Origin of the sequence: Foetidibacter luteolus (assembly GCF_009650435.1) — a bacterium.
GTDB classification, from domain to species: Bacteria; Bacteroidota; Bacteroidia; order Chitinophagales; family Chitinophagaceae; genus Foetidibacter; species Foetidibacter luteolus.
Genome location: NZ_VVIP01000058.1, coordinates 115344 through 173014 on the forward strand (window position 1 = coordinate 115344; position 57671 = coordinate 173014).

40 protein-coding genes and 1 tRNA gene (1 of these 41 only partly in view) are annotated in these 57671 nt (G+C 45.6%); 12 read left to right on the top strand and 29 right to left on the bottom strand.

Annotated elements, in window-relative coordinates; translation table 11 throughout:
• Positions 1-289: 289 nt before the first annotated feature.
• From F0364_RS18405 to F0364_RS18425, 5 genes are all read right to left on the bottom strand, one after another.
• A complete protein-coding gene (locus F0364_RS18405) occupies positions 290-754 on the bottom strand; it encodes an NUDIX hydrolase (protein WP_153799276.1) in 465 nt (154 codons plus the stop codon).
• A gap of 33 nt (positions 755-787) precedes the next feature.
• Entirely contained in the window at positions 788-1726 is a 939-nt protein-coding gene (locus F0364_RS18410; protein ID WP_153799277.1) for a magnesium transporter CorA family protein, read from the bottom strand.
• A gap of 114 nt (positions 1727-1840) precedes the next feature.
• Positions 1841-2620 (bottom strand): diaminopimelate epimerase, encoded by a 780-nt coding sequence (gene dapF, locus F0364_RS18415; RefSeq protein WP_153799278.1) that lies wholly within the window; start codon positions 2618-2620, stop codon positions 1841-1843.
• 89 nt (positions 2621-2709) lie between these two features.
• Positions 2710-3081, bottom strand: coding sequence for a four helix bundle protein (locus F0364_RS18420; RefSeq protein ID WP_153799279.1), 372 nt, complete (start codon positions 3079-3081; stop codon positions 2710-2712).
• A gap of 126 nt (positions 3082-3207) precedes the next feature.
• Positions 3208-4086, bottom strand: a complete 879-nt coding sequence (locus F0364_RS18425) for a nucleoside phosphorylase (RefSeq protein WP_153799280.1) — start codon at positions 4084-4086, stop codon at positions 3208-3210.
• Positions 4087-4181: 95 nt separating this feature from the next.
• On the opposite strand from F0364_RS18425, the gene F0364_RS18430 reads away from it, so the two are divergent.
• From F0364_RS18430 to F0364_RS18440, 3 genes are all read left to right on the top strand, one after another.
• Positions 4182-4252: transfer RNA gene (locus F0364_RS18430), tRNA-Cys, on the top strand.
• Between the two features lie 271 nt (positions 4253-4523).
• The gene (locus F0364_RS18435) at positions 4524-4685 is read left to right on the top strand and encodes a hypothetical protein (protein ID WP_153799281.1); all 162 of its coding nucleotides are present in this window, start codon (positions 4524-4526) and stop codon (positions 4683-4685) included.
• A gap of 104 nt (positions 4686-4789) precedes the next feature.
• Complete coding sequence (locus F0364_RS18440) at positions 4790-7201, top strand: beta-galactosidase (RefSeq protein ID WP_153799282.1); 2412 nt, start codon at positions 4790-4792, stop codon at positions 7199-7201.
• A 650-nt stretch (positions 7202-7851) separates the two neighbouring features.
• Here the strand turns inward: F0364_RS18440 and F0364_RS18445 are convergent.
• Together F0364_RS18445 and F0364_RS18450 are read right to left on the bottom strand one after the other, a co-directional pair.
• Entirely contained in the window at positions 7852-8670 is an 819-nt protein-coding gene (locus F0364_RS18445; RefSeq protein WP_153799283.1) for a carboxylesterase family protein, read from the bottom strand.
• A 5-nt stretch (positions 8671-8675) separates the two neighbouring features.
• Complete coding sequence (locus tag F0364_RS18450) at positions 8676-12041, bottom strand: DUF5107 domain-containing protein (RefSeq protein ID WP_153799284.1); 3366 nt, start codon at positions 12039-12041, stop codon at positions 8676-8678.
• A gap of 450 nt (positions 12042-12491) precedes the next feature.
• On the opposite strand from F0364_RS18450, the gene F0364_RS18455 reads away from it, so the two are divergent.
• The 3 genes from F0364_RS18455 to F0364_RS18465 are packed head-to-tail and all read left to right on the top strand — an operon-like array spanning position 12492 to position 17391.
• Entirely contained in the window at positions 12492-13868 is a 1377-nt protein-coding gene (locus tag F0364_RS18455; RefSeq protein WP_262885396.1) for a sugar porter family MFS transporter, read from the top strand.
• Between the two features lie 2 nt (positions 13869-13870).
• On the top strand, positions 13871-15763 hold the full coding sequence (locus F0364_RS18460; RefSeq protein ID WP_207632753.1) for an alpha/beta hydrolase: 1893 nt from the start codon (positions 13871-13873) through the stop codon (positions 15761-15763).
• Complete coding sequence (locus F0364_RS18465) at positions 15760-17391, top strand: DUF5597 domain-containing protein (protein WP_153799287.1); 1632 nt, start codon at positions 15760-15762, stop codon at positions 17389-17391. The genes F0364_RS18460 and F0364_RS18465 overlap by 4 nt, the downstream gene beginning before the upstream one ends.
• Positions 17392-17399: 8 nt before the next feature.
• Here F0364_RS18465 and F0364_RS18470 read toward each other — a convergent pair whose 3' ends face one another.
• The 4 genes from F0364_RS18470 to F0364_RS18485 form a co-directional block, all read right to left on the bottom strand.
• On the bottom strand, positions 17400-18830 hold the full coding sequence (locus F0364_RS18470) for an arabinose isomerase (protein WP_153799288.1): 1431 nt from the start codon (positions 18828-18830) through the stop codon (positions 17400-17402).
• 541 nt (positions 18831-19371) lie between these two features.
• The gene (locus tag F0364_RS18475) at positions 19372-21045 is read right to left on the bottom strand and encodes a RagB/SusD family nutrient uptake outer membrane protein (RefSeq protein WP_153799289.1); all 1674 of its coding nucleotides are present in this window, start codon (positions 21043-21045) and stop codon (positions 19372-19374) included.
• 11 nt (positions 21046-21056) lie between these two features.
• Positions 21057-24185, bottom strand: a complete 3129-nt coding sequence (locus tag F0364_RS18480) for a SusC/RagA family TonB-linked outer membrane protein (protein ID WP_153799290.1) — start codon at positions 24183-24185, stop codon at positions 21057-21059.
• A gap of 201 nt (positions 24186-24386) precedes the next feature.
• Positions 24387-25325, bottom strand: a complete 939-nt coding sequence (locus F0364_RS18485; protein WP_153799291.1) for an AraC family transcriptional regulator — start codon at positions 25323-25325, stop codon at positions 24387-24389.
• Positions 25326-25471: 146 nt separating this feature from the next.
• On the opposite strand from F0364_RS18485, the gene F0364_RS18490 reads away from it, so the two are divergent.
• Entirely contained in the window at positions 25472-26410 is a 939-nt protein-coding gene (locus F0364_RS18490; RefSeq protein WP_235921145.1) for an AraC family transcriptional regulator, read from the top strand.
• 119 nt (positions 26411-26529) lie between these two features.
• Here F0364_RS18490 and F0364_RS18495 read toward each other — a convergent pair whose 3' ends face one another.
• Entirely contained in the window at positions 26530-28212 is a 1683-nt protein-coding gene (locus F0364_RS18495) for a glycoside hydrolase family 43 protein (RefSeq protein WP_207632754.1), read from the bottom strand.
• Positions 28213-28809: 597 nt separating this feature from the next.
• Positions 28810-28974, bottom strand: a complete 165-nt coding sequence (locus F0364_RS18500; protein ID WP_153799292.1) for a hypothetical protein — start codon at positions 28972-28974, stop codon at positions 28810-28812.
• Positions 28975-29064: 90 nt separating this feature from the next.
• Here F0364_RS18500 and F0364_RS18505 point away from each other — a divergent pair, with 90 nt between their 5' ends.
• The 3 genes from F0364_RS18505 to F0364_RS18515 all read left to right on the top strand — a co-directional run bounded on the left by F0364_RS18505 (position 29065) and on the right by F0364_RS18515 (position 32658).
• Entirely contained in the window at positions 29065-29292 is a 228-nt protein-coding gene (locus F0364_RS18505) for a hypothetical protein (protein ID WP_153799293.1), read from the top strand.
• Positions 29293-29388: 96 nt separating this feature from the next.
• Positions 29389-31200, top strand: coding sequence for a glycoside hydrolase family 2 protein (locus F0364_RS18510; protein ID WP_153799294.1), 1812 nt, complete (start codon positions 29389-29391; stop codon positions 31198-31200).
• Between the two features lie 231 nt (positions 31201-31431).
• A complete protein-coding gene (locus F0364_RS18515; RefSeq protein ID WP_153799295.1) occupies positions 31432-32658 on the top strand; it encodes a hypothetical protein in 1227 nt (408 codons plus the stop codon).
• A gap of 519 nt (positions 32659-33177) precedes the next feature.
• Here F0364_RS18515 and F0364_RS18520 read toward each other — a convergent pair.
• From F0364_RS18520 to F0364_RS18530, 3 genes are all read right to left on the bottom strand, one after another.
• Complete coding sequence (locus tag F0364_RS18520) at positions 33178-34299, bottom strand: glycoside hydrolase family protein (protein ID WP_153799296.1); 1122 nt, start codon at positions 34297-34299, stop codon at positions 33178-33180.
• 235 nt (positions 34300-34534) lie between these two features.
• Complete coding sequence (locus F0364_RS18525) at positions 34535-34978, bottom strand: DMT family transporter (RefSeq protein WP_153799297.1); 444 nt, start codon at positions 34976-34978, stop codon at positions 34535-34537.
• Between the two features lie 153 nt (positions 34979-35131).
• Positions 35132-35761, bottom strand: coding sequence for an RNA polymerase sigma factor (locus F0364_RS18530; protein ID WP_153799298.1), 630 nt, complete (start codon positions 35759-35761; stop codon positions 35132-35134).
• 197 nt (positions 35762-35958) lie between these two features.
• On the opposite strand from F0364_RS18530, the gene F0364_RS18535 reads away from it, so the two are divergent.
• Positions 35959-36834 carry an AraC family transcriptional regulator gene (locus F0364_RS18535; RefSeq protein ID WP_153799299.1) on the top strand — a complete coding sequence of 292 codons (876 nt, stop codon included), beginning with the start codon at positions 35959-35961 and terminating at the stop codon, positions 36832-36834.
• 212 nt (positions 36835-37046) lie between these two features.
• On the opposite strand, the gene F0364_RS18540 is transcribed toward F0364_RS18535, so the two are convergent.
• The 13 genes from F0364_RS18540 to F0364_RS18600 all read right to left on the bottom strand — a co-directional run bounded on the left by F0364_RS18540 (position 37047) and on the right by F0364_RS18600 (position 57106).
• Positions 37047-37562, bottom strand: a complete 516-nt coding sequence (locus F0364_RS18540; protein WP_153799300.1) for a PPC domain-containing DNA-binding protein — start codon at positions 37560-37562, stop codon at positions 37047-37049.
• Positions 37563-37677: 115 nt separating this feature from the next.
• On the bottom strand, positions 37678-39579 hold the full coding sequence (locus F0364_RS18545; RefSeq protein WP_207632755.1) for an FG-GAP-like repeat-containing protein: 1902 nt from the start codon (positions 39577-39579) through the stop codon (positions 37678-37680).
• Between the two features lie 363 nt (positions 39580-39942).
• The gene (locus F0364_RS18550; RefSeq protein WP_207632756.1) at positions 39943-42267 is read right to left on the bottom strand and encodes an outer membrane protein assembly factor BamB family protein; all 2325 of its coding nucleotides are present in this window, start codon (positions 42265-42267) and stop codon (positions 39943-39945) included.
• Positions 42268-43063: 796 nt separating this feature from the next.
• Positions 43064-44566 (bottom strand): RagB/SusD family nutrient uptake outer membrane protein, encoded by a 1503-nt coding sequence (locus F0364_RS18555; RefSeq protein WP_153799303.1) that lies wholly within the window; start codon positions 44564-44566, stop codon positions 43064-43066.
• 35 nt (positions 44567-44601) lie between these two features.
• A complete protein-coding gene (locus tag F0364_RS18560; RefSeq protein ID WP_153799304.1) occupies positions 44602-47631 on the bottom strand; it encodes a SusC/RagA family TonB-linked outer membrane protein in 3030 nt (1009 codons plus the stop codon).
• Between the two features lie 298 nt (positions 47632-47929).
• The gene (locus F0364_RS18565; protein WP_153799305.1) at positions 47930-48310 is read right to left on the bottom strand and encodes a cupin domain-containing protein; all 381 of its coding nucleotides are present in this window, start codon (positions 48308-48310) and stop codon (positions 47930-47932) included.
• Positions 48307-50409 (bottom strand): thiamine pyrophosphate-binding protein, encoded by a 2103-nt coding sequence (locus F0364_RS18570; protein WP_153799306.1) that lies wholly within the window; start codon positions 50407-50409, stop codon positions 48307-48309. The genes F0364_RS18565 and F0364_RS18570 overlap by 4 nt, the downstream gene beginning before the upstream one ends.
• 243 nt (positions 50410-50652) lie before the next feature.
• Positions 50653-51408, bottom strand: coding sequence for an SDR family NAD(P)-dependent oxidoreductase (locus tag F0364_RS18575; RefSeq protein WP_153799307.1), 756 nt, complete (start codon positions 51406-51408; stop codon positions 50653-50655).
• Positions 51409-51551: 143 nt separating this feature from the next.
• Complete coding sequence (locus tag F0364_RS18580; protein ID WP_153799308.1) at positions 51552-52628, bottom strand: zinc-dependent alcohol dehydrogenase; 1077 nt, start codon at positions 52626-52628, stop codon at positions 51552-51554.
• Positions 52629-52631: 3 nt separating this feature from the next.
• Positions 52632-53423: a cyclase family protein gene (locus tag F0364_RS18585; protein ID WP_153799309.1), complete on the bottom strand. Its 792-nt coding sequence runs from the start codon at positions 53421-53423 to the stop codon at positions 52632-52634.
• A 264-nt stretch (positions 53424-53687) separates the two neighbouring features.
• Positions 53688-55160 carry a CoA-acylating methylmalonate-semialdehyde dehydrogenase gene (locus tag F0364_RS18590; protein ID WP_153799310.1) on the bottom strand — a complete coding sequence of 491 codons (1473 nt, stop codon included), beginning with the start codon at positions 55158-55160 and terminating at the stop codon, positions 53688-53690.
• A 395-nt stretch (positions 55161-55555) separates the two neighbouring features.
• Positions 55556-56494 (bottom strand): sugar phosphate isomerase/epimerase family protein, encoded by a 939-nt coding sequence (locus F0364_RS18595; RefSeq protein ID WP_153799311.1) that lies wholly within the window; start codon positions 56492-56494, stop codon positions 55556-55558.
• Between the two features lie 249 nt (positions 56495-56743).
• On the bottom strand, positions 56744-57106 hold the full coding sequence (locus tag F0364_RS18600) for an SWIB/MDM2 domain-containing protein (protein WP_153799312.1): 363 nt from the start codon (positions 57104-57106) through the stop codon (positions 56744-56746).
• A 326-nt stretch (positions 57107-57432) separates the two neighbouring features.
• Here F0364_RS18600 and F0364_RS18605 point away from each other — a divergent pair, with 326 nt between their 5' ends.
• A protein-coding gene (locus tag F0364_RS18605; RefSeq protein WP_153799313.1) for a hypothetical protein crosses the window boundary here: on the top strand, positions 57433-57671 show its 5' portion. Its footprint extends 40 nt past the window's final position; 239 of the gene's 279 nt are visible here — the first part of the coding sequence; the start codon lies at positions 57433-57435; its stop codon lies beyond the right edge, outside the window.

The following is a 57671-nucleotide window of genomic DNA, read 5'->3' on the forward strand; positions in this document are numbered from 1 at the left end:
GTTTTACCTGTGTTTAAAATTGATGTGATAAAAAATACTTACGATGATAACACAGGCAACCTTCCCAGCTAAAAGTTTCTGGCGCCGCAGGCGGCAGAAACATGCATCCTGTAAAGCAGCCACCCGTCTCTGCCACGCAGTACCAGAGACTTGAAATGCCACAAGCGGCAGGAACAAATATATCCGGGGCTGAAAAGTTGCACAGCGAACAGAACGATTAACGTAGTGCGACGCAACAGGCGATGCCATGGAAATATGTCGCCGGACACCAAATAATGCTGAAGCCTGATTACAGATTCATTTTTTTGAGCATGCCAATGACGACCTTATCAATGGGTAACGACATGGTTTCTTCTGAAAGGCTCCCCCACTCTACCCAACGGAAGACTTCGCTTTCGCCGTTGGGGTCGGCAATTTGGTGAGGGGCAAAATCAAACAGTTCTGTTTTGGTTTCTAAAGGTATGGGCTCGCTGGTGTGGGCGAAGTAGTAAATAGAAATAATCTGGTCAACCTTATTGAAGGCTGATATCTGAAAAAAATCTGTGGTATAAATATGCTCTCCTATGGAAACATCAAGGTTGGTTTCTTCTTTAAATTCACGTTTAAGACAGTCACGGGTGCCTTCGCCAAACTCAAGCCCGCCACCGGGCAGCTTGGTAAAATATTCTCCACGAATAAACTCGTCGCTAACCAGTAAACGCTTGTTGCTGTCAAGTAAAATTCCGTAAACCCTTACAGTAAATTTTGGAGGCATGGGCATGTGTTTCTGTGGATGCAAAAGTAATGGTTAAAACCACTTTCGCTTCATAAAGTACCAGCTTATAACAATGGAAATACCCAGCGACAGGATGATGGGTATATAAAACGCATGGGTGGAATTGGCGTAAGGTATGGGCACGTTCATACCATAAATACTGCTAACCAGCGCCGGCAAAGACAGGATAATGGTAATGGACGTTAACCGTTTTAAAACATGGTTGAGATTATTGCTGATGATGCTGGCAAAAGCATCCAGCGTGCTGCTTAGGATATTGGTGTAAATATTGGCCATTTCAAGGCCCTGGCTGGTATCAATGATAAGGTCGTTTAAAAACTCACGCTCATCTTCGTTTAAACCGAGGAAGTTGGTACGCTCCAGCTTCATCATCATCATTTCATTAGTGCGCAGGGCGGTAACAAAATACACCAGGCTTTTTTGTATGCGCATCAGCTTCAGCAGGTCATCGTTGCTGTTACTGTCGTAAAGGCTTTGTTCGTATTGGTTTCTTTTGTGGTTAATTTCCTTCAGGTATTCCATGAAGTTCTGCACTATCTTCTCAAAAATTTTCAGCACCATCATGTTGCGCTTATCGGGATGGCGTTTTTGAAAAGTACTGAGGAATTTTTTGATAGCGCCATTGTCAAAGGAATTAACGGTGACAATCTGGTTGTGCGTTAAAATAATGCAAATGGGGATGGTAATGTAATAGGCATCACTATCGTTAAAAGAATTATTTTCTGTTGGTGTTTTGATAACAATGAAGCGAACATTGTCATCCAGTTCGTAACGGGGCCGCTCATCTATATCCAGTGAATCTCTCAGGAACTCAATAGGTATTTCCAACTGGCGGCTAAGCTCTACAAATTCTTCTTCTTTAAAAGGCGGAACCAGGTTTACCCACACGCCATTTTCCGGCTTATCAATTTCTACCGTCTGGCTATTGATATTCTTGAAGTACTGAATCATTTTTTTGGGGTAATGGGCGCAAAGTAAACTAAAATAACACGAAACCGCGGGTTAAAGAAAAGTGATGCACAAATACCAGCACATAAGCACATGCAACTATACAGCAGGACAGTTCTACAATTTAACATCCCCATGAAACACAAATTCTGCAGGCCCGCATAGCCATATATCGCTGAATTTTTCTTCTCCGTCTTTATTGAACTCCACCGCCAATGCGCCACCGGGCGTTTGTACATCCACATGGTTAAACCCATTTTCATTATCCGCAAACACCAGGGCCGATGCTGTAACACCTGTACCACAGCTTAATGTTTCATCTTCAACCCCACGTTCGTAAGTACGCACAAATATTTTGTTCTCATCCTGTACCTCTACAAAATTTACGTTGATTCCCTCAGTTGCAAACCTGTTGTTATAACGTATGGCCTTTCCTTCTTTTACCACTTCAAACTTGCGGATTTCCTGAACCGGCTTAACGTAATGTGGCGAGCCCGTGTTAAGCACGAAGGAATCAAAGCTTTCTTCTATACCATCTACATCTTTCATTTTAAGGTAAACCCAGCCATTCTCCTGTATGGTGGCTTCATGGTCTCCATCCACCGCTACAAAAAAATATTTGCTTTTATGAATGCCCACATGCCAGGCGAATTTAACCAGGCACCTTCCGCCGTTGCCGCACATGGTGCTTTCGCGGCCATCTGCATTGTAATATTCCATGGCAAAATCGTATCCGGGTTTGCTGTTGAGCAGCATTAAACCATCCGCGCCGATGCCAAAACGCCTGTCGCACAAATGCTTAACCTGGGCGGTAGTTAGTTTAATGCTTCCATCCCGGTTGTCTATGATAATAAAATCGTTTCCTGTACCCTGGTATTTGCTGAAATGTAGATTCATAATTTGGTAAGGGGGGAGTGGTAAATAGCAAGTGGGATAAAGCATCAGCGCATTTGATAATGAACTTTCAGGCCCGTTTACCAACACCTTTATTGACTTTTAGAGTTATTTAAATTGTCTATCATTTTTGATAACATCCTGAATACTGATTCAAGATACCTTTCCAACTTCACAATTTGATTGGTTGTAAGATATTCCAGAACTAAAGCTATTTCGATTTGCGTATCAATTTCTACGCTGGAACTTCTTGAAATCTCGTAAAATCTCATCTTCTCCTGTTTTGATATCCTTGATGCTCCTTCCGCAATGTTACTGCAAACAGAAACAACAGCTCTTCTTAATTGCGATACTAATACAAAACGTTCATCCGGTGGAAATTTTTTAGTTACTTCATACACTTCTTTTACAAGATTCATAGAAATTTTATACACATCCAGTTTTTTGTGCGACAAGTTTAACATGGGTAACAGATTTTACGATTTTGTGCGCAAAGTTAATATGTAAATGCATTAGCCAAATTGACTAATCAGCTTCTCCTCATACCCCACTCACCATTTACTACTACCCACTAGCCACTTACTATTTCCCTATCCCAAGGAAGCAATTATCCCTAACGCCTTTTCTATTAACCCCTCCACTGCTTTGGCGCCGTCTTTGGAAAACTGTTTGGTTACCCGGTTGGCCACTATTGCATTCAGACTAAGGCATTGGTGCCCCAGCAGGCGCCCAAGGCCATAAATAGCGCTGGTTTCCATTTCAAAATTACTGATGCGGTGCTGGCCGTAGCTAAACTGCGTAAGCCTATCTACCAATGCCGGGCTGGATAGCCCCAACCGCAATACCCTTCCCTGTGGGCCATAAAAACCAGGACAGGTAACCGTAATGCCATGGTGAAAGCCATCCACAAAATGTTTTAACAAAGAAGGGCCGGCAGAGCTGATATAGGGTTGTGAGAATATAGCATCCAGTTGGGTATGCGCCACAAATTGCTGCAAGAGTGTTTTTTCTTCATCATTGTTTTCCAGCCTGTAATAGCTCAACAGGTTATCAATACCAAGCCCATGCGTGCCTGCCACAAAGCCATCCACAGGTATATCCGCCTGTAAAGAGCCGCTGGTACCAATTCGTAAGATACTAAGCGAAGTAAGCTGTGGCTTAACGGTGCGGCTGGAAAAGTCTATGTTAACCAGGGCATCCAGTTCGTTCAATACAATATCAATATTATCAGGCCCTATACCCGTTGATACAACCGATACCCTTTTGCCGCCTATATAACCTGTATGTGTAATAAACTCCCGGTGTTGCCGTTCTGTTTCAACAATATCAAAGTGTTTGCTTACTTCTTTCACACGGCCTGGGTCGCCAACGGTGATGATGGTAGATGCCAGTTCATCGGGCCTCACATCCAGGTGATAGATGGCGCCACGGTTGTTGATGATTAATTCGCTTTCGGGTATGACGTTCATTATTAAAAAGTTAAGGCGTAAATTTCGTATAATTTGAATAAGAATTTTGTATTTAACCGGTTTCCTTTATTTTCGCAGCCGGTTTTAAAAATAATGGTTCCGTGGCCGAGTGGCTAGGCAGAGGTCTGCAAAACCTTTTACAGCAGTTCGAATCTGCTCGGAACCTCATATCAGGGAATCGTCGGTTGACGGTTCCTTTTTTATTTTACCGGATTTATCGGTTACAGTAAGAAACTGATTTTCATTTCTGCAATAGTTATTCATAAATCCCGTTTTTATCATTGCGACAAGTTATCAGGTTTTCCTCAACCAATTCAAAATTGACTGGTATGCAAGGGAAAACATTGCATCGCATATAGCCTGGTTGTTTCAGGCCAAGAGCAAACGGTAACAGCGATATTCACAGTCAATATTGCTACTCTCATAAACAAAAAACTTTGCTAGATACGGAAAACGGCAATCCAGCACTACTGAACAACTCGATAAAGTTCCAAATGCAATTGGTGTATCGTATTGGTAATGCTTTACAGGCAGCAGGTGACAGCAGCGCCTGTTTTACACGACGCGGTTTATCAAAATTCCGTTTTATTGAGAAATAAAATAACTGGTGCATGGATAATCTCATCATCTGCATAGACAATTCTATGAACCGTGCAGTACAGGAGAGAATACAGCTAATTTCAGCTATCAAATAACAGCCGGGATGAAAGCCTTACCTATCTTGCTCAGTATTTTTTTCGCATTCAGCTCCACAGCGCAACAGGTTTATTATATTGATATTACAAAAACGCCGGAACAGGCGCCACCGGTAACCCTGGACCTGGGGGGCAGCAAGCCGACCGGGGAAAGCATTACCGTGAACAATGAATATATACTTGCTAACGGCAAACCTTTTTTTCCTGTAATGGGGGAATTTCATTTTTCCCGGTATCCCAATGAGTACTGGGAAGAGTCTATACTTAAAATAAAAGCGGGTGGTATCAACATCCTGGCTACTTATGTGTTCTGGAATTTGCATGAACCTATTGAAAACCTTTTTAACTGGACCGGAGATTACGACCTTAAAAAATTCATATCGCTGTGCGCAAAACACCACATGCAGGTTATTGTGCGCATTGGCCCTTACGGTCATGGCGAAATAAGAAATGGCGCCATGCCTGACTGGCTCTACGGAAGGCCAATAGATATACGTACCGATGACCCGGCCTACTTAACACTTGTAAAAAAGTATTACAGCGAAATTGCCGTACAACTGAAAGGATTTTTATATAAGGATGGTGGTAATATCATAGGCATTCAGTTAGAAAACGAATACCAGCATGCCGGCTCTACCTGGTGGCTGACCTATCCCAACTCACCCAGTAATTATACTTTTCCGTTTAGCCAGCAGGAACTGACAAAAGACAATACCTGGAACCTGGAAAAAAGAGAAACATACAAGGCAAGCGGCGACCAGCACATGCGTACATTAAAACAAATAGCCAAAGAAGCCGGACTTGACGTACCGCTGTACACTGCAACAGGATGGGGCTATGCGGCAATTGTTGACAAGGGCAGCCTGCCGGTATCTGCAGCTTATGCCTACCCATCGTGGGGCAACCAGGAGCCATCGCCTTTTTACCTTTTTAAAGACCTGAAAAGATCACCAGATTACCAGCCTGTACGTTACGACCCCCAATTATACCCAAGCATTTCAGCCGAAATAGGCGGGGGCATTATGATCACCAACAGCAAACGGCCATTAGTGCCAGCCAACAGTATTACGCCACTTATGATCAGGAATATCGGCAGCGGCAGCAATGGTATCGGTTATTACATGTACCACGGCGGCTCCACACCTGTGCTGAACGGTCAATTCATGAGCGAAGAAGCCGGTGAACTGCCGAAAATCAGTTACGATTTCCAGGCGCCTGTGGGCGAGTTTGGCCAGGTGCGCAGTGCTTATAACGAATTAATACCGCTTCACCTGTTCCTCAATAAGTATGGCAGCCAACTGGCCCCTATGAAGACATACCTTCCGGAAACAAACCCGGTTAACCCAACTGACGCAAGGCGGCTGCGTTATGCTGTACGTTCCGATGGAAACACGGGGTTTGTATTTATGCATAACTACCAGGACCATGTAGCTAACTCCGATTTACATAACCTGCAGTTGTCTGTTAAAACCAAAAGCGGAATCATCCGCATACCTTCAACAGGCAGCTTTACGCTCAAAAAAGAAAGCTATGCCATTCTTCCATTTAATTTACAGGCAGGCGGTACAACTATACAATACGCCACAGTACAGCCGCTCACAACATTCAAAAACGCCGGCAGGGGTTACCATGTTTTTGTTTCTATTAACGGCTTCAGGCCTGAACTTTTGCTACAATCCAGTCACCGCATCAGCGCTCTCAGTAATTGCAGTACCAGCAAAGAAAAAAATGGTTTGCTGGTTAAAGGCAACGCAGATATTTTCAGCTTTCAGTTAGGTGAAGGGGATAGCAGCCAAACGTTCCTTGTCATTCCCCAGGCGCTTGCTAAAAAAACGTATGCATTGCCAAATGGCTTATTATTCAGCGGTGAAACGATCCTTCCACTGGAAGACGGGTTTGAACTCATCTCACGTGGAAAAAATATTGACACCGTATTGTTTTACCCTGCAACTAATATTTCCATCCAGTCCCCTAACGTTACTGTTGGCCCTCTGCCTTCTTTTACAGAAAAGTCTTTCTCTGCTTACAGCGTTCAATTCAAACAAATATTGCCGCCTGTCAAGATTGAACAACCACGTACAACAAGCGCTGTGGTAAGCTTCAATGAACACAGCTTTGACGGACTGAATGATATTTTCCTGCACATAGACTATAGAGGGGATAAGGCACAGGCTTTGTTAAACGGACATCTTGTGGCTGATCATTTTTATTATGGCGCGCCATGGGAAATAGGGTTAAAGCGCCTCAAAACAACCGCGCAACAACCCTTATTCCTGTTTTTTCACCCACTTTCCAAAACAGCCCCATGCATACCTTACATAAAGAAATACCTTCCTGATTTTGGAGATAAAAAAGACTATTTACAGGTTAATGCCATCAGCGTGGTGGCGGAGTACAAATGCAAAGTGGAACTGCGATAAATTTTATAACAGCAAACGGCCAATCCGTACTTTGCCGGCTTTAACAAGATTAAACTTACATTCACAGTTTAAAAAAGCAACAGCCATTATTTGCCCGGCATACGCACTGCTATTAAGCTTCGTTGTGTCACTCACTTGTACGCCTTGTGCGCTATGCAACAGGCACCTGCTATTATACTGCCGGTTTAAGCAATCAGCACCCGATAGTATTTATCACTATTGTCCTACTAAAGTGTTTAAACCATTGTCTATTAATTTAGACCTCACCCCAACCCCTCTCCTTTGGAGAAAGGTCAGAGCCCGCTCTGGCAAATAGTTTCAACGGAATTGCTAAACTTTTCCCGGACAATAGTGAATATTGATGAAAGAAAACAGGCCATGTAATAATGTACAGCTAACCGGTTAACTAATGCGTAGTGTATTGTTCCGGGAATAACCGTACAGCCATAAGCCGGGTAACGCGGTAAAGCTTCACTGGCTGCCGGATTGAAGCGGAAAGCCCGCAGCCACGAGGTACGAGTGGCGAGGACTTGCAGCGAAAAGCCGGGACTACAGCTTCATTGAAATACTTTAGCTGAAAGCCCCACATCATTTTTTACAGATAATTTGCGGGCATCGCATGCACTATAAGAAGAGCCGGCAAAGCGGCATTAGCGGCAGTGCAAAAGCATCCATTCATAAACATTCAGGCCATTCTCTTTATAGTTTGGGTCGTAGGTTTTTGTCCAGGCATCATGCCCCGCATCCTGGAAAATTGTTTTGCGGGCAAGAGGCCCGGGTGGCTTAACAAAGGAATTGATATAGCTGATATAGTTATCGGTATATTCAACGGTTACAACAGGGTCTTCCCGGTTATGTGTGGCCCATACCGGCAGGTTGGCGTTGGCTATGGCAACAGCTTTGGTACTGTCAGGCCGCGATGCACCACAAACAGGTACAACCGCTGCCAAAAGATTTGAGTATTTTGCGCTATTGCCCACACATTCCCATGTTATACCGCCACCCATACTGATGCCGGACAGGTAAACACGTTTCTTGTTAACCCGGTAATTAGCCAGGGCATAATCGATAATTGAATAAACTGTGCCGGGCCATGGCCAATGCATGAACTGCGGCGCAAGCACAATAAACTGGTAAGTGGTATCCTTAACCGCAAAGTACGCAGGAAACCTGCCGGTTGTTATTAACTTCATCGGGCCATTGCGCAGCAGCTTAGGTAACTCAGTGCCGCCATTACCCAATTCGCCCACACCATGCAGGAAAATTAAAAGTGGATATGCCTTTTCTCCCTGCTCGTAACCATCTGGCAGGTACTCATAAAAGCCATGGCAATTGGTATCTAAGGCTATGCTTTTGGCAGAAAGTTTTTGCCCAAAAACTGCAGCGTGGCCAACAAACAGCAAAACCGTAACTAAGGATAATACGATAAGTGGTTTTCTGCATGCAGAAGCAGGTGTTGCAATTTCCATGGTAATTATTTTTCATTGATTAACGCAGGGATGGCCCCGGTGTACAGCAGAAAGTCTTTGATGCGGGAATGAAAACTTGCACCGGTATGGTAACGTTGTATATTATTCACCTGCATAAAAAATTCGTCGGCAGCCCCAAACTCACCTAATCCTAAATGCCCCAGCGCCTGCAGGTAATAGCAATGCGCTTTGTTTAGCTGCTGTAAGTCCTGGTCAAAAACCAACAGGTCTGGCAATGAGACCGCGAAATAATCTATCCGCACTTCATCTTCTATATGCCTGCTGCCAAAGCTTATTAACTTCCTGAAAACAGTCACTGCTTTTTCAGGCCTGCCAAGCTTATACCAGGCCATGCCCTGGTAAAATATTTTATCAGGTTGCGGATCGTTATAGAATATCGCCCGGGCAGGTTCAGATGACCCCTTTGTTGCTTTATCATAATACCTGGCCGCCTCTTCCTCATTGCCCAGCAACCGGCAGGCGCATGCCCGCAGGTAATCCAGGTCATTTTCCGGTTTGCCGTACAGCTTTCCTTCCCCAAAGTTTTCGGGGTAATGGTCCAGCAACTGCAATAACGATAATGCTTTGGCGGGGTTTTCTTCACACATGGCAATCTTTGCCATTTCCGTTAAACAAACCTGGTATTGTTCAGCAACCTTTCCTTCTCCCCCCTCCCATGGATGAAACTTACGTTCAAGCAGCAAGGTTTTTGCTTCTTCGTGCCTGCCTGATAAATTCAGCAATGCAACCCTTTCAAGATAAACATCATCCCGTTCTGTTACCGCATGCATGTTCTCGTCAAGAAAGCCCAGCCTCAGCTCAACCGGCATATTCAATATCTTATACAACTGGTCCAGTTCCATCAATATTCTCGTGTCTGATTTATCCAGCACAAAGGCACGCTCCATAGCGGCAAGTGATTTTTGGGGCTTGCGTTCTTTGTTAAAGTATGCCAGGGCCAGGTTTCTATACGCGGCGGGAAATTGATTGTCCAGTTTAACAGATTGCTCCCAGCAGCCAACAGCTTCTTTGTATTGCTTTTTATCATACCACAAGTTACCGAGGTAATACCAGGGCTTTGCATTACCCGTTTCTACCTTTATAGCATCCTGCAAAATGAGTACTTCATCAATTTTATTGGGAAAACAAAAATCAGGTGAAACCCCTTCCGCTTCGGCATAATATTTAAATTGCTGTTCAGTGTTACCCTCCTTGCCGGCCAGCCATCCAAGGTAATACAAAGGCAATGGCGAAACTTTTTCCGTATGTGGAAGAAGGGTGTGGATAAACGCCATCGCGTCCTTGTACAGCCCTGCAGATGCGTAATCAAGCGCATACTCAAGCAGGTTTTGCAGGCGGTTGCCTTGTATGGCCTTCATGTCCTGCAAAATGCAGGCAGCTTCTTCCGCCTTCTGCTGCATCAGTAAAAGATGGTACCATTCGTAATAAGCGCCATAGTTAAATGGGTCATCCATCAGCAGCTTTTTTATCAAAGCATTTACCTGCTCCAGTTTGCCTTTTTTTCGCAGCACTGCAATCTCAAGGTGCCTGGCTGTATAACTGTTGTAATTTCTTGCCAGCGATTGATGGATGAACCGCAGCGCATCATCCCATTTTTCCCGGCGGCCGGCTATCCTTGCCAGGGCCAGGAATGCACTGTGCTGGTACGCATCGCTCCATATTGCTTTGAAAAAGGCGTCATACGCCTCTTCAAAGCGTTCCTGCATTTGAAGGCAAATACCCAAATTAAACCAGGGCCCGCCATCAGCAGGGTTTAAGTTCCTTTCCGTAAGGGTTTCAATGGCCCTTTTAAAGAAAAATTCGGATTGGGCAAATTGTGCCCTGCGCAGTAACAACGCCCCCATCGCGTTGTTACAGGTACTGTTGCCAGGCTCCCGCCCCAATGCCTCTTTGTAATAATCAGCAGCATCAAATGTTGCATGACGGTACTGCTCCAGGTGTGTGCCGGTAAGGTATAGCTGTTCAAGGCTGTCAATTTCATGCGGCAGCTTTGCAGGCTGAGCCGCCGGGGGCACATTTTGGTCGCCTGCGGTTTCCGGCTTAAAATTTACAAGCAGGTTATTGGCACTGTCCGTAACTGATATGTTAAGCGATGGCCATGATATTGCCGGCGAAAGGTCAATTGTTTCAGCAAACAAGTCACCTGGGCACACATCACAGGCAAACGCCGCTATCAAGTTATCTCCGGCATGTGCCTTAACCTGCATGTTATTGTAGATGGCCGTAACGTATATTTTTATGGTCACTCTGCCCTCTGCCTTTTCTACATTAATAACCGCATTTTTTGATGCATTCTTTATGCCGCCCGTTCCTGCATAGGGCATAAAGTATTGTTCAAATTCCTTGTGTTCATTTGGCTGCAGCCAGGTAAAATCGGGCTGGTTGTCTGTAAACACGCCTGTCATTAGTTCAGCATAAGGCCCATCTTCGTCTGTAAGGTTTTTATCCCAGGCTTTTCCAAAATCGCCGTTGCCCCATGTCCATTGCTTTTTACCCGGTGCAATATGGCTATCCGCAATATGTACCATGCCTGCCTGTGTATCATGCTCATAACAGCCAATGAAATCATATTTAGACCGGATTGCCATATAGGATGTGGGCACGGGGATGTTTTTATAACGGGAAATATCAGTACCTGGCGCATAATTTACTTTGTAATAGTCGCCTGTAGCTATAGGAAAGCCCGAAACATCCCGTTTACCATGATCGAAGACAGCGTACACATCCGGAGGAAATACGGATTGATAATGATCATTAACTTTTACTGCGGGGTTAGCCCACCACAGAAAACTTTGGCGCAAGGTTGTCCCGTTAAAAACCCTTCCTTTTACCTCCAGGTAGGCCTTACCGGGATATAAGGTAAACCCTGCCATACCCTTTGTCCGGAACATAGCCTCTACCTCATTTACCCATATTGTTTTGCTCCCGTCCTTATTATCCACAACAGTACAATCAACAGGCAAAAATGTGCTTGGGCGGTGGTGCTGCGGCCAGTTAAACTCAATGCCACCGGATATCCAGGGGCCAGTTAACCCAACCAATGCCGGTTTTATAACCTGGTTGTAATAAACAAAATCACGCTGCTTTATTTTATCATAGGCCCGGTGTACCCTTCCCCCCAGTTCAGGCAATACCATTATACGCAGGTATTCGTTTTCAATAAAAAATGCACGGTATTTTTTGATTACTTTCTCATCATAAATTTTTTCGATCACCGGGTATGGATATACCGTACCGCTGCTGCCCTGGTAAACGCGTTTTTCAAGAAATAAAGGATTTTTTTCAGGCTTGCCTGTTTCGTAAGCGGGCAACTCAACCCATTCTTCCCAGGCTTTAACTTCCTGTTTCATGTAAAAAGTATATAGAGTAATAAACAGTGAAAATGAAACTCAAAATTAGAATGCCACATAAGCGGCCATATATCGAAAACAACTATTTTAATGGATAATCCAACACAACAGCAATGGTTAATATGTAAGAGCCCCGGGGTGGCATTTTAAACTTCAGAGACCTTGACTTTCATTTTTTTGGACCCGGCGGCAACACCCTGTGGCAGCTTCGTTGCGTCGCACTACTTTCATCTGCATATCATTGTGGCATCTTTTATCTAAGCGAAAATTTAAGACACATTCAACAGGCAGCCCCGGCGTGGAGGGCTGTCATTTTCGGGCAACGCCGGGCTAACGCCGTTATGGCTGCAGAATGCTATTATCCATTAATAGCATTAAATACTCCATTAGGCCGCTTTCCATCTTGCCTACATTTGCCGTATCTCATCAGCCGGGCCTTCTTTACAGGCTATACAAAAGCAAGCCATCATATCACCCACTTACAGGTTCATGAAAAAACAAATGATCAACATTGTACTCATTAGCCTTACCGCCGCCCTGGGTGGGCTACTGTTTGGTTTTGACTTTGCGATTTTTGCAGGCACAATACCCTTCCTCAAACCTGCATTCAATCTTACAGATGCACAACTTGGCTGGACCAGCAGTTCTATTTATATGGGCTGCATTGCAGGCTCTCTCTCCACGGGTTACCTTGCGGACCGTTTTGGAAGGCAACTGCCCTTAGTTATTTCCGCTGCTATTTTTGCTGTTTCCGCTGTAATGATGGGTTGGTCCGGCAGCTATAACATCTTCATTGCATGGCGCATTATAGCCGGCATTGGCATGGGGGCCGCCTCTATGCTTTCACCGTTGTACATAGCAGAAATATCCCCGCCCTCCATACGGGGCAAAATGGTTTCCCTTAACCAGTTTACAATTGTAACCGGCATCCTGCTTGCTTATCTCACCAGTTATTTGCTCTCGGGCTATCCAAACAACTGGCGGTGGATGTTTTCTTCTGCCGCGGTACCTGCCACCATCTTCTTTCTTTCGGCTATCGCTTTACCTGAAAGCCCCCGTTGGCTGGTGGTAAAAGGGGGCCTGCAAAAAGGCAGAAAAACATTATACCACCTGATGGCGCAGGACGAAGCCGAAAAAGAAATTGTTGCCATTCGCTCTTCCATACATGCTGGTACAAACAGCAGTTTCCGCAACTTGTTTTCAAAAGATATTGCCCGCATTGTAATGATAGGTATGGCGGTGGCGGTGTTCCAGCAAATATCCGGGGCCAATATTGTATTTGCTTATGCCCCTTTAATTTTTGAGAAAGCTGGAATGGATGTAAGCAACCAACTCTTCCAGCAAATACTCATTGGTTTTGTAAACCTTTTATTTACTGTGTTAGCTATGCAGATAATTGACAAAACCGGCCGCAGAAAAATGATGACAGCCGGCGCTTTGGGCATGTGCTTGTTACTGCTGCTTATCAGCTCCGCATTTTATTTTAACTGGCTTGATGGCCCCTGGCTAAGTTTGTTTACCCTGCTTTTCATAGCTGTTTATGCCACTACGCTTGCACCGGTAACATGGGTGTTGATTGCTGAAATATTTCCCAACCGGGTACGGGGCATGGCCATGTCGGCAGCCACCACCATGTTGTGGCTCGCCTGTTTTGGCGTAGCTTATATTTTTCCAATATTGATCGGACATTTCAAACAGAACGTTTACATAAGTTTTTTAATTTTTGCAGGCATTTGCTTTATCTATTTTATTTTCCTTCTGCAAAATGTGCCTGAAACAAAAAATAAAAGCCTTGAACAGATTGAAAAGGAATTTTTAAACCGATGAAGATGAAATACAGCTACGCCTTTGGGGCCATCGCCATTTGTTTTTCCTGGCTAACCGGCTTTTCACAAACCAATGGGGCTTACATTGATACAGCGCATTACAGCAAAGTATTTGGCCATCCTAAATATTACCGGCTGTACCTTCCTGAAGGATATGGAAGGGCAGGTAAAAGATACCCGGTTATCTATTTTTTTCACGGCTGGGGCGGACGGCATTTTAAAGACGATAATGCCTTGCTGGAATATGAAAAAATAAAAACACTTGCCGATAAATACCAGGTATTGCTGGTAATGTGGGATGGCAATATTGATACCGCGGAACCACGGCCATACAATACCGGCAACCATGAGGATATTAAGTTCAGCGTTCAGATGAAAGACTATTTTCCTGAACTTATCAGCCATATAGATTCGGCTTACCTTACCTTAACAGACCGGCAGCACCGTGGCATCATCGGCTTCAGCATGGGTGGGTTCATGTCTTTTTTCCTGGCAGGAAAATATCCCGAAAAAATCAGCGCTGCCGTAAGCCTTGCCGGCAGCCCTGAATTCTTTATCGGCTATCCGCAAAACCACACCCTGTACCCGCTGCGCTACACATTTAAGAACCTGCAGGATGTAAATATCCGCATGCACAATGGCGATTCGGATATATTGTATTACCTGAATGATGAAGTAAAACAGGGGGCAAAGTGGGAAGGCATCCCCGTTGACTACTGGAAATTTCATGGCGGCCACATGGTGGACATAGCAGGAGAAACAAAAGTTTTTGAAACGGCCATGCGTTTTATTACAGAAACATTCAACAATCCGGCACCGAGAAAACCACGCTGGTCACACTATGATTTGTATCCTGCTTTCAGCGCCTGGGATTACCAGGTGAATACAAGCAAAAGTGTTCCGGGATTTGTTCTTTTAAAGAATGTTGACAAAAACGGGTGTGGCCTGTACAGTTACCAATGGCTGCCGGATGGCCCATCCATACCATTGGACACCATTACCGTTTTAACTGCCCCATTGTACCAGCCCGGCAAAACCTATCGCATTCTAACCTGCAATACACACATGGGAACAACAGTTACCAATACACAAAAAGCAGATGAAACCGGCAGGCTATCGTTCCGTTACACACAAACATCCATCGAAACAGGAATTTATGACGACAATGACAGTCCAAACCTGGTAGTAATGGGCTACAGGGTTGATAAAGGCAGCCGCTACCTGCGGCAGGGTAAACCAGCAAAGCTCTCGATACAGTTGCTGAACAGGGTATCTGATATATCTCCCTTCACCATCAGGGTGGCCATATCCGCATCAGACAGTGCGGTGCAGCTCATAAAAACAGCAACAACAATAACAGTACCGCCCAACACAAGGCTTATCGCTTTTCCGCCCGTTACTATTGTGCCGGCAATAAAAGCGCCTGCCCATGGGGAACCACCGCAAGTGAAGCTTAACATCACCATGCAAACCGGCAAAACAATTTATACTGATGATATAACCATCCCGGTTCTTTACAATGCCCCCATGCTCGACAGCATACAAACAGACGATGGGCTGAAAATAAGGGACAAGCCTATGGGTACAGGAAACGGCAATGGTATTGCAGAAGCCGGCGAAACCCTGCTGCTTTATTCAGGCGCCCACCGCCTGCGGTTATATACTGAAGACAAATGGGTTATAAAGGAAACGTTGGCAGACGAAATGATACCGGCAAGATGGCCGGATGGGTTTACCGTAAACTCATTGATTTCTATTTCACCGGATTGCCCGGATGGACATGTGATAGAACTGCATGCCAGCTATGAAACAAAAACATTCAACCCCATTGAAAGAAAAACCACCTGGGGCAGGTTAAGGTTAACCATACAAAACAAAAGCAAACCTGGAAAATGAAACATCTTACATTTTGGAGGGTCATACTCACAGTTACTTTATACGGTTTTACCGTGCCGGCCTATGCACAAAAACAACTGCCTGCCATTGTAAAAAAGAAGAACGGCGGATATAATTTCATGGTGGACGGTAAGCCTTACATAGTTCTTGGCGCCCAACTCTGGAACAGCAGTGCATGGCCTTTTGTGCTTGATAAAACCTGGCCGCAACTGCGGGAACTTGGGTGCAATACGCTTGAAGCCCCCATTTACTGGCAGAATATAGAACCAGTGCCCGGGCAATATAATTTTAAAGAACTGGATTACCTGGTTACAGGCGCCCGAAAGGAAGGATTGCGTTTAATACTGCTTTGGTTTGGCTCGTTTAAAAACGGCAGCTCTCAATACCCGCCGGAATGGGTACTTACACAACCGGATAAATACCCGCGCATGAAAAACAGTGCGGGGGGAGAAATGCTGTTATTATCCACCCTATCGAAGGCAAATGTTGATGCTGATAAAAAAGCATTCAGCGCAATGATGCGGCATATAAAAGAAGTGGATGCTGCGCATCAAACCGTAATTATGGTACAGGTAGAAAATGAAGCCGGTTCCCTGGGAACAGACAGGGACTATTCAGAAACGGCAAATACCCTGTTTAAAGAAACAGTGCCAGCCCAACTGGCACAGGGTCTTAACTTAAAAAGCGGCACCTGGCAGGAAACCTTTCCCGTATACGCCGCAGAGGCATTCAGTGCGTGGCACATGGCTAAATACATCAATGAAGTGGCTGTTGCGGGAAAAAAAGAATATGATTTGCCAATGTACGTAAACGCCTGGCCGAAAGAACATGCTTTTCAGCGGCCGGGCGAATACCCAAGCGGCGGGCCGGTATCGCACATGCTGGATATATGGAAGATAGCCGCCCCCGCTATTTCGTTGATAGCGGTTGACATTTATATGGGCAATTACACCGCTTTTAATGATTTGTGCGCTAAATATAACCGGCCAGATAACCCGCTGTTTATACCTGAAATGGGCAAAGGCGCAGATTTTGCCCGCAACCAGTTTTATGCCCTGGGCAATTTTAACGCCATTGGGGTTGCCCCTTATGGAATAGATCCTTTTCATGCCGACCCCAATGATGAACGCGATAAAGAAAAGCTGGATAATAAATTCGCTTATTTTAAAGATAATTACCGCTTGCTGAAAGGGGCCGTTTCATCTATCGCCATGCTGCAGGGTACCGGAAAGCTGCAGGCCGTAAGTGAGGATTATAACCTGAAAGAACAACTGGTGCAGGCAGGGGATTATGATATCCTTTTTTCCTACGGGTTTCCGGCATACAAACCGGGCAAACCGTTAACAGGCCGTGCACTGATTGGGCAGTTAGGGGAAGATGAATTCCTCATCATTGGTTTTGATACAAGGTTTCAGTTTAAGCCAAAGTATGGATCTGGCTACAGTACCGCCGAACTGATAATAGTGGAAGAAGGATATTACGAAGATGATAAATGGATACAAAAAAGAATCTGGAACGGGGATGAAGTATGGCATTCAACCCTTACGCCGGAGGGCGTAATACTTAAAATAAAATTGCGGAAAACCAAAAATTCAACAAACGGCAAATTGAAAGCAAATTTTGAATAGCAGCTTCTTTAGCAAACCTGAACAACCTCCATTTTCAGCAACGCCCCCAGCTTCCTGATTTTTGCACTTATATGACCTGTACCTACCGCGCAATGGTGTGCAGGCCCATAACTGTTCCAGTTGTTCACAAACCCTCTTGCCCCTATCGGAAATTTATACCGGCTATTCGTGTTCCCTATCTGAAGGATGGGGCCCGGCACCGATTCTCCCTCTGCGAGAAGCAGCATCAGTTTTCCATTAGCTGTTTCCGTTATGCCCAACAATGTTACAGGCCCGTTACGCACACTCATCTCTACGGATACGCCTTTGCCAACTTTACCATGATAAACTTGCAGCGGCCTTACTTTCGTTTTACCCTCTGCAATGGCTATATGCCCCGGTCCGTCATGCCCCATTAAAACCACGTCATCATTAAAATCCATGGCATAGTATTCCGTAAAAGAACCACCGGCGTTAAAACTGTCCATAATTTTCATGGCTATGGCGTTTTTAATTTCATATTCCCCCGCAACGGGTACCCCGTTTGCCGTAAGTAACGATGTACCCAGTATTATTGAGCTTATTGCCTCTTCATTTTCTTCATTCCCTGTGCCCTTGTAGTAGTAGGCCATTGAGCCCAGTTTATGAATTTCAACCAGCTTATCAAGCGCAACGGAAGTAACAGCGGCCTGGTACAATGCCTCTGTTGAGCAGTCGGGCTGAATGTCGAATGATTCGGCAAATAAAGCCAGCCTGCCGGTTACGGCCCCGGCCACAACAGATTTGCGCAGTGTGGCCAACTCTTCTACTTCAAGCAACTCAATATGCCCGCCAAAATGGGCATACACTTTTGTAAGGTCTGTATATATATCCAGCATCCCGCTGTAATAATGCCCCATACAGCCCAACCGGTTATTAAAAAGTTTCTTTGCCACGGCCGCTGCCATTACCCACTCCATCACCTCTTTCCAGGCACCCTCATCATTGTTCAGCATACCTGTAACCTGGTGAAATGGTATGCCGCAACGGTTAAACACGTTGGCAATTTCAGGCACCGGGCAGGCCGGGCAATAAGCCAGCCATTCCCCGGTCATTTTGGTGCGGTCATTCATTGCGTTAAAAGCAGTGTAATCTATCGCTGCTTCGGGCGAAAGGTTTAAAATTACAACCGGTACTTTTGCACGTTGTATTACCGGCAGCACGGTAGATGAAAGAGCGTAAGTAGTTACATACAGAAAAATCAGGTCAACACCCTCTCTCCTGAAATGGTCGCCGGTTTCAAAAGCTCTATCCGCACTGTCAACAAGCCCCGCGTTAATAACACAAGGGTTAACTTCCTTAATTTTCGCTTCTACTTCGCCAAGGTACCCTTCCAGCCGCTCCTTTAAGCCAGCAAACTGCGGCCAGTAAGTGTTAAGGCCTATTCCAAACAATCCTATGTTACAGGGCCTGTCTATCATTTTAATTTACATTGGTTCATAATAAAAGGATCAGCTCCGGGAACTTTATCCCTGCGTTTTAAAATTTCGCCGGATATTGATGTATGCAGGTGGTGGCCGGCAATATATCGCTGTGGCATCGCCTGTTGCGCAATTTGCGTGTTGAAGCAGCAAATTGGAAACTACGTTCATCTGCAACAATACTTTCAGCTTTTACCTAAGCGTAGGGTAGGCCCATGCCCCACCATTAGTTCAGCATATTTACCATTGTCATTTCACATCTCATGGGTATCGGTTGTGTGCTAAAGAGAATGCTGCCTGCAAAAAAGCAGCGTGCCGCACTTTGGGTGAGGGATTGAAGCGGATACCCCGGTGAAGCCCATGTGTATGGGCCCTGTGCCGGAGTAGCAGCGGAAAGCCCGACCCGAGGCACGAGGGGCACCCCCTGAAAATGGCTTTTATCTCAGCACACAACAACCGTTCAGCATATCACCGCAGGCCACCATTTACTTGCCGGCCAAACAAAAACCTTCCATCTGCTTTTGCGTAAAATACAGCACCGTTAGTAACCTGGATTTTGCTGGCCCTGCAATTTGGGGTTCTGGTCAATTGCGTACTGTGGTATGGGGAATAAATAATTTTTTGACTCAAAAAACTTCTTGCTGCCCCCGGGGATAGTAACCGGTGTGTAAGTGAGGGGGCCTGGGGCACCTGAAATTGCGATGCCGTGCAACGGGTTATTGAGCACAATATGGGCTGTTCTCCAGCGGACAAGATCCCAATAGCGCTTATCTTCAAAAGCAAGTTCCACTCTTCTTTCATGGCGGATAGCGTTACGCATTTCAGATTGGCTAAGGCCCGTGGCAAGGTCTGGTAATTCTGCACGTTTACGTATTTCATTAATAGCTGCATAAACAGTTGCATCAGGCCCCACTGCCTCATTTTGCGCTTCAGCATAATTCAGCAGCACTTCTGCGTACCTGAAATAATAATAGTTCTGTGCGCTGGTACCAGGGTTGTTCCAATTGTCGGCGCCTAAGGTAATTTTATCATTGAGCCTTTTACGCAAATAATAGCCGGTATTGGTAGCATCATTCCTGTCAGCAAGATCAATCTCGTTGGGGCTGCCTATGCCCTGGCGGGTATAAATGGTATCATTATACCACCAGGTAGCATCGTAGACTATGGATTGATAAAACCTTTTTTCCCTGTTAACATAAGGGTTTTGCGGGTCGTAACCGGAAGTTGGGTCTGTTATGGATTTGCCATTGGCCATAAAGTAGGCATCAACCATTTCCTGCGTAGGGCCTATGCCCCCCCAACTCGTCTCCGCCCCACCTTTGGTGAAAGTAGGCCCCAAATAAGAGTCTGCCCTGCCGCCCCATACCCTGGGCAGATACTGGCGATAAAATATGCCTTCTTTATTATTGTTGTTCTCCGGCATAAAGAAATTTCCGTAATCGGGAAAAAGCGTATAAACCGATCCGCCAAATTCGTCAATTACCTGCTTATTAGTAGCCGCGGCTGCAGCAAATTTGCCAGCAAATAATTCGCACCACCCTTTTAAAGTTAATGCCGCCCCTTTTGTAGCACGCCCGGTTTGGCCTGGCACCTGGGGCAAATCGGCAGAAGCGGCTGCACATTCTGAAGTAATGAAGCCAAGGGTTTCCTCAAACGTACTTCTTGCAACAAAAATAGCGTCGCCCTGTTCTGCGCTGTTCAGTACATCTGTTATAACGGGAACACCGCCATACGTCATCCAGAGCAAATGATAAAAATAGCTACGCAAAAAACGGGCTTCAGCAATGCGCAGTTTTTTATAACTGTCCGTGAGTTGCGAAGATGCCGTTACGGATTCAATAAACAAATTGCACTTGCGTATGTAACCATACTGTAGCCTCCAGTCATACGGCAAAAAACCATACGATGGGTTGAAAATTTGTGTAAAAGGATTGTACGATGCTTCCTGGATAATGTTTCTTGAAGGCGTCCAGTTATAGCCGCACACTGAATTATCACTAAAGTTTTCCATGGGGTCGTACCAATTATTACCATCGGGCAGTTTTCCATAAATATCATTTAAAAACACATCCGCTGTATTTGGATCTGTCCATACCGTAGCGTCTGACAGCCTGTCCCTTGGAATAACATCCAGCGATTCGTCTTTTTTACAGGATACAATAAACAGGAGCAGTAATATAACAATGGGGCTATTTGTATTATTAGTCTTTTTCATTTGGCTGCCATTTAGAAATTAAGATTTAAACCTATAGTAACTACTTTTTGTTGCGGATAATACTCGCCATTAGAAACACTTACCTCAGGGTCAAAATTTTTGACGGGGCTCCAGGTAAGCAGGTTTTGACCAGAAACAAAAACCCTTGCAGACTGCATGCCTGCCTTACGGGCTACCTGGTAAGGGAGATTGTACCCCAATTCGCCTGTTTTTAAACGCAGATAGCTGGCATCCCTTATCCACCAGGAGGAGTAAGCTGTATTATTGGCAGTGGGCGTTGGTGTTAGGCGGGGATTTTTTGCGTTGGTATTTTCGGACGTCCAGTAATCCAGGTTTTCTGTTGTGGCAGAAGCGCCGTTTACAAACGGCCATGCGGCAGTAGCTGAAAGATAGAAATTTCTGCCGGCAGCACCCTGGAACAACAATGTTATATCAAAGCCCTTGTACCTTATTGTTGGCGAAAACCCATATACCACCTGCGGCACGGCGGATTTGCCAATTTCCACTTCATCATCCGGAGAAATAAGGCCATCACCGTTAACGTCTTCGTATTTTATGTCGCCGGGGTGCAAGTCTCCAAAAGGCTGGGATACAGGATACTCAGACGCGTCTATTATACCATTGCCATTCTTATCATCAGATACCTGAAAATATCCCAGGGCACGATATCCGAATTGTGTATTGAGAGGCCTGCCTGTGCGCCTGCGGTTTGGATTATCATAAGTGGAAGAAGTTTCAAAAACACGTTCCAGCTTATTTCTTGCGTATGTAATATTACCGGTAAGGCCTATGCGAAAATCCTTTGAAAAAGCATAAGAACTACCAAGGGTAAGTTCAAACCCGCGGTTGCTCATTTTACCTGAATTTACCTGTGAAAGGGAGATACCGTATTCAGCCGGTACCACTACATCTGGTGCGAAGAGCATGTTATCCCTTTTTTCCCGGAAATAGTCTGCTTCTATTGTAAGCAGGCCATTCCATAATACGGCCTCTATACCGATATCTGTTTTTTTGGCCCTCTCCCATGTAATGGATCTGTTTGGCTCCGCATTTTCATACAACCCCTGCCCGGCAATTCCATTTATAATTGCCGCATTGCCATACAAAGTGTAAGAACTTAAATATTGAAAAGGCGCCCCAGCAAGTGCCCCGGATTCGCCATAAGATGCACGCAATTTTAGATTGGATATCCAGGTGATACTTTTTATGAAATTTTCTTCAGACAAACGCCAGCCTGCCGAAAAAGCGGGGAAGAAACCAAATCGTTTACCGGGTGCGAAGTAGTAGTTTCCATCATAGCGGCCAGATGCTTCAAGCAGGTATTTATTGCCGAAGCCATAACTAAGGCGGTAGAGGGCAGATCGTTGTTTTGCTTCTGAAGAATATCCATAATTGCTGATATCCGTTGCATTGGAACTGCCATTGTTTAACTCCGGGACATTAACGCTGAAATTACTGCGGCTAGCCCCAAAAACAGAAGACTTTGTATTCCTGGCTTCAAGCACTATCAGCAAACCGAGATCATGCAGCCCGAATTTGTTATTGTAATTGATAAAGCCCTGGTAGGTGAAAGCCTGGCTTTGGTTATAATATTGCGTGTAAACCGGTTTTGCAGGGCCATCATTGCCAGCAAGCGTGTACTCGTATGGGCGCTTGGTTGTATCAACGGCATAAAACGGTATTGGAGTTGACCATATTTTACCCTGGCTGACAATACCTGAACCAGGATTGTTTGCATTGGTAGGGCTGAAAGGGTTAAAGTCGTAGCTGGCCGCTATTTTTACACTAAGGCCTTTTACAGGCAGTTGCTGTTCTACAGACAACTGGTTAAGCATTGTATAACCGGTTGTTCTTGCCCAACCACTATGGTGTAAATTACCGTATGCGGTACGACCTATATAGCTGCCCCATAACCCATTGCTGAAGGTAAGCGGCGCTACGGCAGGGGTACGGAATGCCTGATAAAAAATGAACCCTGTATTTACTGCTGCCTGGTTGCGGTCTTCTACCCTTCCATTCATTGAAAGAGATACTTTAGTGGTCTTAGTGGCCTGTACATCCAAATTGCCGATAAGGTTATACTGGTTATAAGCAGAGCGGGCCCACATGCCATCCTGTTTCAGGTAGCTAAAGCCAGCATAATAGCGAACTTTTTCACTACCCCCGGATAAGGAAAGGTTGTGGCTTGTTATGATACGGTTACGGCTTATCAACTCCTCAAGCACATTATGGTTGGGGTGCCCGTCGGGGTCTGATCCGTCCCTGAACTTCTGCAGGCTGTATTCAGAATACACCGGCAGGGCCCCCACATTGGCGTTAGCCACGTTGCGCATGGTAGCATATTGATAGGCATCCACAAATTCTGTAAGCTTGGTTGGGTTCTGCCAACCCACATAACCGTTATAACTCAGCGATGAAGCACCCGCTTTTCCACGTTTGGTGGTAATGAGGATAACACCATTGGCGCCTGCCATGCCATAAGGGGCAACCGCCGCCGCGTCTTTCAATACTGAAATGGATGCTATGCTGTTGGGATCTACCTGGGAGTAATTTCTTGGAACACCATCCACTATTACCAATGGCTGTGTATTACCGGTAGTGCTGATGCCCCGTATGATAATATTAGAGCCGTCGAAACCCGGCTCCCCCGTTCCCTGCATGGCTACAATGCCTGCCGCACGGCCCGCAAGGCTGTTGGTAATATTTGCAACCGGTTGCGAAGCGATATCAGAACCATTGATGGTACTGATGGAAGATGTAAGGGAAGATTTTTTTTGTGTACCGTAAGCTACTACAACCACGGAATCCAGTCTTGCTTCTGAAGTTAGTAACAGAACCAGCACCTCCCGGTCTTTAACAGCACGCATTTCTTTAGACTGGTAGCCGGTGGAGGAAAAGACAAGCGTAGCATTCTCTGAAGGTACCCGAATTGAAAATGCCCCGTTGGCATCTGTTATGGCGCCGATAGAGGAACCCTTTACCTGCACGGTTACATTGCTTAACCCCTGCCCTTTATCATCCGTTACCTTGCCGGAAACAGTAAAACCGTTCTGCGCAAGTACGTGGGTAAAGCAAAAGATAACCAAAAGCAAAATGAGGCAGCAAGCCTTTGCTCCAAAGGCAGCTAAAAATCTTTTCATATAGCTTGTTTAGTTTTGGTTGATTGAAAATGAACCTGTTTGTAACGATAAAATTAGAACTGGCCTAAGCCTGTATAAATGGATGATTTACCTTTTAGCATGGAGAATTCTATGGGTAAAACTGTTAAAGCATGCCATATAGAAAAATTATAATGGCCGCTTCCCTTAACGATGAAGCGGACTGAAGTTTTTTAGTAACCGTTAATGCGGGAAAGAAGCATTTTGCTCCGCTGTGCGGGATTTGCGGCTTCGGTATTCTGCCGGCGGCATGCCCATTACATTATTAAAAAGCCTGGAAAAATAAAAGGGATCATCTACGCCAAGCTTGCAGGCAATTTCTTTAATATGCATATCAGTAAACAGCAGGTACTGACATGCCTTTTGAATTTTGATGTGGTTAAAATAATCAAGGGGCGAATAGCCTGTTTTTCTTTTGAAAAGGCTTGAGAAATATGATACCGATATGTGCACCTGCGAAGCAAGTTCATGTAATTGAAGGGGCTTGTGCAGGTTTTGCCGCATATAGTCAACCACTATCTCAATCAAGTCCTTAAACTCCTTACGCTGGGGCAGCAGGAAGATATCCGGAAAACAAAAAGAAGAAAGGAAGTGCACCAGGCACATATTTACATACCCGATTTTGTCTGCACTATACCCGGTCTCCAGAACGCAGAACATCCGTTCAAATAATTTAATCCGCTCTTCGCTGAACGCTACAGACTGGCACATACGGGTGTTTTCAACCGTCAGCAAGGCATCAAGCTGCCCCGCGCCTGAGCCGGCAAAATGCACCCAATAAATTGACCATGGGCGCAGTTCTGATGAGCCATAAGCATGTGGCGCCCCGGCGGGAATAACAATAAACTGGTCCTTTTCAGCCATAAAACGGCCTTTGTCGGTTTCCACCCAACCCAGGCCATCACTGCAATAAATCAGGATGCTTTGATCGCACCCGTTATCACGGTGCCGGAAGTGGTGCCTGGCACGTGGGTAATAACCAATATCTGTAAGCGCCAGCCCGGGCAGGCCGCCCGCTGACAAGCAGGATTCTACAATTGTACGGGGGATAACAATTGCTTTCTGGCCATTGAAACCATCCTTCTTTTGCCGGCAATCTGTATCGTTTACATTAAGCATCATATTTTGCAGCCCGTATTTCCTAAGAAGAGGCTAAGCAATCATTTTACGGGTGAATTCTTAACTTACCTTCACAAACAATTCATGGTTAGTAAAGACAATCAAATTTACTTTATGACCTGAAGCGGAAAAATGCGCAAAATGATATTTTGCATATAGAATTTGACATAGATAAGCCAGCCATGACTAACTATTACAAATACCTTCCCTTTTCCCAACAGGATGAAGATTGGGGCCTGCATGTACTTAACGCAGGGTGTACACGTATTGAAAAGGGCCAGGAATACCCGGCACACACACATCCCGGCCATCATTATTTCAATTGGCAGAAAGGCAGGGTACTGCGCGAATTTCAATTAATTTATATAGCAAAAGGCGGCGGTTTTTTTGAATCTCTCCATTGTAAAAAAACAACCATTACTGAAGGGTCTGTCTTTATCCTTTTCCCTGGTGAATGGCATCGCTTTAGGCCAGACCCCGCCATAGGATGGGATGAATACTGGGTGGGGTTTAATGGTAATATAGCAACCTCTCTTCTCAAAAACAGTTTTTTTCCCCTTGATGAACCAATAAAGCAAGTTGGGCTGCGGGAGAGCATACTGCTGTTGTTTGCAGAGATACTTGAAACAACACGCCACGAGAAAGCCGGGTACCAGCCATTAATCTCGGGAGCCGTTTTGCACCTATTAGGTACCATCTACTCACTGATACGCCAGCAAAAGCTGCCGTCTGACGACGTTACGGAAACAATTATCGGAAAGGCAAGGGCCCTTCTCCGGTCTGGGGAATATAATAAACTCTCTTTTGAAAAGCTGGCAAATGAATTAGGGGTGAGTTACTCCTGGTTCCGGAAAACATTTAAAGCGTACACCGGCATGGCCCCGGGCCAATATCTACAGCAACTACGCTTAGAGCAAGCGAAAATAATGCTGACCAACACTATAAAACCATTAAAACAAATTGCTGACGACCTGAATTTTGAGTCAGCATTCTACTTTTCCAGTTTATTCAAAAAAAAGATGGGGGTTTCTCCCGAACAATACCGGCGGCAAATAGCGGCATTAAATAAACAAAACCTGGACAATTGATTATAAAGCAACGCGCCGTAATTGTATGAGATACTTTAAGGCAAAAAGCCATGTGCCGGCTTAATGAAGCACAATCAAATAGCTTATATCGTTTTTTCAAAACCATACTGATGTTAAAGCTATTTTTTGGTGGTAAAGCCTTGGGCGCCAGTTATAGTTTTGGCATTATTTAGATAGTTATAGCTGAACGAAGCTATATCCACAAATCCTTTTTCAGAAATAGTGTTATAATTATATATTCCGATTCGGTCGCCCCGGTAGCTTCCCCATTTCAGTTGCGAAGGCATGTTTAGCGTAATGAAAGTCTTTCCATCAAAGCTGTAGGAATACCTATTGATACCGTTTACATTCCACGTTGATTGCAGCCAGATACTTTTTCTGATTATTGCCGTTATTACAGTGTCCTTGCCGTTGTTATCGTAAACAAGGTATTTTTTTCCATTTTGTTGCTTTACACCCAGGGTACTATAGCAAGCTGTGGAAAAATGGGTTAGCCCGGCGCATTGCCCGTTGGCCATACTGTCAACATCCATTTTTACAGTTACAATGCTTAAACGTGTCCTCATGCTGCGTTGGGTTATGGTATTGCCTGCTCTTAGTATTTGTGGCACTTTATTTCCGTCATCCAACGGCTTAAATGCATATAGCCGTAAATGGCCTTTTCGTTCGGTAAGGGACCATTTGTCCGCTCTCGGCTGATAATTCCACTCCCATTGCACATTCAGTTTTGCTGTATTAAACTCATCGTTTGTTTCGATGGATAACTTCCTTTTTGTATTGATTGGTTTGTTTGCAGCCCATACCATTTCCCCAATTGTATCCTTGCCCACTTTACCAATAATTGGCCAATTGTTTATCCAGGTTACAGGTAACAAACTGGCCGGCCTACCCTCCCAATCGCCACTGCCATGATGTGTCAGGAAATACCAGCGATTGTTTTGCGCTTTTACAAGACCGCCCTGGTTAGGTTCCCTGTCTTTCAGTTGATCAACTTTGTTAAGCTGTTTATATTCGTAAGGCCCATATATGTTTTTGGAACGGCCCATCATGATATAACGTTCCCCAAGCGTATTTACCTGGCTGAAATAATGATAGTAAAAGCCATTTATTTTATACAGCTTGTTTGCTTCGCTTCCTTTGGACTGATAAATTATGCGGTCGGTCTCCATAACGAGATTCTTACCATCCGGCGTCATTTTAAATAGATGGATATTGTATTGTTTATTGGTTACAGTATCGAGCGCAAAGTTGGTGGCAATAAAATAGAGTTGCCCGTCGTCATCAAGAAAAGAAGAGCAATCGTCCCAGCCGGCTACGCCCCATACCTGGTGCAGGGGTTCCCAGGGGCCCGCGGGGTTGGTTGCCGAGCTCATAAAAAATCCTTCATCGGGAGTGCCGAAGTAAACCCAGAATTTATTTTTGTAATAACGTAAGGAACCAGCCCAAATGCCCTTGCCGTACCGGTTCATTTTATCCCAGTTAAGTTCAGGGCTTATTTTAGTAAGGTCGCTCACTACATGGCTTTTAATTTCCCAATTCACCAAATCAACCGAGTGCAGCACCACCATACCTGGAGAAAACTGCATAGTGGAAGAGATGGCGTAATAATCATTACCAACACGAATAACATCCAGGTCACTGTAATCCGCAGGGAGCACAGGGTTAACGTAAGTCCCATCGCCCTGGTCGCCCCACCGGTCAAACATTTGTCCATAAGAGGAAAAACAAAAAAAATAAAAACAAAAAAAGGCGGCAAGCGCTCTTTTTATAGTATCACTGACAATCAAATATTCCTGTATCATAAATCCTGAAGTGTTTAGAACGACAGCCTGGCCAATACCATAGTTAGGTTATCAAGGCAAATATAAAATTAGTTAGTGCTTACTATTTATTGCTTGTTTCAATGGCTTTACATCTGATGGGAGAATGAATTTATTCGTGAGCTAATGCATGGCACATCGTGGGTGATGCTTTGAGAATGCGAAATAATTAACCGTTGACAATTTATAAAGGAGAATTTCGTGAACCCAGGGAAACGTTCACAATACAGGCTATATCCAGTTTTTACGAACCGCACGAGGAGCATAGAGGTACGGAGGATAATCTGCATCAATCAAATCTGGTTATCGCGAAAATCCGTATCCAGCCGGTTTATGAGTCAGGCACACCCCATGAAGGGGGAACGTAAAGCCATAAGCTGGGTAACGCGGTAAAGCCTGACTGGCTGCCGGATTGAAGCGGAAAGCCCGCAGACACGAGGTACGAGTGGCGAGGACTTGCAGCGGAAAGCCGGAACCGCAGCTACATTGAAACGCCGTAGCTGAAAGCCCCAACATAATTCTGTAATGGATGATTTAACAGGGCACCCAGGTATCCGCTTTGTAACAGCCTGTATGCTGTTAACAGTCTATGCGCTGGGCGACTGAAGCATCTGCACCCGTTGCATTATTCTTACTGTCATCATTGATGTTCATTGAAGCAGCATGCGCTGGTGCCAGGTTTTCGCGGGACTCTGCCGCGATAGATTCGATGTCAAAAGAATTCCTGAAGATTGATTCATTCATAGTGTTAACTTTTAGGATGCGTAGAAATGGCTTTAGCGTAAAAAAAGGGTCTTCTGTAGAAACAGACGACCTCTAACGATTGCTTGCCATATGAAAAAGTTCAAAAAATCTTTTGGAGAAAAAGTTCCGGCTATCTTATCCACCTCTCCATCCAATCACCTTTCTTTAGCTGCACCAGGCTCTGATAAAGACTGCCTTTTAACTTTCTTACATAAAGATAAAACCAACCATACGCCTGCGCAATACAAATTTCAGCCGCTTTTATTATGTCCAGTAACACATGGCAGGCCCCAATCCCTTGCCAGTAAAGGGTTTTAGTAAAATTTTATATTGGCCGCCAGTTGAGAAATTAATAGGGCAATGGTACGGTCGGCCGGTTTTATACGTTATTGACAAAAACAAGAATAAACAGGTATGGATATTAGAAATAGAATGCTGTTGCTGCCGGTATTGCTGATCGTTGCGGCTGGTTTGCCGGCGCAAAAATGCCCCTTACCTACGGCCTGGACGCCTGTAGCCAACGCCGCAGCAGTTCCGCTTGCTGAATATCCCAGGCCCCAGTTGCAACGCAAGGAATGGCTTTGCCTGAATGGATATTGGGATTACCTGGGCGGCAGGAACGCCCCGGATGCCCAAAGCCCGGAAAGCGTGGCTTCATTTTCGGCCAAACCAGAAAAAATAAAAGTGCCTTATTGCCCCGAATCAGCCCTTTCCGGCATCCAGCGCATGCAGGAGACAAATATGTGGTACCGTAAATCTATCCGCATACCGGCAACATGGAAAGGCCGGCAGGTACTGTTACACCTGGAAGCGGTTGACCATACCGCTACCGTGTTTGTTAACGGTCACAAAGCCGGCACACACCAGGGCGGCTATGACAGTTTTGTTTTCAACATCACTTCCTATCTGCAGCCGGGCGACAACAGTATTGTCATTGCCGCTTATGATGCCAATGATGGCCGCACGCCATCCGGCAAAAATGGCCCGAGGGGGGACTATACTTTTACCTCCGGCATCTGGCAAACCGTATGGCTTGAACCTGTTAATACCGCATACATAGAAAATGTACGCCTTACACCCGACCTGCAAAACAGCAGGCTGGCCATCAAAATTCAATCATCGCCGGGCACCCGCGTAAAAGCCACGGCACTTCAAAACAACAAGCCCGTTTCCACCATAACTGCTTCCTGCAACGAGACGTTTTTCTTACCCATCAACCACCCTGTGTATTGGTCGCCTGACAAACCTTTCCTGTACGACCTTCAACTTACCCTGCTGGATGATAAAGGTGCCGTTAGGGATGAAGCGCTAAGCTATTTTGGTATGCGGGATATAAAACTGGGCATGGTCAATGGCATTCCCCGGCCCTTGCTAAACGGCAAATTTGAAATGCAGTTGGGTCTGCTTGACCAGGGATACTGGCCAGACGGGATTCTTACCGCACCCACAGATGAAGCACTTCAATACGACATCAGGTTTACAAAACAGGCGGGCTACAACCTTATACGTAAACACATGAAAACAGAGCCCCAACGCTTTTACTACTGGGCGGATAAACTTGGCCTGCTGGTATGGCAGGATATGCCCGCCATCTGGTACCAGGATGAAGACACTGCCGTAAACAGGCCGCGTTTCCGTAAAGAATGGAAAGCCATTATGGATGACCACTATAATTCTCCATCCATTATTGCATGGGTGCCCTTCAACGAAAACTGGGGGGCTTTTGATGTTAAAGAAATTACAGACTGGGTTAAGGCTTACGATCCCTCACGGCTGGTTAACGGCAACTCCGGCTTTAACAACAACCCCTCCTATCAAAAAGCTTATGGAGACCCCGGCAATGGAGATTTTGTAGATACGCATATTTATGTAGGGCCGTACAAGGCCTCGGTGCCTGATGAAAAAAGGGCGGCATCACTAGGTGAATTTGGCGGAGTGGGTTTGTTTGTACGTGGGCACATGTGGCCTGTTGAAAACAACGCTTATGATTATGCCCCAACCAAAACCTCGCTTACCGACCGCTACATTTTATTGATGGACCAGGTGGAGCAGCTTATGAAATATCGTGGACTAAGTGTGGCCATCTATACACAAACTACCGACGTAGAGCATGAGGTGAATGGGCTGCTTACTTATGACAGAGCTTTTGAAAAAATGGAATTGCCCCGCATCAAATCTGTAAACAAGGCTGTTATTGAATCCGGCAGAAAACTGAATGAGGAATAGCAACCGCAGATGTTATTATTAAACTATCAGTTATAGTATAGGCTTCGCCACAAAAAAATTCTTCTTTTAATGATGACCTCTTTCTACTTTTTGCGATGTAGATAAAACATGCCTTGCCAACCTGCATAGCACCTTTAATCCACTCCTACCCTTTCAGAATTATTACAATGCAGGCAGGCTTACAGCAACCTGGCGCCAGGCATGGCTACTGAAAAACAAAAACAGAGTGTCATGATACTTCATAAAACTGCTTTTCTAAAGCTGGCAGCGTTGCTAATGGCAACCAGCGCCTGCAACGCGCAACCCAGTCCTGCCGCAAAAAACAAAACCACCATGCAACAAACCGCAACAGGAAAAAATTTTACAGCCGGTAAGGATTATTTTGAATTCACCCGGGTAAAAATAATGGACAACGAGGCTTTTACCGAGCCTGCCGAAGCCTACAGCATTTTGCTGCCGCAAGGCTGGCTTTCAGAAGGTGGCGTATTCTGGACTGCCCCGGGCAATGCCTGCGCCGGAACCAATGTGCGTTTCTCGGCCAAATCCCCCGACGGCAAATCATCGTTTTCAATTTATCCGGCCATAATATGGTCGTGGAGCAGCAACCCCCAAAGCGTTGAAATGAGCAGGCAATTCAACACTTCGCAATACTGCGGCGTTGGGCAGCCGGTAGATGCTGTGCAATACCTGGAAAATGTGTGGCTGCGTGAATTACAGAATCCCGGTATTACCGATAAAAAAAACAATCCGGAAGTAGTGCAGGCCATGAGCGAAAATGATGAAAAGGGCCGTACGGAATTAATGCGCTACGGGGCAGCCCAGGTAAATTACAGGCACACTGCCGTAACTGCCCGCCTTAAATGGAATGATGGCATGGCCGGCATTGCCCTTTGCGGTGTAACCAATACAGAAACATATATACCCAATGTTTATAATGGCACTTACGATATTAGCTACACAAGTTACGCCACACGCATGCTGTTTGTTTTTCCCGAAAGCGAAACCGCTGCCGCTGAAAAAATAATGACAGTAATGGTGGCGGGTGTGCGTACTAACCCGGCATGGAAACAGGCCACCAATGACTACTGGAAAGATGTGCGTGAAAAAAAACACCAGCAGCACCTGGGCACCATCAGGATGATAGATGAACGCACACAACAAATAGCGAAGAGCGCCATAGAAAACGGCAACCGCCGCCTGTCCGATATGGATAACCAGATGCGTAGCTGGGAAGCCCGCCAAAGCCAGCAGGACAGAACACATACCAATTTTATTAAAGCCATCAGAGAGGTAGAAACTTACAGGGACGACAATGGAAAAGTTGAGCTAAGCGCCGGTTACGACCATGCCTGGAGCCGCAGCGATGGCACGCATTTCATTATGTCCAACAATCCCAATTTCGATCCATCATCCGTATTGCAGGATAACCGCTGGAAAGAGATGCGCAAAGTTGATTGACCCATTCCATTAACTACATCTGCCGGTAACTTACCGCGGCGTACGATCAATACAATTTTTGATACCGGCAGTAGTACGCTGTGGCTACTTCGTTGCGTCGCAATCCGTTCATCGTCCGGTTCAATAAGCATCTTTTCAGACCCGGATAGGTTCCCAAGAAAGACCCGGGTTATGTGTCTGCCAGCTTTGCTGCCAGACACATTGTCTCAACCAGGATTTCAACTGATTTTGCTGATTACACTGATGGCTGTAGTGTCTGCCGCCTTTGGCGCCAGACACGTTAGCACTCGTAGTCTCAAAATTTGTTAGGAGATATCAACTTTATATAACTAAGAAACATAGTTGATATTCATTGGCAAATAGCGGGTATTCCATTGATATGACGGTGATGTGATTGATTATTATTTGTTCTTTCAGTGAAAGAGGTAATAACAAAATCATAGTTGCAAGGGATCCCGAAATTTTGGGACCAGATAAAACCATAGCTGGGTATCCAAAAAAAGATGACACCACTGCTGGTTAAAAAATAACCCTGCTCTTACCCATATCTTTTGAGGTAGCCACGGCTATGCCCCGTTGGTCTTTTTTGTTTACCGCGCAATAGAAATGGTACACAACTCCATCGTGTTTAATTACGTAAGACTTGTGTGCGTAAAGGTTGTCATACTCTTCAGAAGGCTCGATGAGATTGGGGCCGTTCCAATCCGTCCAGTTAACCATATCGTACGAACAGGCAAACCGGTTAAATGCGCCTTGTGTATTGGCCCAGAAAGCACCAAAATAAAACATGACCCAGGTATCGTTGATCTTTTGGATAACGGCATCGCCGGTGATGCCACTGCCATGCATAAGCACGGGCTCTTTATGAAAACGCTTCCAATGCAGCATATCGTTGGATACGGCCATACCAATACGCTCATCAGACTGCATTTCCTTTATATCAGTCGTATCTCCATTGGCATTATAATACATTACAAAAGGGTAGCCTGTAGTTTTATTTTCATCCTGCAAAACAGTGCTCTTGTATAGCTTGCGGTTCTCCCACCACCGTACATCGCTGTCTGAAGCACTTAACACAGGATTTTTAAACCGTTGCCACTCATGCGGGCTGGCAACATCGGCGTTTGTATAAGCCATACCTATGCCAAGTTTGCCAGCCTCGTATCCACGGCTACTGCCACCTATATAACTCATCCAGTATTTGTTGTCGTATTGCTGCAACTGGTAGCTGCCACCCCAACGGGTATCCTGCAAAACCGCATACCCTGCTTTTTGATTGTTATCCCAGTCTGTGGTATCGGAGAAAGACATAAGGCGGCCCATTGTTTTCCAGTCAAGCAGGTTATTGCTTTGCGCCAGCCATGTTTCATAACCGCGGCCATCAAAAACAATGTAGGTCATATACCAAAGGCTGTCTTTCCTGAATACAGTTGGACTATCCAGTTTTTTTGAATCATCCTCCGGCACCAATATAAGGCCATACTTGTATGGTGTTTTTACTTCTTCGTAAACCTGCTGCATGCGCTGCTGGGGAACAGGGTTAACCTTAACCTGCGATGAAGCCTGCCTGCCGCAGAATATAAGACAAAGAGTAACGGTTATATACAAAAAGAATGGATGTTTCCGGCGTTTTACCTTCATAGTTAACCTGGTATTATTTATTGCTATTAATGACCGAATCTATGTGCCCGCCAATGTATGCAAGCTGTTATATAGCCACTATATTAACCCGGTAAACTTAAGAAATAAACATGCTTATTCAGCAGATAAAGCAATGACGCCAAAAAGCTTTGGCTTGCCGCAGGGTATAAAAGAAAAAAGGAGGGTAGAAACCCTCCTTGTTCAGACTGCTTATGCGCCTTAATCAAGATAAATTTTATTTAGCAAAGGTTACAATGCATGCGCCTGCCACCAATAGCAGCGCACCGGTGATTTTAACATATGATACCGGCTCTACAGGAGAGCCCAGCATGCCAAAGTGTGAAAAAAGCATACCGGTAACCACCTGGCCGGCAATCATTAATACAAAAGCAGGCCCTGCGCCGATTTTGGGTATAACCCATGCTATACCAAATACAAGGGCGGCGCCCATAACACCTGCTGTTAACAGCCATAACGGCACATGTTTTATACGGTCAAACACGCTGCTGTCCCAGCCTGTGGCGCCAATAAGCAAAGCCGCAACACCACCGATGGTCCAGAAGATAGCGTTGCCCATTTTTGCATTTTTAAGTATAGCACCTACCTGGGCGTTCATAGCTAAATGAAGGGTGAGTACAACACCTATCAAAAGCATTAAAAGCGAAAGAAAAATTTTCATGATCGTATGGCAATTAGTAGTTAAGAATTAATATGCAAGGTGGCTTTGAGCGAAAGCTGCAAAATCATTGCAACTGTTTAGTATAAAGGCCTGAACCGATAAAACGATACCGGGGATATACAACTATTTTACCGTTTATTTTCAAAGGCAGCATCAGGCATTCGCAAAAAAGGTGCGCAGTTGCTTTAAGCTGCGGTACATTACCCTCCTGGCAGACGATACATGTGAAAAGTTGAACTGTTGTGCTATCTGGTCGTACCCCATGCCCTTAAAGTAGAAATAATAAATAGCCTTTTGTTCAATACCATCCAGCGCTGTTAATGCTCTGCCAAGGCGCTCCATTAACTCTTTGTTGGCCTGCCGGGTTAAATAAGTAGCCTCGCTTCGTAGTTCAGGTTCAAAGTCTGCCATTTCAAACTGATCTGTAACCTTTAATATATTGCGCTCTTTCTTCTGGTAATCTATTATCCTTCTCTTAAAAGATTTTAACAGGTAATACTTTATTGAAGTAGTGGCACTGAAGCCCTGGCGGTTCTCTTTCAGGTACACAAAGAAATCGTGAAGGCAGTCCCTTACCAGTTCTTTGTCTGCAGTGTACCTGCAGCCATACTCGTAAAGAAGTGTTGAATAGTTATCGTAGATAACAGTAAAAGCATATTCGCTCCCTTTTTTAAAGGCTTCCCATAGCTGCTTATCCGGAACCTTACTTTCAGCATCCTGGTAATAACAAACCGGGGCAGTACGGGGGGCACAGCCTGGTGCCAATTGTTCTTCATACAGCATAAAGTGGAGGTTTTAAATGTGCGCCGAAGCGTTGGTTAGTATTAAATTATTAATTGGGGTGTTGCTAGCAATCAATAACCAAATTTCATTTAATACATCCACAATTTTTTCCAACCAATTCACCAGAAGTTATACTATAGTAACATAAATGACAAATACCGGCCGCCTTATGCTGGGAAATTTAATATCTTACATGTATGAAACCGCATTTGCTGAAAGTTTCTATAGAACCTGAAACATCTTTTAACATACGCCTTAATAAAGGCGCCAATTTTTATAACCAATGGCACTTTCACCCGGAGATAGAATTGATATACATACACCAGGGAAGGGGCACCAGGTTTATAGGCAACAACGTATCCAGGTTTGATGCCAATGAGCTGATGCTGATAGGTTCTAACCTTGACCACATGTGGCGGTGCGACCCTGAATATTTCAGGAAAGATTCTACGCTTACGGCAGAAGTTACCGTTATCTATTTTCACCGTAGTTTTTTGGGAGACCGCTTCTTTGATAGCCCTGAGCTGGCCACCATTAACAACCTGCTGGAAAAAGCAAAACGGGGAATTAAACTTACCGGTGGCGCCAGGTTTGAATTGAGGGACCTGATAGCGCAACTGGTAAAAGCCACAGGCACATTAAAGATTGTGCTTTTACTTACCATACTTGAAAAAATAGCTAACACGCAGGAGAAAGAATTTGTAAATGCCATGTATCACCCTGTTGATTTTGAAGAAGACGAGGCCAACCGTTTAAACAGGATATTTCACCATACACTTACCAACTTTCAACGCACTATACCACTGGAAGAAATAGCAGGTATAGCCAACCTTACACCCAAGGCTTTCTGCCGGTATTTCAAATCCAAAACAAGAAAAACCTACTATAATTTTTTGCTGGAGGTAAGGGTTGCACATGCCTGCAACCTGTTGGTATCAAAAGACAATACCATTTACAGCGTATGTTACGAAAGTGGCTTTAACAACATATCTAACTTTAACCGCTACTTTAAAAAAATAACCGGCAAAACACCGTTTACTTACCGCAGGGAACACTATGTGGCAGACGATTAAAAGCAATGTTCTTTTGTTCAATGTTTAATGTTAGCGGCATTTTCCATGCTGAATCATTTCTGGCAGCGAAGCTGGCAGAAACATAACCCATCTACCAGGGTCTGAAAAGATGCCATGAAAAACCGGCCGACGAACGGATTGCGACGCAACAGGCGATGCCACAGGGCTATATCGCCGGTACCATAAAAATGCTTTGCCTGCAAGCGGAAGAGCTATTCTTTTTTGAGTGTTTTAATGGTACGCAGTTCCGGAAACTCCTTACTCCATTCGCGGGTTATTTTTTCCTGTGTTGGTATAATAAAAATCTCCAGCAGCAACGATACTTCTGCTTCTTTCAGGTGGCCGCCATGTACGGTAAAATCTGGTGCTCCCAGGTTTACATGCGGGTGCACAATCGGCTTGCCTTCAAACCAGCCAAGGTTGCCAAGCAGCGAAAGTACTTCCATAGAGCCCTTAAATTTTTTGTAGTTGTAGTGCTTGGCATTAACGTCGTAATAAGCCACTTCCGGGTTTTGCACGGCGCCAAGGCCGGTAAAAGTAGCGCCGGGCAGTTTTTCTTTTTCGAGGAATGCATTTAAACTGGCCACCACCGGCTGCCCCTTTTTAAGTACGAGCAAATAATTATTTCCATCCTTGCGGTAATCAAGGTCAGCAGCGGTAACGGTTGCAGTTTGAGATACCAGTTTTGACGCAATTAAAAGGAAAATAAAAGGAAGTAATTTCTTCATGAGTTATTTATTTTGTGTGGCAGATAAATGCACTTAACAGGCAAGGTTACAATGCCCTGCACAAATGGCGAATACACGCCGGCGAACAATTTAAAAGTGCTGAAAAATGGGTCGGTTATTTTCCTTTGTTCCAGAAAATAAATGTGCCACGGTTGGTAGCGGTTATAATGTCTGGTGCGCCGTCTTTGTTAAGGTCAACCACGGTTACTTCAGAGCCTGCGCCGGAACGGTTGTGTATAAGCTCGGGCACAAACCTGGCGCCGCCGGGTGCATTTTTGTCCCGCACGGTTTTGTACCAATAAAGTACGGGCGGCCCGTAGGAGTCGGGATCATACATATTGTCAAGATGTGTAAAGTAACGTTTACCCACTACAAAATCAGGAATACCATCCTTGTCTATATCGGCAAAAGCTGCGCCATGCGCCTGCGAAAAAGTTACATCGCCTGCGTTCTGCTGCGAGTAATCGTCGCTGATAATATGCCGCTCAAAACTAATATTGCCCGCAGCGTCTCTCTTTTGCTCAAACCAAGCCAGGCCAAAGCCATGCACATTTAAGTTACACACCACATCGTTAAGGCCATCGCCGTTGGCATCATATACAGCCATTAGTGCGCCGCCCACATTAGAAGCCCTGTTCTTGTACCGTCCAAAAGCAACAGGGTGATATTTCCAGGTAATGTTTTGTTTCAACTCCGCTGGCTGCTCCCACCAGCCGTTGGCGCCAAGTATATCTATGCGGCCATCGCCGTTAATATCGCCGGTGCCAATGCCATGCGCCAATGCATAGCCGGGTTCTGATACATTGTACTCTATCCATTTTTTGGTAGGATCCGACGGGTCTGGTTTGGCAAAACGAAAAGCACCGCCCGCCGCATACACCAGCTCTGGTTTGCCATCCTTATCAATATCAATAAAATCCGTTGTTTCGCTTTGTACAGCGGGCAGTACATCGTAACCTGCCCAGCGGCGTGATTCTTTGCCCGGGTTTACATACAATGTTGCAATAGGCGGCGTATTCAGTATATCCGGCCATCCGTCGTTATTAAAATCGTAGGTGAATTGTATATGCGTACGGCTGAATTCCTTTGAAGGGCCTACTGCCACGGCGGGGTAAATTTCCCGGTGCCTGGTAAAATCCGGGCCAAAGTAAATGTAGGGGCCAGATACCACATCCATGTGGCCGTCTTTATCATAATCGCCTGCATCAGCGCCCCAGGAATAATACATATCGCTTATCTGCTGTACGGTAAAGCGTGGTGACACCTGCTCGGCAGGGTTAACCCGCACGGCAACATCCTTGTACATAATATCTTTAAAGCTTGCCTGGCCATTACCGCCTACATACAATGCCAGCGGACCAAAACCGGTAATGCCATATGTGCCTTCCACTGCGCCGCCATTTTCCCGGCCATCATTTAAAAAACTCCTGATAACATTTGTTTCCAAAAAAACTTCAATGCCGTTCCATTCATTGTCGCGGAAATCTGTAGCAGGCCTAACCATGGGTACATCAGCCGGTTGTTTGGCGGGTGGCAGGCGTGGCACTTCCCTTAAAGTACCGGTATCCGGCGGCGGCGCCATACGGTAAAAAATACCGCCTGCGGGCCTTAGCTTTTCCCTTTTTATTTCTTTGCCCTGCGCATCTAAATAAACCTGGCAGGGCAATGCACCTTCTTTACCCGGCGATACCAATACCCCGGTGTAGCCTTCAGCGGTTTTCTGCATCCTGAACAATATGGCCGTATTGGCCTGCCCCGTAGCCCTAAACATGGCATGAAAGCCAATATCCTGGTAGCCGTTATCCATTACCAGCCAGCCACCTGCGGCATCTTTAGCCTTCCCGGTAATTTCCCCGTCTTTGGCCGTCCACTCTACGTTGCCCATTGCATGCCAGCCGCTAAGCCCGCTGCCTTTAAACTTATGGTCTGGCAGAAAGGTTAGCCCCAGGCTTTGTTGCTGCCCGTAACAAAAAACAAAGCCGGTAAAAAAGAACAAGCAAACAAGCATCTGCTTCATAATATCATAAATTTTAGTTTGGCTAACGCCATGTGCGGCCATCAGCCTGTTTTGTTTTACTATTTTTTCAGCCCTGGCTTATTTTAGATACCAGCGACGGTATTTTATGGCATCGCCTGTTGCGTCGCAATCACTTCATCGTTCGGTTCATTGGGCAGCTTTTCAGCCCAGGTAGAGAATATCGAACAAGGAACAAGGAATGTTGAATGAAGAATTACTCACCATTCACCACTCACCAAATGAATATCGAACAAGGAACAAGGAATGTTGAATGAAGAATGAATGCCCCACACTCACCATTCACCATTCACCATTCACGATTCACTACTCCCTACTCACCACTCACCATTCACCACTCACCACTCACTTCTCCGGCAACGCAAACACCACATACGCCCCGGGTATTTTTTCCGGTGGTGTAGCCGGGCCTTTTGCCGTATCCCGCTTTTCTTCCTGCTGCCTGCCAAATACCAGTGGCGCGGTAGCACATAACGCCAGGTAATGCTTTCCGTTAATTTCATACATGGCAGGTATTGCCTCGGTAACAGCGGGCAGTTCGTACGACCATAACTGCCTGCCATTATCCACATCAAAGGCGTACAGCTTTCCGTCTTTGCCTGTGCAAAAGAGCACTCCGGTAGAAGTAACCACCATGCCCTGGCGCTGCGCCCTCAGCATACCCGTATTTTTAGCACCCAGCTTTTCAGCTTCCTTGTCAGAGCCAATGGGTATCTGCCATTTTATTTTGCCGGTATTAAGGTCGTAAGCCGTTATGGTTGACCACGGCGGGCTAATAATGTACGGAAAGTTAAGGCCCCATCCCGGTGGGATAAAATACCTGTCAAGCGGCACATCCGCATCTTCGGGATAAGGAACGCCATACTGTTGCCCAAACATGGCAGCGCCATTTAAGCCAGTCACTTCCCGCTGCTCTAACCCGCCGGGCGCCCCGCCTGAATCTACCACTGGGCCTGTAACTTTAAACGGAATATTGTCCATAAAGGGGAACCGGCCACCACCCGGGCCGCTTGTAATATACTGGTATAGTTTCTTTACATCTTCTTCCTTAAGGCCGGGAAAAGCAGGCATTTCGCCTTTACCGCTATGCAGCACCTGTTGAAAATCTTTGAAACTGTGCCTCGATTTTAGCGATAGTAATTCGGGGCCTACGCCTCCCCTCCTGTCTGCGCCATGGCAGGCCATACAGGTGGTCATGTAAATTTTTTGCCCGCTTGCCGAAGCCTGCTGTGCCTCCAGCTCTTCTTTTGTTGGCGGTGATATTTTTTTCACTTTGCCATAAACGGATGGCCATTCTACCGTACGTACAAACATCAGCCCTTTTTCCGGTATGGATGCTGTACTGCCCCAGCTTGCGCCACCAACAGCACCCGGCATGGATATGGTTTCCCTGTCCATGGAAACGGGTACAAAAAGGCCGGAAGGTATGGTATCCACTCTTGCTTGCCAGTCCACTTTTTCAGCGTCTGAAAGAAAATAGGGATTAAGGTCTGCCGAGGTGAGTTTTTGCCTGTTAAAGGGAGGCACTACTGTTGGGTGAGGTTGGGTAGGCCATGCCTGTTCGCCGGGTATATCACTGGCGGGTACCGGCTTTTCTTCAATAGGCCACAAAGGCTCGCCGGTAACACGGTCAAACACGTACAGGAAGCCGTTTTTGCCGGCAACGGCAACGGCATCTGTTTTCTTTCCATCATGGTCAACAGTAATAAGCTGGGGCGCCGCTGCAAGGTCGTAATCCCAGAGATCGTGGTGCACGGTTTGATAATGCCACAGCCGTTTGCCGGTACGGGCATCCACAGCCAGCAGGCAGTTACCAAACAGGTTAGCGCCCACCCTGTCTCCCCCGTAATAATCATACGTGGGAGAACCCAGCGGGAAGTAAGCTATGCCGCGCTTATCATCAACGGTTATTTCTCCCCAGGTATTAACACCGCCGATATATTTATAAGCGTCTTTAGGCCAGGTATCATAGCCAAATTCGCCGGGCTGTGGCACGGTATGAAATATCCAAACCAGTTTACCGGTAACAACGTCATAAGCCCTGCAGTGGCCGGGTGTGGAAACATGATTTTCGCCAGGCGCCGAGCCGAGTATGATAAGGTTCTCAAATATTTTTCCAGGCGTGCCGGATTGCACCCTTGCTATTTTTTTCGGGTCTCCACCAAGAGCCTCCTTCAGGTCAACCAGGCCTTTGTTGCCAAAACTTAGTATAGACTTACCGGTAGTGGCATCTATGGCCTGCAGGTAATTGTTTATCTGGAAAATCAGGCGCCGGTCTTTACGGTCTTTGCTTTCCCAGTAATTAATACCGCGCCTGGCAATGCCGGTAAGGTTGGCATGTATCCATATTTCCTTAGCTGTAACAGCGTTTAATGCAACCAGTGAACTGTTTTTAGCCAGCACATACATTACAGTATCTACTATAACCGGGTTCCACTGGTAAGTTTTACCATCTTCTACGGCGTAAGACCAGGCCACCTGCAGTTGGTTGACGTTTTCTTTGGTAATGTCATCTACAACTACATATTTTGATTGGTCTGGCCCGCCACCATAATCCATCCAGGTAGTATGCTCATCTGAGCCGCTTTTGCATGCAAACAGAGAGACTAATGCAAAGGCCGGGATAATTGCGTTAATGTAACGGGGCCTTGAGTGTTTTACAAACTTCATAATGACAGCCATTGCTAAGAGCTATTATAAATAAGAGATACCAAGTACGATTTACGAAGTACGAAGTACTATTTGCTATCTGCGATTCAGGAGGCATATAGCACCACTTACCAAGTACGATTTACGAAGTACGAAGTACTATTCGCTATCTGCGATTCAGGAGGCATATAGCACCATTTACCAAGTACGATTTACGAAGTACGAAGTACTATTTGCCACCTATGATTCAGGAGGCATATAGCACCATTTACCAAGTACGATTTACGAAGTACGAAGTACTATTTGCCACCTATGATTCATGAGGCATATAGCACCATTTACCAAGTATGATTTACGAAGTACGAAGTACTATATGCTATATGTGATTCACGAAACATAGGCACCTTTCATTAAGTACGATTTAGGAAGTACTCAAACCAAATAAGAAGCACCATGCGGGATGAATGCAACACGATGCAAGCTTTAGGTGGTCGTACTTCGTACTTAATGCTGTTAAACAGCGTAGCCTACAAACAAGCACCTTGCAAAGAGTACTTCGTACTTCGTAAATCGTACTTAAACAAGCAACCCGCCTGCAAAGAGCCAACCTGTTACACCCGGGTGAGGGATTGCAGCGGATACCCCGGTGAGGGCCTGTGCATTGGCCTTTGTGCCGGAGTATGAGCGGAAAGCCCGACCCCTTGCGATAGCTTGGGGGCACCCCCTGATTTAATACTGCTATGAATTTTAAAACGTGAAGTGACAAACATGCGTTTATAATTTTTACCATGCCTGACGCTTCACGTTTTAATAAATACTAATACCCGGGATTTTGCGTTATTTTTCCTTTGCTCAGGTTGATTTCGCTGAGCGGAATGGGGAAAATTTCATTTACACCATCCGTAAAGCCTTCACCTTTGGCAGTGTTGTATTTTGTCGCATAAGCCCTAAGCACCTGCCCTGCACGGCCCTGCCTAACCAACTCGAAAAAGCGTTCGTACTCCTGCCCGAATTCCACCCGCTGCTCTTTCCAGATAAGCTGCCGTAAAGCATCTTTACCGGTAACAGTAACATCCGGCAGAATATTGGCATTACCCTGCCTTGCCCGGCGCCTTACCTCGTTAAGGTATTGCAGGGCTTCGTTGGTTTTACCCACTTCGTTGGCGGCTTCTGCATACCACAGGTACACTTTGCCAAGCCTCATATAAATATCATCTTTACCAGCCTGCAATGTGCCTTGTATTTTCTCATTTTCCAGCACAAGTACCTTTTTATTAAGATAGCCGGTAGTGCTGTTGCCCACATTGGCAACCCTGCTATCGGGCAACACATCGCCGTTTTTATAAACTGTTTGCCAAAGCCGGGGATCGCCTGGTTCAAAGGCGTCTACAAAGTCCTGCGTGGGCAGGTTAAAGCCCCACCCGTTCATAGCCCGGCTGCCCATAACGATGCCCAACTGGTTGTTGGCAGGCTGAGGGCCCAGGTCGTTAAGAAATTTAACCTGGAACACATGTTCTTTGCTTGTTTCGCCATTTCGTGTAAACAGGAAATAATAATCTGATTCAAGCGCATACTCATGCGATGCGATAAGTTTGCCGAACCATTCTTCTGCTTTGGCAAAATCGTGCAGGTAGAGGTACACTTTACCGAGGTAGGCCTGGGCAGCGCCCTGGGTGGCCCTGCCATGGTCTGCCGCCGGGTAAGCAGTAGCTTTGGGCAAAACGGCTTCGGCCTCAGTAAGGTCTTTGATGATCTGCGCATATACATCCGCTTTGGGGGAGCGGGTAAGATCGTAAGATTCGAACTGGGAAGTTAGCACCAGGGGAACATCGCCGAATGTTTTTACCAGGTTAATATAATACCAGGCCCTCATGAATTTTGCTTCTGCGAGGTAACGTTCTTTAAGGGTTGCATCCATTTCGATGTTAGGAATGTTTTCCAGGGCAAGGTTGGTTCTGTTTACACCAACATACGAAACCTGGTATGCAAACCTTGTAGCATCATTATCTGCAGGGATGTTAAATAGCTGCACCTGCTGGGCGTATAACTGGTCAGAGCCAGACTCGCCGCCTTTGTCAGTATCATCAGAAGCCACATTACCCAGCACCCAATGCATAAAACCGGGAGATACGTAAGTACAGCACCAGTTGTTGCCGGCAGCGGGTGCATACGCGGCTGTTATGGCACGGCGTGCATCGTCTGCCGTTATGTAGTTTACATCTGTACTAAGCTGCGCTACAGGATCTTTATACAAAGTTTTGCGGCAACCGGTAACCACCAGCAGCAGTGAGGCCGAGAATATATATATTATGCGTTTCATGTTAAATGAGTTGTTTTAGTTTTTACAATCAGGTGTCAGAGGCCGATATTAAGGCCTATCGTGTAAGTGCGTGGTATAGGGTAATTGGTTTCATCAATACCTATGTACAATGGGTTATTGGCACGATTGGTACCCATTTCAGGATCGAACCCTGAATAGTTGGTAATAGTGAAAGCATTTTGCACTGACGCATATACCCTTGCACTTCTTAATTTGGATATGCTGGAAGGTATCCTGTAACCTATCTGGATGTTTCTTACCCTTAGATAAGAACCATCTTCAACATAGTAAGTGGATGAACGCATGTTGTTATTAGGATCGCTGGTTATTAAACGCGGCATCGTATTGCTGGTGCCGGGGCCTGTCCACCTGTTGTCCCAGACATTTTTGGTATAGTTGAAAAAGTTGGCGCCTTCTGTCCTGAACTTAAAGCCCTGGAAAATATCGTTACCGTAAGTGCCCTGTATCTGCACACGGAAGTCGAAGCCTTTATATGACATGGTTCCTGTAAGACCGTAAGTGGCTTTGGGCCAGGGGTTGCCGATGATTGTCTGGTCCCGTGCATTGATAGTATCGTTGCCATCAAGGTCGCGGAAGCGGAAATCACCAGGCGCAGTACCATTGCTTTGATAAGCATGATCCTGCACTTCCCTCTCAGACTGGAAAACACCATCTACCTGCCAGCCAAAGAAAGAAGCGATGGGAGCACCTATCTGGGTAGAATTTACCAGGCCCACAAAACTGATGAACTGCTGGATGGCCGTACCTGCATTGCTTAACTGAGTTACTTCATTTCTGTTGAAAGCGATATTGCCGGTAATGCTATAGCTGAAACCTTTGGAAGCCCTTTTATCGTAGCCAACCATAATTTCAACGCCTTTGTTTACCACATTACCTCCATTAACATAGGGCGCTGTTGTAATACCACTATAACCTACCAGGGGCACCTGGAGCAACATATCGTTGGTTTTCTTATTATACCAGTCGAATGAAGCAGTTAGTTTTCCATCAAAGCCGGTAAAGTCAAAACCCAGGTTTATTTCCTTGGTTGCCTCCCACCTGAGATCCGGGTTACCCAGCGTGGTGGGCGCCTGGCCCCTTACTACAGAGCCGGGAGCGCCAAAAGAATAATTGATATTTGGCGTAACCAGGTTAGCAAAAGCATAGTTAGGCAAAGAGCTTTGATTACCGAGTGAGCCCCATCCGCCACGTATCATCAGGTTGTTGATCCACTTAACATTTTTCAGGAAATTTTCTTCTGACATTTTCCATCCTACAGAGAAAGAAGGGAAATAACCGAATTTGTTATTAGCGCCGAATTTGGAAGAACCATCGGCCCTGAAGTTTACGGTAGTAAAGTATTTACCGCCATAGTTATAGTTTACACGGCCAAGGTAAGAAAGGATTCCCCACTCGCCAGCGCCGCCGGCAACCCTGTTATTAGAAGTAGACAAGTCGAGATAGCGCAGATTTTCATTGTCTGTGGCGTTGGCTGGCAAGCCCTGGGCCTCTGCGACTATCGTTTGGGTAAAAGAGTTTTGGTCTGTCATACCTGCAAGCAACTCCAACGTATGTTCTCCGAAATTTTTTGTATAGGTAAGCGTATTGGCCCAGCTTGTTTCACGAAACCTGGTTGTTGTTTCTGTAAGCCTGGCTACATCATTAAAGTTAGAAGTGGAAATACGGTAAACAGGCACGAACACTTTTTGTTCAGCATAACCTATATTGACATTGTATTGAGAGCGAAATACCAGCCCCTTGAATGGCGTAATTTCAATATAGGCGTTACCATTAACCACAGGTCTTCTTGTATCATCATTGGTATAATGAATAGAAGCGGCAGGATTAGCGGAGTTAAGTGAGGTTGCAGAGTAACCCCAACTGCCGTCGGGCATTTTAACCGGAATCTCAGGGTTTGCAGTTAGCGTGTTACCGAGGATAGAACCAAAATTAAACTCGGCGATGTTGCTATACCTTGCCATACTTGCAGACAGGTTCTGCCCCAGCTTTATAAACTTATTGATAGAATGTGATGAATTGATGCGCAGGTTAACCCTGTCGAACGAGGAACCTGTTATAATACCATCCTGTTTGGTGTAACCAGCCGAAAAGAAAAATTTGCTGAACTCGTTGCCACCGGAAGCACCAATATTTACATCTACCATAGGCGCCACCCTGAAAATGGCTTTCTGCCAGTCAGTGCCTTCACCCAGGCTTTCAGGATCCGGGTACAATGGGTTTTGCCCGGCGTTTCTTAAGCCTTCGTTATACAGTGTGGCATATTGCGTGGCATTGGTTACAGGAAAGTAACGCTGTATCTGTTGCCAGCCTTGTGAAAAACTCACATCCAGTTGAGACTTACCCGAACGGCCCTGCTTGGTAGTAATAAGAACAACACCATTAGCGCCCTGTGCGCCATAGATGGCCGCCGCGCTGGCACTCTTTAATACCTGTATGCTTTCTATCTGGTCCGGTGCAATATCCAGCGGGTTAGCATTGGGGTTGCCATCAATTACGTAGAGAGGCTCAGCATTGTTTACAGTACCACTGCCCCTTACACGTATCAATAAAGCCGAACCCGGCGCACCGGAGTTTTGCGACACCTGCAGACCGGCCACCTTACCCTGCAATGCCTGGCCAACCTGTATTACCGGTTCATCCGCTATTTCCTTAGCGCTCACTGTTCCGATAGCGCCTGTAACATCACTGCGTTTTTGGGTACCATAACCAACTACCACAACACCTTCCAGCGGGTTTGTTGAAGCCTGCAGCGCTACCCTTATCGTTGTTTTATCTCCTATAAAAACTGTTTGCGACTCTCTGCCGATAAACGTTACTGTAAGAGAATCGTAACCGGGCTGAACAGTTATGGAAAAATTACCGTTCACATCCGTTTGGGTTGCTTCTTTGGCCCCCTTAACGGTAACCGAGGCACCAACCACTGCCTCATTATTTGAGTCAACCACCGTACCGGTTACCTTTTTTTGCGCATAGGTTAACATGCCGGTAAAGAGAAGCAGCAGGAATATTGTCAGCCTCCGTATCCAAAATGTAGTAGTCATCATAACAAGCGTCGTTTTATGGTTTATGGAATTTTAGGTAAATAGTCAGCAAGCAGTAAGGTGTGCGAAGTTTATGTTCAGTTAACAATACACATCAGTCTTATATATTGCCAGTAAAGGCGTTGTTATGCCGGCAAGCAATATGTATGCATGGTGTACTCTATGTAAAGGGCGGAAACGATGAAATGATGCCCGGTTCCTGCAGGTTTTTTTAAAAAATTATGTGAAAGAATTACAACGCATCTTCAACACCTGATCATGATTGTTTCTTTGTTGAAAGATGGGGTAAAAGAAAAACATATCATTCAGGAAAAGAAATATCCTCAAACATTTTATAGTTGTCAAGGTTGGTCATAGGCGCAAAAAAACAGATCACTTTCATTTCTGTATCGCCGGTATTGCGCAGCATGTGTACTTTACCTTGCTCAAACAATATGGCGGAGCCTGTTCTTACATCGCCCACCTCTCCTTCTATCATTACTTTACCGGTGCCTGTGATAATATAAATTAACTCTTCGCTGTTGGGATGTGAATGGGCAGGTCTTACTGTTTCGCCGGGCAGTACACGTATCACACAAACGGACAGGTTTTTTGCCGGCAGAGAATCTTCATTGGCCAGCCAGCGCATAAACCTGCCGGGGTGTGCCACTTCAGGCACTTCGCTTTCGTTGATAATGGTCATGCTGTTACTGGTTTAAATTTTAGATGGCCTGCAAGTGTTTCGCTGATATGCGCCGCATCCAGCCCGTAAGCTGCAGCAAGCTCCGCATACGTGCCTGAATGTATGTAGTGCGGTGTGCCGTTATGTGTTGTATTAATGGGTATAAGCTTTTTTGTGTGAATATTGTTTTCACGGGCAAACAGTACCCTGCGGAAATTAGTCCAGATGTAGCCGTTGTTCTGCTCTGCAATAAATACAGGCCGGCCGGATTCATATAATTCCACCATCGCATCTTCATCTATAGAAGGCATGTCAACTACATTTACAGGTAAGCCTTTTTTGCCGAGCAATTCAGCAGCGCCCAATGCTTCATATACACCACGGCCTGAGGTTACAATCGTAGCCACCGCATCCGGCGTATCTTTTAAGGTGTAAGCTTTGCCAAACTCAAATTCAAAATCACTGTCATAAACAACAGCCGAAGCCGCTCTTAAAATGCGGAGGTAAATGATGCCTTTGTTGCCTTCCATTATCCATTTCATAACGCCCAGCAACTGTTGCGGGCAGCATACATTGATAATCTTTACATGCGCCGCTTCATTAAGTAAAAGAACATCATCATTACCCATGTGGGTAGCGCCGTTGGATTGTGTTTCCAGGTCAGCAGCCGTGGCAACCATCGTATAATCAAGCCCGTGGCCTTCTGACAACCAGCCCTTGCTTTCTATCACCTCCAGCCTTTCCTGGTGGCCCACAGCAATTCTCCGCAGCACTTTCCAATCGTAAAAAGGGCAGAAAGTACTTACCCATGTGTTGGCGCCAAGTATGGCAAAAGCCTCTCCTATCAGCATCATGTTTGCTTCTGCCACGCCTACGTTTAATGCACGGTATTTATCTACAAAACCTACGCCTGCCTGCAGGCCGCTGGTAGATGCCAGGTCTGAATCTATGGATACCACCCGCTCATCCTGTGCAAAAGATTTCATGGCAGCCTGTATCACCTGCTGGGCACCTGCTGACTTTCCTTTTTCCAGCTTTGGCAGTGCAGCCGGTAAGTAATCAATGCGCTTGTTTCTCTCCGGCGCTTTTACGGTTTTGACAACCGCTTCTTGTGTGGTAATGCCTGTAAAAGAACCATTCTCTTCCCCAATTGTGTAGCCCATCTTACCGGCATGGACCAGTATTGTTTTTAATGCGGAAGAATATTCATCACCACTGTTTAATTCATTGAGAAAACCACACAGCTCCTGCACCCTCGCCACCCGTTGTATATTCTGCAACTTTTCTTCCTGGATAAGCGTATCACCAACAATAGTGGTTTTGTGGTTGTTCATGTAATCAGAGAAGCCGCCATGCCCTTTGGTTGATTTACAAATAATCACTGTAGGCCGGCCATCCCTTTCACCATACTTAAACGCCTGTAAGGCATTGTAAACAGAGTGGTACTTTGTAGCGTCTACTTCCATTACCCGCCACCCGAAACTGGCGAAGCTTGCGCTGAGGCTGTTGTAAGGAAAGTGCAGCGTATTCACTATATCCAGTTGGCCGCCGTTATTGTCTACCAGTACGCACAGGTTTTCCAGGCGTTTATAACCTGCATACATTACCGATTCCCAGATTGGACCTTCCTGCAATTCACCATCGCCGGTTACGGCAAACACATCAAAGGCCGGTGCCTTTTGCCCTGCAATGGCAAAGCCCTGTGCAACACCCATGCCCTGCCCCATTGGGCCTGTAGCCACATGAACACCAGGCAGCAGTGGCCCCGGGTGCCCGTTGAGTATGCTTGATACAGAACGTGAATTGTTTAGCACGGAATGGTCAAAATAGCCAAGGTCTGCATATATAGATGCAAGTGTTGCCACCGCATGGCCTTTACTTAATACAAACATATCCTGGCCGGGCGCCGTAGGCTGTTCTACCTTCAGGTTGATGATACCGCCATAAAACAGGCTTACCATAGGTATAATGGCGGAGGAGGCGCCACCGATATGAATAGAGTTATCCACCGCGTACCTGCATTGATGAATATTCAGCAACCTGATATCGGAATCCTTTACCTGTAACAGGTAATTTATTCCTTTGGTGACCAGGGATGATTTGTTTTCCAGATAAATCACGAGGTATATTATTTAGTGCGTTTACGAATTGTATTTGCATGGCAATAGAGTGGCCATGGATAGCAAACAGGTTTACACAGCAGCCTGCAGCCGCCCATTGATATACAGATGAACGGATTGATTTTTATTTGTTCTTTCACTGAAAGACCAAATAATAACAAAACCATGTTTGGAACAGGCGATGCCACGAAGTACTAATGCTGGTATCTAAAAATGTCCTATGTTGATTGAATGATTTTTTTCTTACATAATTGACCAGCCGCCATCTACAAAATAGGCAGCACCGGTAACAAATGAAGCTTCGTCTGAAGCAAGAAAATACATAACGTTGGCTACCTCGGCCGATGTACCCATGCGGCCAAACACACTCTTTGAACCCAGCACCTTTTCTGTTTCGGCGGGGTTGGGAGAATCGTTGATGGAGCCGCGCAACAATGGCGTATCTATAGCGCCGGGCACTACGCAGTTAACCCTTATATTATCCTTTGCCAGATCAAACGCCATGCTGCGTGTAAGGGTGTCTATAGCGCCTTTGGAAGAAGAGTAAGCAGCCCTTTCCCCTACCGTGCGGTAGCCAAGTATAGAGCCTGTATTTACAATGGCGCCACCACCCTGTTCCAGCATCATGGGAACAAAAGCGTTGGACATGTAGTACATGCCTTTAAGGTTGATATCATACAACTTTACCCAATCATCTTCGGTGCATTGCAATATGCTGCCACGCACTTCCAGGCCGGCATTATTGATTAATACATCGGCCCTGCCAAAAGCTTCTTTGGTGGCTTTTGCAGCCTGCTGCACCTGTGATTTATCAGATATATCGCACAGGCAGAAGATCGCATCCACACCAAGCGCTTTAATCTTCTGTTCAGCCAGTTTACCCTTTTCTTCGTTCACATCAATCAGCACAATATCGTAACCATTTTTGGCAAATTTTTCTGCCGCTGCCAATCCCAAGCCCGATGCCCCGCCACTTACTATCATTACTTTGTTGCTCATGGTAATAGTTGTTTTGTTTTATAGGTACTGTATCAATTTATTTTCCCTAAAAAAATCAATGTCAGGTTGAGCTTGTCGAAACCGTGCCAAAATAAGCATGCTTGACAAACCCGCCTTCGACAGGCTCAGGCTGACGACATTAATTAGTTTAATCCGTTAGGTTTGGTAGCCACTTTAACAGCGCCTTCTTTTCTTTTTTCAAATACATCCAAAGCTTTGTCAAAATCCTTCAGGTCAAATCGGTGCGTTAGCAGTGGGGAAAGGTCAACACGGCCATTTACCAGTAAATCAATTGCAGCCTGTGCCGTGTTTGGATTGGCCCTGTTGCCAATAATTTCCACCTCATCCAATACAATGCGCTTTAATGGCAGTGCAGGGTCTGCATGCGGAATACCAATAACAGACACCACACCTCCTTTTGACGCGGCGAAGCAGGCAAGCCTTATAGACTCAGCGGTTCCCGCACACTCCAGTACGGCAGGCACGCCAAGGCCATTGGTAAACTCTTTTACTTTTTCAACAACATCGCCTTCCCTGTAATTAATAGGTATGGCGCCAAGTGAAGTTGCTTTTTCTAACCTTTCACCGCTGCCTGCGGCAAAAATTCTTGCAGCGCCCAACGCTTTAGCCACCAGTATTGCCATAAGGCCTTGCGGGCCGGTGCCCAACACAAGTATATCATCTCCGGGCTGCATGCGTGAACGTTTTACCGTGTACAATGCAATACTTAACGGGTCAACACATGCCGCGTATTCCAGCGACATGGAATCTGGTATTTTATAAATGCTTTTAACGGATGTACGCATGTATTGTGCGTAAGCACCAGGCGTATAGTGCCCGTACTGGCGGTGGCCGCGTTCTTCATGGCCATAGTTAAGGCAAAGATTGTAACGCCCCTTTAAACATTTTTCGCAGTAGCCGCAACCACAGTGAGAGATAGCGCAAACACGGTCGCCTTCTTTCCATCCAAGCTGCCCGGCCCTTTTGCCTGTTTGCACCACCGTGCCAGACCATTCATGCCCCGGCACAAAAGGAAAACCTTTTGGCCAGAAGCCCGGAAAATCGCCGGATATAATGTGCGGGTCTGTTCCGCATATGTAAGTAGTATCCACTTTGCAGATAACTTCATCCGTGTCGGGCACGGGTACCGGTACAGACATAATTTCAAAATCCCTGATGCCTTTTAAAACAAGCGCATCCATTTCTTTTGGCAGCGTCATAAATTATTTCAGTTTATTTTCAGGAACAATAGCAACTCCTCTAAATGGCGAACCTGAACCGTCCTTTATTTTCAGCGGCAGGCCCACAAACCAAAATTCATGGGCGGGTATCATATCCACCTGCGCCAGGTTTTCAATATTCAGTATTTCTCTTTCGCGGCAAACAATATGCGCCGGCTGTTCCTTTACCACCGCTACTTCATGATAGCTGTCAATACTCGGCGCATCAGCGCCAATGCTAATGGCGCCCAGGTCGTTCAGGTATTCAATGGCGCTTCTGTCAACCCCCGGGTAATTGCGGATGTATTCAAAAGGTTTATGCCATTTTTTATACCACCCTGTATAGTACAACACTACCGATTGCGGCTGAATGGTTACGCCGGTTGCTTCAATGGCTTCTTCCACATCGGCTTTGGTAATGTAACTGTTGGGCGCTTTATGCGAAAAATCGAACCATACCGCAGGCGCCATAAACCATTCCAGCGGCAACTCGTTTACAGCCCTTGCGCCGGGCTCGTTTACCACATGGTTAATGGCATCCACATGCGTATTGGAATGGTCGCACATGGTAAAGCCAACCACCTTATAAGAATAAGGGGGCTTGGTTAAACCCATCTTCTGCGTTTCTTCATGCGAAAGATGGTTCCATATTAATGTGCGTTGATGGCCTATGAAGGTGGGGTCTTCCCTGCTGATGGTATGGCTAAGATCGGTAACAACACAATCCGTTCCTAAAAAATTCAATTTTGTTTGTAGCTGGAAAGGTGGGCAAAAGGCTTTTTTCAAAGTAAGCATTCATGTGTTGATTAGAGTTAACAATCGTTGTTTATCGTTACAATAGATGTCTCATTACATTTCTTAACGCCCCGTTACTTAAAGGGGAGTTTTTATGGGCCCGGCAGCAGGAACAGGTATGTTTCTTCCGTTGCGTCGCACTCTTGTACGTCCGGATTCACTGTGCAGCTTTTCCCACCGTGCAGATATAGCGCAAAGAATTACCTGCCCCAGTCTGCAACATGCAGCTACGGCCACTTCAATTAAGCAGTATCAGTTGTTGTTCTAAAACTTACGCGACCATTCTTTGGGCCATCTTTCAACTACTATCTTGGTTTGTGTAAAAAATTCAATGGCGTGGCGGCCCTGGCCATGCAGGTCTCCGAAAAAGCTTTCCTTCCAGCCACTGAAAGGAAACTGTGCCATGGGCGCCGCTACGCCTATGTTGATGCCGATATTACCGGCATTGGCAAGGCTCCTGAACTTTCTTGCATTGGCGCCGCTGCTGGTAAACAGGCAGGCCATATTACCGTATTGTCCGTTATTGATAAAGTCAAGCGCTTCATCAACGGTGTTTAGTTCAATAAGGCTCATTACAGGCCCAAAAATTTCTGTTCTTACGGTTTCACCCTGCAGGGGCAAGCCTTCCAATATAGTAGGTCTTATAAAATTACCTTGTTCAAAACCATCAATCTTTGCATTGCGGCCATCCAGCAAAACCTTACCGCCTTCGTGTATAGCTTTATCAATAAGGCTTTCCACTCTTACCCTGCTTTCCATACTGATAACCGGGCCCATTTCCATTTTTTCATCCAGCCCAAAACCAGTTTTCCTGTTTTTTGCAGACTCGTATAAAGCGTCTTTTATGTTGCCGTTATCGCCCACTGTAATAATATTGGATGCTGCCAGGCAACGCTGGCCGGCACAACCATACACGCTGTCTGCAATGATCTGTACAGACATGTCTATATCCGCATCAGGAAGTATTACAACAGGGTTCTTGGCGCCGCCTTGCGCCTGCACCCTTTTGCCATTGGCAGCGGCCCTTGAATAGATATAACGGGCAATATTGGATGAGCCTACAAAGCTGATGGCCCTTACCTCGGGATGGTCCAGCAGGGCATCTACTGTTTCCTTGCCGCCATGCACCAGGCTGATGACGCCTTTAGGCAGGTCAATTTGCTCCAGCAGGCCAAAAACTTTTGTCATGGTCAGCGGCACTTTTTCCGATGGCTTCAGTATGAATGTATTGCCGCAGGCTATGGCATAAGGCAAAAACCAAAACGGTATCATGCCCGGAAAGTTAAAGGGCGCAATACAGGCGCAAACCCCAAGCGGCTGCCGTATCATGAATTCATCAATACCGCCGGCAATGTTTTCAGAAAATTCGCTTTGAATCAGCATGGGTGTACCACAGGCAACCTCCACATTTTCTATCGCACGCTGTAGTTCCCCTCTTGATTCAGCGAGGGTTTTACCGCATTCTGTAGTAATAGTCCTTGCAATATCTTCCGCATGTTCTTCCAGCAGTTGCTTTAGCTTATACAAGGGTTGTACCCGCTTCATTACAGGCACCTGGCTCCAGGCCTTAAATGCCTGCGAGGCAGCCTCCACGGCATTGGCTACATCGGTTGCCGTATGCGTACCATAAGGTACACGGCCCAGCACTTCCTGTGTGGCAGGGTTAATTACATCCCTGTAGTTGTTTTCTTTACTTGCGCTCCAACTGCCATTAATATAGTTTTCTAAAACTTTCATATACGATATATCAGTTCCTTTAAGTTATTAATTTTTCTCAAGTTTAAATAGCAGTCTTCACAACTGTCCATCCAACATACCAATAGCAGGCCGGTAATGCTTTTGGGCTGTGAAAAGGAATGCCGGGTAAAATATTGTCCTGCTGAGTTTATGGAAGCATTGTCGAAACCGGCTTAAGCCGCTTTCACCCATCCGCCTTTGACAGGCTCAGGCTGACAGCTTAGATTAATTACCTAATGCTGAGGGGTGCCGCATTTGCTGCCGCGTAAAGCGGTACAGTACAAGAGTGCGACGCAATCCCGATGTTTCGGGACCTCAGAATAGTTCCTCTGCCGGGCTCAAAAAAATTTCGCTTCACTTTTTAACGCAGGCCAAACTGGCGTTGTATTGCTTGCTCAGGCGTTGAATGAGTAGCCCAGTTTCTGCAGGTAGTCGTGAGAAACCCTGGCCGCCTCATATTGGGTATAAGCGGGTTTTATTTTGTTGTCATGGTCCAGTTCAAACATAATCATGCCGGCCATTTCATGCTTTCTTTTTTCCAGCAGGTTAAGTATTTTTTCAATTTTAACCTTGCCCGTTCCCAATGGTGCATAACCAAGATAACCGTTATCGCCGCCGGCATAGTCTTTCAGGTGCACATGCTCTATCAGCGGCATAAAATCTTTTACAATCTTTACCGGGTCGGCGCCGCCTTTTTGAAGCTGGCCTACATCAGGTCCAAACTTCATATAGTCTGTGTTAAGGTTTTCCATAATAAAATACACTTCTTCTTCCGTTTCTATGGGCGTTCCCGTATGCGGGTGCAAGGCGCATACCAGCCCTTCATCAGTAACGGCTTTGGCATATTCGTTCATGGATTCAACCAGGTTTTTTTTGTGGTCTTTGTAATTATAGCCTTCGCGTTTAATACCAGTAGGGCAATACTCAACCACTTTGCCACCACTTGCCTTAAGCAGCTTTGCCCACCTCACCAACTTTTCCGTTTCATCTTTTCTTTTGGAAGGGTCAAGCACATCGGTCATACAAAAAGCAGAAACAATAGGCACTTTATATTTTTCAACCACCTGTTTAAAGCCGCCCCGGTTCTTTTCCCACTCTTCAATCACCTGTCCAAAGGTTTCAAAAGAATGATACCCAAGTTTGGCAATGTCGCTCAGTGCCGGCTCCAGGTTATCTGCGCCGTAACCCCAAAGAATAAACGTTGAGCCAATACTGAAATTCCTTTTTCTTGCCTCATCTGCAAGCACAAGGTTCGGGGCCAGCAAAGCAGCGGCGCCGGCAGTGCCTGCAAGCTTCATAAAATCCCTGCGTGTAAACGTGTTGTTGTTGTTCATATCAATTCTTTTTCAGTAACGCCTTTGATATGCGTTTAAAACCACTATGGCTTGCAACCGTATATAATTTTCTGGCGTTCAATATTGTAAAGGCAAAAAACTGTAAAATGATACCCGGTTTTCAATTTTTTTTCAAAAACGCCGGCCACCCACCTGTTATTGGGTACCGATTTTTACATAATCCTAAACGCTGGCGCATAAAAAAAGCCTGTTACCAGGCTTAATCTAATGCACGGAAGATGCAGAAACTTATTTTACATGTTGGCCAACAATCTTCGCAAGTTCAAACATACTCACCTGGTCTTTACCGAAAACAGCTTTCAGTTTGTCGTCGGCGTTAATCATACGCTTGTTAGCAGTATCCTGCAGCTTGTTTTTCTTAATGTAGTCCCATATTTTTTTAATGATCTCAGTTCTTGGAAGAGGCTTGTTGCCCACAACTTTGGCCAATGCATCGCTGGGGGTTAGTGGCGCCATAAATGCGGCGTTTACTTTTTTAGCGGCTTTTTTCGGCGCTGCTTTTTTCGGCGCAGCAGAAGCTTTTTTAGGTGCTGCCTTTTTCGCGGCAGGCGCGGCCTTTTTAGGAGCCGCCTTTTTTACAGTTTTTGCCATGGTATTTAATTTAACCATCTAAATTATAATAGTATAATTCACTCTCTGTTATTGTTTATGCACATAGTGTGAATCAGTTAATTTGCACGTTTACCGGCAGTAAAGGGTATTTAACATTCCCTACTGATTACCCTGCCGGAAAGCCGGTTAATTAGTTGTATATTTGCCGCCGCAAAACAGGCTTCTTATTTACAGTTCCCTTCCCTATTAGGTTACAACAACCATTTAAAATATCAGTTAAACCCCGCCAAGCCTTAATTACAGTTTAGCCTGCATGCGGGCAACGTTTTTGAATAACAGATTAATTTTTTCACGAAAGAATACATATGAGCAAATCAAAAGAAACATTTTTAAAAAGAGAGAAAGAAAAGAAAAGGTTACAAAAGAGAACGGAGAAAGAATCCAGGAAACAGGAGCGTAAAGCTCATTCCCTCAGTGGTAAACCTTTAAGCGAGATGCTGGTATATGTTGATGAAAACGGCAATTTCAGCGATACGCCGCCACAGGCAGCCAGGCCGTCACATCCATCACCCGGTAATTACAGAACGGAAAGCCATTCCAACTC

Bases quoted from the DNA above. Each gene is read 5' to 3' on its own strand.
- F0364_RS18405 (WP_153799276.1), bottom strand. From the start codon at position 754: ATGCCTCCAAAATTTACTGTAAGGGTTTACGGAATTTTACTTGACAGC.
- F0364_RS18410 (WP_153799277.1), bottom strand. From the start codon at position 1,726: ATGATTCAGTACTTCAAGAATATCAATAGCCAGACGGTAGAAATTGAT.
- dapF (WP_153799278.1), bottom strand. From the start codon at position 2,620: ATGAATCTACATTTCAGCAAATACCAGGGTACAGGAAACGATTTTATT.
- F0364_RS18420 (WP_153799279.1), bottom strand. From the start codon at position 3,081: ATGTTAAACTTGTCGCACAAAAAACTGGATGTGTATAAAATTTCTATG.
- F0364_RS18425 (WP_153799280.1), bottom strand. From the start codon at position 4,086: ATGAACGTCATACCCGAAAGCGAATTAATCATCAACAACCGTGGCGCC.
- F0364_RS18440 (WP_153799282.1), top strand. From the start codon at position 4,790: ATGAAAGCCTTACCTATCTTGCTCAGTATTTTTTTCGCATTCAGCTCC.
- F0364_RS18445 (WP_153799283.1), bottom strand. From the start codon at position 8,670: ATGGAAATTGCAACACCTGCTTCTGCATGCAGAAAACCACTTATCGTA.
- F0364_RS18450 (WP_153799284.1), bottom strand. From the start codon at position 12,041: ATGAAACAGGAAGTTAAAGCCTGGGAAGAATGGGTTGAGTTGCCCGCT.
- F0364_RS18460 (WP_207632753.1), top strand. From the start codon at position 13,871: ATGAAATACAGCTACGCCTTTGGGGCCATCGCCATTTGTTTTTCCTGG.
- F0364_RS18465 (WP_153799287.1), top strand. From the start codon at position 15,760: ATGAAACATCTTACATTTTGGAGGGTCATACTCACAGTTACTTTATAC.
- F0364_RS18470 (WP_153799288.1), bottom strand. From the start codon at position 18,830: ATGATAGACAGGCCCTGTAACATAGGATTGTTTGGAATAGGCCTTAAC.
- F0364_RS18475 (WP_153799289.1), bottom strand. From the start codon at position 21,045: ATGAAAAAGACTAATAATACAAATAGCCCCATTGTTATATTACTGCTC.
- F0364_RS18480 (WP_153799290.1), bottom strand. From the start codon at position 24,185: ATGAAAAGATTTTTAGCTGCCTTTGGAGCAAAGGCTTGCTGCCTCATT.
- F0364_RS18485 (WP_153799291.1), bottom strand. From the start codon at position 25,325: ATGATGCTTAATGTAAACGATACAGATTGCCGGCAAAAGAAGGATGGT.
- F0364_RS18495 (WP_207632754.1), bottom strand. From the start codon at position 28,212: ATGATACAGGAATATTTGATTGTCAGTGATACTATAAAAAGAGCGCTT.
- F0364_RS18500 (WP_153799292.1), bottom strand. From the start codon at position 28,974: ATGAATGAATCAATCTTCAGGAATTCTTTTGACATCGAATCTATCGCG.
- F0364_RS18505 (WP_153799293.1), top strand. From the start codon at position 29,065: ATGAAAAAGTTCAAAAAATCTTTTGGAGAAAAAGTTCCGGCTATCTTA.
- F0364_RS18510 (WP_153799294.1), top strand. From the start codon at position 29,389: ATGGATATTAGAAATAGAATGCTGTTGCTGCCGGTATTGCTGATCGTT.
- F0364_RS18515 (WP_153799295.1), top strand. From the start codon at position 31,432: ATGATACTTCATAAAACTGCTTTTCTAAAGCTGGCAGCGTTGCTAATG.
- F0364_RS18520 (WP_153799296.1), bottom strand. From the start codon at position 34,299: ATGAAGGTAAAACGCCGGAAACATCCATTCTTTTTGTATATAACCGTT.
- F0364_RS18525 (WP_153799297.1), bottom strand. From the start codon at position 34,978: ATGAAAATTTTTCTTTCGCTTTTAATGCTTTTGATAGGTGTTGTACTC.
- F0364_RS18530 (WP_153799298.1), bottom strand. From the start codon at position 35,761: ATGCTGTATGAAGAACAATTGGCACCAGGCTGTGCCCCCCGTACTGCC.
- F0364_RS18535 (WP_153799299.1), top strand. From the start codon at position 35,959: ATGAAACCGCATTTGCTGAAAGTTTCTATAGAACCTGAAACATCTTTT.
- F0364_RS18540 (WP_153799300.1), bottom strand. From the start codon at position 37,562: ATGAAGAAATTACTTCCTTTTATTTTCCTTTTAATTGCGTCAAAACTG.
- F0364_RS18545 (WP_207632755.1), bottom strand. From the start codon at position 39,579: ATGAAGCAGATGCTTGTTTGCTTGTTCTTTTTTACCGGCTTTGTTTTT.
- F0364_RS18550 (WP_207632756.1), bottom strand. From the start codon at position 42,267: ATGAAGTTTGTAAAACACTCAAGGCCCCGTTACATTAACGCAATTATC.
- F0364_RS18555 (WP_153799303.1), bottom strand. From the start codon at position 44,566: ATGAAACGCATAATATATATATTCTCGGCCTCACTGCTGCTGGTGGTT.
- F0364_RS18560 (WP_153799304.1), bottom strand. From the start codon at position 47,631: ATGATGACTACTACATTTTGGATACGGAGGCTGACAATATTCCTGCTG.
- F0364_RS18565 (WP_153799305.1), bottom strand. From the start codon at position 48,310: ATGACCATTATCAACGAAAGCGAAGTGCCTGAAGTGGCACACCCCGGC.
- F0364_RS18575 (WP_153799307.1), bottom strand. From the start codon at position 51,408: ATGAGCAACAAAGTAATGATAGTAAGTGGCGGGGCATCGGGCTTGGGA.
- F0364_RS18580 (WP_153799308.1), bottom strand. From the start codon at position 52,628: ATGACGCTGCCAAAAGAAATGGATGCGCTTGTTTTAAAAGGCATCAGG.
- F0364_RS18585 (WP_153799309.1), bottom strand. From the start codon at position 53,423: ATGCTTACTTTGAAAAAAGCCTTTTGCCCACCTTTCCAGCTACAAACA.
- F0364_RS18590 (WP_153799310.1), bottom strand. From the start codon at position 55,160: ATGAAAGTTTTAGAAAACTATATTAATGGCAGTTGGAGCGCAAGTAAA.
- F0364_RS18595 (WP_153799311.1), bottom strand. From the start codon at position 56,494: ATGAACAACAACAACACGTTTACACGCAGGGATTTTATGAAGCTTGCA.
- F0364_RS18600 (WP_153799312.1), bottom strand. From the start codon at position 57,106: ATGGCAAAAACTGTAAAAAAGGCGGCTCCTAAAAAGGCCGCGCCTGCC.